The sequence below is a fragment of the Paracidovorax sp. MALMAid1276 genome (genome assembly GCF_049198005.1).
Lineage (GTDB): Bacteria > Pseudomonadota > Gammaproteobacteria > Burkholderiales > Burkholderiaceae_C > Acidovorax.
On record NZ_JBMIRS010000190.1, the window covers coordinates 1 to 57,319 of the forward strand.

Here is a 57,319-nt window from a genome sequence, read left to right on the forward strand (position 1 = left end):
TCCACCAGCGAATCCCATCAGGGACCGTGGCCCCGGCCACAGTAAGTCCGAATATACGGGTGCAATCTTTACCTTCTTGGCAGCAGTGAGTGAGGGCTTGGCTTATTCGGGGCGTCCATATACGTTCTTAGGCGGGGGCGCTGCCGAACCCCGTGTGCTGGCGACTGACCGGGTTCACAGGGGCAAGATGGCAGAGATGCCTCACGGTTTGCGCAGCGGCAGCCACAGCGTGAAGCGCGAACCGCAGTCCTCCCCCGTCGCCCCCTCGGTGTCCCACGAACACTGCGCGCCCAGCGCCAGTGCGCGGCTGCGCACATTGGCCAGGCCCCTGCGCGCGGGCGGCAGCGCACCGGGTGGGGGCGCGGCGAAAGGGGTGCCGTTGTCCTGCACGCACACCTGCACGCCGGCCACGCTGCCGCGCACCGATTCCGCAGTGCCGAGCGTGATCTCCGTCGCGCCGCTGTGCTTGAGGATGTTCGTCAGCACCTCCTGCAGGATGCGCAGCACATGCAGCGCGCTCTGCGCATCGAGCCAGGGCAGGGGCGGCATGTCGTCCACTTGCCAGCGCAGCGCCAGGCCCGCGCCTTCCAGGCGGGGGGCCAGCCGGTAGCGCAGGCGCGCCAGCAAGGCCAGCAGGTCGGCGTCCACGGGCTCCAGCGAGTCGATGGACAGCTTCAGGTCGTCGATGCACTCGCGCAGCACCGGCGCCACGTCCAGGCGTGCGGCGGGCTCGTTCTCCACCAGCCGCAGTGCGCTCATCAGTGACGACCCCACGCCGTCATGCATTTCGCGCATCAGGCGCTGGCGCTCTTGCAGCAGCGTCTGCTCGCGCTCGGCGGCGCGCAGCCGCTCGTGGGTTTCGCGCAGTTGCTGTTCTTGCGCGGCCAGGCGTTCGGCCTGCACGGCGTTGGCCCGCTCGGCTGCGCCCAGCGCCCGCTGGTAGCGCGTGAAGGCCACCCACAGGAACATCGTGAGCACGCCCATGTAGGCATAGGGGGTGAGGTAGATGTGCTCGATGCTGATGAGATACCGCTGCATCGCCAGGTCATGGAACGCCATCGGAAACGACAGCGCCACGGCGCCGCACAGCAGCACGTTGGCCCCGGTGCGGTGCGTCCACGCGCCGCGCGCCGCCACATACAGCACCACCACCCCCGGCGGGAACAGCGCCAGGCGCAGCAGCGGCAGCATCGTCTCGTGCCTGAGCCCCCACAACGGCAGCGCGGCCACCGCCACCAGCCCGCAGTAGGCCATCAGCGCCCGCGCCAGCCGGGGCCTGTGCCAGCCCTGCATCTGCCGCAGCAACAAGAAGGAACACGCCGAAGAACCCAGCGACCCCACCAGCGTGAGCCAGGAGAACCAGGCGTCGGGCACGGCCAGGCCTTCCTCGTCCACCAGATAGAACAGCGTTGCCAGCAGGTGCGCTACCGACAAAAGGAAGAACAGCAGGTAGCCCGCGTCCTCGCGCCCCTCGCCGTGGCCCCGCGCGCGCCGCATCAGCCACACCATCAGCGCCAGCACGCCCAGCACCAGGTAGGCGCCCCGCAGGTAGGTCACCAGGCCGGTCTGCAACAGCTCGCGCAGCCTCCAGGCGGGCCGCAGCGCCTCGGCGGGCCCGGCCCACACCGTGGACAGCGCCCCGCCCACGCCGGGCAGGCTGGCCATGCGCACGTGCACCTGCGGCGCGGCGCCTGTTTCGTCCAGGCCCGCCAGATCCAGCCATACCGGGCGGTTGAAGCCGTTCCACACGCGGCTGCCGCGCGTCTGCCACACCAGGCGCCCGTTGGCGTACACAGCCACCGTGCCCACCGTCTGCCAGCGCGGGATGTACAGGCGCACACCCTGCGGCGTGCCGTGCGGCAGCGCATGGGCGGGCACGCGCAGGCGGTACCACTGCACTTCGGGCGGCGCGCTGGCCTGCTCGGCGCTGGCCGCGGTGCTGCGCGGGCGCGCATGGGGCAGGGCCACGGCGGCCCAGGGCGTCGCGGCGTCCAGCACCGCATCCCCCGATGCGTGCAGCGACGGCGGCGGCGCCCAGTCGCCGCTGGGCGAAGACCAGGTCTCGGCCTGCACCAGGTGCACGGCCTCTGCGGCCTGCGCGGCCTGCGCGGCCGGCGCCAGCGTCACCCCCTCTATCAGCACCAACACCATCGGCAGCGACATCGCCCGCACCCGCGGCATGACCAGCAGCCGCCGCCATCGCAGCGCCCGGCGCGCCGCCTCAGTCGGCCACATGGATCCAGCCCTGGCGTGCAGCGGCGCTCACGGCCTCGGCCTGCGTGGTGACCTGCAGCTTGGCATAGACGCGCCGCACAAAGGTGCGCACGGTGTGGCGCGACACGCCCATGGTGCGGGCCACCTCGTCCAGCGTGTGGCCGCGCGCCACCAGGCGCAGCAGTTCGGCCTCGCGCGCCGACGGGGGTGCGCTGGCAACGAGGCCTGAACCCGCCGCCGGGGGCGGGGCTGCCGCCAGCGCGGGCTGCGTCTGGCGCAGCAGCAACAGCTTGCGCGCCACCATGGGGTTGATGGGGCTGCCACCGGCGTGCAGGCTGCGCACTTCGTCCACCACGGCGGTGGCGGGCAAGTCCTTGAGCAGATAGCCCATGGCGCCGGCGGCGATGGCACCCAGCACGTGCACCTCGTCGCCGAAGATGGTGCTGACCATGGCCGCCGCCTGCGGCCAGCGTTCGCGCAACGCGGCCAGCACATCCAGCCCGCTGCCGTCGGGCAGGCCCAGGTCGAGCAGCAGCACATCCAGCGGCGCGGCGTCGTCCTGTGCCAGCGCGGCCAGGGCCTCGGATCGGCTGGCGGCCGTCCATGCCAGACGCATGTCGCTGGCGCCTTGCAGCGCGTGGGCCAGGGCGGTGCGGCAGGCGGCGTCGTCCTCCACCACGGCGACGCGAACCGGGGTGGGGGCGATGGAAGAAGGCGGTGGCATGTACCGATGCTGCCACAGCGGCGGGGCCCGGGCATGTCGCCCAAAAGGGGGACATACGAAACCGCCCCCGGTCCCTAGCATCCGGGCCACGCGCGGGCGCCGCTGACTTTGTTGCTATTTAAGTTATAGCTGTCAGCGCTTGCACAACAAGCGCTAGAGGCTAAAAACATGCTTGAAAATCTCTTTCAAACCCCGTTCATGCACCGGGCCCGGTGGTGCGCGCGCAGCGCGGCGGCGCTCCTCGCGCTGGCCATGGTGGCGCTGCTGCAGGCCTGCAGCGTGGCCCAGCCATCGTGGATCGAGGCCCCACTCGTGGCCGACGGAAGCTCCACCGGCGCGGGCTATGCGCCCCACGGCACCCGCCTGCCCGTGGGCGAGGGGGCCAGCGCGCAGCTGAAGTTCTCCTATGCCACCCTGCCCAACGGTGTGCTGACCAAGCTGAACGTGGACACCGACAACACCGTGGCCACCGTCGGCCAGGACAGCTATGCGCTGGACGCCGGCAAGGTGGTGCGCGCGCGGCTGGTGCTGTATGTCGACAAGGTGACGGCCCCGGGCTACATCGCCATCTTCGGTGCCTACCAGGCCGGCGGCGCAGACTGCTTCGCGCACGAGGGCACGGCGCCCGCCTGCCCCCAGCAAGTGGCCAGCGCCGCCGGTGGGCGCGCCACCGACGCGGACCGGCCGGCGCAGCCCTTGCGCATCACCGAGCGCGGCTTCTACAGCTTCGACGTGACCGAGCTCGTCAAGCACCGGCTCGCGCAAGGTGTGGAGTCGATGCTGCGCGTGGAAGCCGCGCAGGACACCGATGGTTCCTACGGCAGCTTCGAGTTCGCCAGCCGCGAGCAGCCGGTGGGCCAGGCGCGCGTGCTGCACCAGGCGCAGTTGCTGATCACGCTGGAGGGGCTGGCGGGCATCAGCGGCAGCCCTTATGCCTCCAACAGCGTGCGCCAGTCGTCCACCGACCCGGCCGTCGCCGACCAGGACTTCCGGCTGGACGAAAACCTGTGGCTGGGCGGCGCGGCGGGGGACCGCGCCTATGCCCTGTTGCAACCGCAGCCGCTTGAAATCGGCTTTCCGCTGCGCCAGGTGCTGTTCAGCACGGGCTCGATGGCCGGCAAGCAGTCGCTGGTCATGCATGTGAACGGGCCGCTGCTGGACCAGACCACGCCGCAGCCGCAGGTGCAGGTCTACGGGCGACACAGGTTCAACGTCAGCGGCCAGGTGGTGCGCTCGTGGAACGACGGCTGGGCGGAGCCGCCGGGCGCAGACCTCATCGCCACGGCGGCACTGGACCGCAGCGCGCCTCGCCAGACCGTGATCGCCGACACCACCGACCGCTATATCGACACGCTGGCCAGCGCCTACAACGGAAACCGCAACCAGGACTTTGCGGTGGCCGTCACCACCAACCTGCAGTCGCCGGTAACGCTGGACAGCACCCGCAACACCGGCACCGGGCATGCGCCGCGGTTCGTCACCGTCATCAAGCCGGAGAAGGACGTGTGGCGGTCGCCCTTCGACTTCGACAAGGACGACAGCACGCAGACGCTGAGCCTGTGCCTGCAGTTCACGGGCAGCGCGGGCACGTGCCACAGCACGCTGTCGCTGCGCGCCCGCCTCGGGCAGCTGTTCACCCGCCAGGGCCACGCCATCGTCATCGGGCCGTGGGCCGACACCGTCGGCGGCGGTCATGTGCCCTATGTGGCGGACATCGACCTCGCGCTGCCCCAGAGCGGCGCCAGCGCCGACGTGCCCGCCGACCTGGGCGCCCAGAGCCTGTCGGGCGACATGGGCAGCTACATCGGCTATGGCATTCGCCAGGCACGGGCCAACCGCGTGGTGGGCACCTACCGGGGCATCGTCAGCATGGCGGGGCACAACCTGCGCACGGCCATCGACTTCGAGAACCTGCCGCTGCCCGTGCCGGCGCTCAGCGGTCCGGCCAGTGTGGAGACGGCGCCCGGCACCAGCGTGGCGGCGGTGGCTGCTGGCGCGCCCCAGCCCTTTGTGCTGGCCGTGGCCGACCCGGTGGGCCAGAACATCGACGACACCACGCGCTGGGTCATCACCAGCAGCAACCCCGCAGACACGCTGCCGGGCGACATCCAGCAAAGCGATGGCAGCGTGCCGTTCGCCGTCACGTTCTCGGGCGTGGGCGCGCGCACGCTCACCGCCACGAGCCGGGGCGACGCCGGCATCACCGCAACGCTCGCCGTCAACGTGCTGCAGGGCGCGCAGCTGGGCCAGTCCATCAGCTTCACGTCAGCGCCTGCAGCCTTCGCCAAGGTGGGCGGCGCATATCTGGCGGCGGCCACGGGCGGCGGGTCGGGCCTGCCGGTCATCTTCAGCCTCGACGCGGCCGGGTCCACCCCGGGCGCCTGCACGGTGGCGGCCAACGGCGCGGTGGCCTTCACCGGCGCCGGCACGTGTGCCATCCGTGCCGACCAGGCCGGCAATGCTGCCTACACCGCCGCCGCCCCGGTGCGGCAGAGCTTCACGATCGGCGCTGAGAGCTTTGCGGGCACCACCGTGCCCACCAGCGGTGGGGGCAGCGCGGGGGCGGCCAGCGCCAGCCTGTCGGGCGGCGGCCCCACCTGCCAGTTCGACGCGGCCGCCACCCGCTTCACCGCCGCCAGCGCCGCGCCGCCGGGGCAAGGCGCACCGCAAGGCATGTTCGACTTCCGGCTTGTGGGCTGCACGCCCGGTGCCACCGTCACCATCACCACCCACTGGCCCCAGCCCGTCACCGGGTTTGCCAAATACGGCAAGGCCACCCGCCATGCTGCCAGTGCCAGCTTCTTTGCGCCTACCCAACTGGTCATCAGCGGCAGCACCGTGCGCTTTGACGTGACCGACGGCCAGCTGGGCGACGACGACTGGACGGCGGACGGCGTGATCCTGGACCCGGTCATGCCGCTGGCGGCCGCCCTGGGCGCCGCGCACGCCATCCCCACGCTGGACGAATGGGCGCTGCTGCTGCTGTCGCTGCTGGTGGGCGCCCTGGCGTGGCGCCAGGCCAGGGTCTAAGCCAAATTGCACTTCAACGCCTATCCAGCATCATTAGTTAGCTATCAAATAATGAGCAGAAGTGCGTGTGTTTGTTTCTGTCCCTGCGAATGGTCATGGCGTGCGCGTGACCATCACCTGGCCGCAGCCGGTGGCCGACTTCATCAGGCGCACCCACAGCGGCCAGTTCATCGTGCCCGCGAGCGTGGACCTGGGCGGCACCACCGTGGGCTTTGACGTGACCGACAACCAGCCCGGCGACGACGACGCCACGCCCGGCGTGATCGCCGACCCGGTGATGCCGCTGGCCGCCGCCACCCCGCATGCGATTCCCGCGCTGTCCCCCTGGGTCCTGCTGCTGCTGGGACTGATGGCCGGTGCGCTGGGCATGGCGGCGCAGCGGCGCAGGGCTTGATTGCTCCTCGATTAATAGCTATCAGCGCTTATGGATAAAGCGCTGAAGCCTGTTTTGGTTCAATTTTTTGCGCCGAGGCAAGCCAGCCCTGAAAGGCGTGCATGGCCGCCGTCACCGGGCGGGATTGCAGCCGTGTGAGCCAGTAGGCGCCCCGGTGCAGCTCCACCGCGAACGGGCGCACCAGGCGGCCCTGGCGCAGTTCGCGTTCGAACATGCACACCGGCAGCAGCGCGGCGCCCGCGCCCTGGGCGGCCGCTTCGGCCAGGGTGAGCGACGAGTCGAACACCGCACCGCGCACCACGGGGCAGGGCACGCCGGCCGCCTCGAACCAGGCGGTCCATTCGTCGGCGCGGTAGCTTCGCAAGAGAGGCTGGCACGCCAGGTCTGACGGCACCCGCAGGCCCTGGGCCAGCGCGGGCGCGCACATGGGGGACAAGGGCGCATCCATGATGTGCTGCGCGTGCGTGCCGTGCCAGGCGCCGTCGCCAAACCGGATCGCGCAGTCGAGCCCTTCGCCCGCCATGTCGACCCGGTTGTTGTGGGTGAGCAGGCGCAGGTCCACAAAGGGGCAGGCCTCCTGAAAGTCCCGCAGGCGGGGCAGCAGCCAGCCCACGGCAAAGGTGCCCACGGCGCCCACCGTCAGCACTTCGCGCGGGCGCGCGTGTGCCAGGTTCTCCAGCGCGCGTTCGAGCTTGCCGAACGACTCCATCACCACCGGCAGCAGCGCCTGCGCTTCATCCGTCAAGGCCAGGCCGCGAGGCAGGCGGCGAAACAGCGGCTTGCCCAGCCGGTCTTCGAGCTTGCGGATGTGCTGGCTCACGGCGGTCTGGGTCACGTGCAGCTCTTCAGCCGCGCGGGTGAGATTGAGGTGGCGCGCGGACGCCTCGAAGGCGCGCAAGGCATTGAGGGGTAGATGCATAAGTTTTTCTATGGGCTCGCGGCATTTATTGTCGATGGTGCTGGCGGTTGATTGTTCTTATCGTTCGGGCCTTGTTGATTTTCAAGACTCTTTTCTATGCACAGACGACAGTTTTCCTTGGGCCTTGTGGCCGCCCTTGCCATGCCTCTGGGGGGCTGCGCCGCCAGCGGCCATGCCACCGGCGGCGGTGCCACCGCCCGCAGCCAGGCCTCCCGCCAGTGGGCAGACACCCTGGCGGGCATCGAATGCACCGCCCAGGGCCGCCTCGGCGTCGCCATGCTGGACACCGGCTCGGGCCTGGCGCTGGGCTGGCGCCAGGACGAGCGCTTCGCCATGGCCAGCACCTTCAAGGCCTTTCTTGCGGGCTGGATGCTGGCCTTGGTGGACCAGGGGCGGGAGCGGCTGGACGCGCGCGTGCACTACGCGGCCGCCGACGTGGTGGCGTATTCGCCCGTGAGCGGCCCCCGCGCGGGCGATGGCGGCGGACTGACCGTGGGCGAGCTGTGTGCTGCCACCGTGAGCCTGAGCGACAACACCGCCGCCAACGTGCTGCTGGCGCGCCATGGCGGCCCGGCGGGCTTCACGGCCTTTGTGAGGTCACTGGGTGACAGCACCACGCGGCTGGACCGCACCGAGCCCGCGCTGAACGAGGCGGCTGTCGGCGACCCGCGCGACACCACCACGCCGCTGGCCATGCTGCAGACCTTGCACAAGCTGGTGCTGGGCGATGCGCTCACACCCGCCTCGCGCGCCTGGCTGCAGCGCTGGCTGGTGGAGACGAGCACGGGCGACAAGCGCCTGCGCGCGGGTGTGCCGGGCTGGAAGGTGGGCGACAAGACGGGGACCGCCGGCGACAGCGGCACGGCGAACGACATCGGCGTGCTGTGGCCCCCGGGCGGTGGCGCGCCCGTGGTGGTGACGTGTTACCTCACACGGTCCACGGCGCCCGCCGGGCAGCGGGACGCGGTGATTGCGCAGGTGGCGCGCGCCGTGGCGGCGGCGCGGCAGGGGTAGGGGTTGGGGCCTGTCGAAGCCGTGCGCCGCGCTTCGACAGGCTCAGCGTGAACGGACTTTGGAGCGGTCGCGTCGGGCTCGTCAGAGCTTCTTGACCAGCACCTGGCTCTTGCGGTCCCAGTTGTACTTGCGTTTGCGCGCGTCGGGCAGCCAGTCCGGGTCCACGGGCGAGAAGCCGCGCTTGATGAACCAGTGCATGGTGCGCGTGGTCAGCACAAAAATGCTGTCCAGCCCCAGCAGACGCGCGCGCTGCTCGATGCGCTTGAGCAGCTTTTCGCCGTCGCCCGTGCCCTGGCTTTGCGGTGACACGGTCACGGCGGCCATCTCGGCCGTGCGGGCCTCGGGGTAGGGGTAGAGCGCCGCGCAGCCAAAGATCACGCCGTCGTGTTCGATGATGGTGTAGCTGGCAATGTCGCGTTCGATCTCCGTGCGGTCGCGCTTGACCAGCGTGCCGTCCTTCTCGAACGGCTCGATCAGCTGCAGGATGCCACCCACATCGTCAATCGTGGCCTCGCGCAGTTCTTCGAGCTTTTCATCGATCACCATGGTGCCGATGCCGTCGTGCACATACACCTCCAGCAGCAGCGATCCATCCACCGCAAACGGCAGGATGTGGCTGCGCTCCACGCCCGCCTTGCAGGCCTTCACGCAGTGCTGCAGATAAAAGCCCGTGTCGGTAGGCTGCTGGGCGGGCGGCAGCTGCGCCAGCAGCGCCTGGGCGGCGGCCAGGGGCAGCTCGGTGTCGATGGGGTTGTCGTCGCTCTCGGGTTCGGTGGGCGACATGCGGATGCCCTGCACCTCGGTCAAGAAGATCAGCTTGTCGGCGCGCAGCGCGATGGCCACGCTGGTGGCCACTTCTTCCATGCTCAGGTTGAAGGCCTCGCCCGTGGGCGAGAAGCCGAACGGCGACAGCATGACCAGCGCGCCCATGTCCAGCGTCTGGCGGATGCCCGCCACGTCCACCTTGCGCACCAGGCCCGAGTGCTGGAAGTCGACACCATCCACGATGCCCACAGGCCGCGCCGTGAGGAAGTTGCCCGAGATCACGCGCACCGTGGCGCCTGCCATGGGCGTGTTGGGCAGGCCCTGGCTGAAGGCGGCCTCGATCTCGTAGCGCAACTGGCCCGCGGCCTCCTGCGCGCAGTCCAGCGCCACCGAGTCGGTGATGCGGATGCCGTGCGAATACTTCGCCGCATGCCCTTTGGCCGCCAACTGCTCGTTCACCTGCGGCCGAAAGCCGTGCACCAGCACGATCTTCACGCCCATGGCCTGAATCAGCGCCAGGTCCTGCGCGATGTTGTGCAGCTTGCCCGCTGCAATCGCCTCGCCCGTGAGCCCGATCACGAAGGTCTGGTTGCGGAACTTGTGGATGTAAGGCGCGACCGAGCGGAACCAGGGCACGAAGGTGAAATTGAAGACGGCGGACATGGCGCTCAGGTCGGTAGGGGGAGGGTGGGCAAAAACGGGTTGACGATGGTCAGCGGACCAAAGCGCTGGCCGTGGCCAAGGTCCTCGGTGAACAGGGTCTGGGCGCCGGACAGGAGGGCGGCCTCGACCACCATCGCGTCCCACACCGACAACTGGCTTTCGGCGGCGCGGGCCAGGGCCTTGAGCACCAGTTGTGCATCGGCCGGCACCACCCGCCATTGGGCGTAGGCGGCAGTCATGAGGGCTGCCGTGGTTTTGCTGACCTGGAATTTTCGCGCCAGATTGTGGGCCAGCTCCAGCATCACCTGGGTGCTGACCACGCCGCGCTGCTCGCGCTGGAGCTGGGCCACCAGGCGCTCGGCTGCGTCGCGCTTGGGGGGGGCGCGGTCGTCCACCGCGTACAGCAGCACGTTGGTGTCCACAAAACACAGGCCCGGGGGCAGGGCGGCAGTCGCCACGGGCAGGTTCACGAAAGCTGCTGCCTGAAGCCGTCGGCGTAGGTCTGTTCACGCAGCGTCTGGGGGGTGGTGGGCTGGGCGGAAGCCTCGGGCTGCGCTTCAGCGCGCACACGGGCCATCAGCGCCAACAGCTCACCGGCGGGGTCGGTGGTTTGAGCGGGCCCGGATGCAAGGGGGCTTTGCGAATAGGCTGCCAAAAACTCGCGCACCTTGGCGCTCAGCGAGGTGCCTTCCTGAATGGCGCGCACGCGCGCTTTCTTGACGATGGCGTCGTCGAGGGAGATGGTGAGGTTGGTCATTTCTGGACTCGTGCAAAGGTACACGAGAACTAGTGTAGCACGTGGTTTCGTGAAAGGAGCATCAAATCGAAACACCGCCGCGCCGTATGGGAGCGTGAGCGGATGACGTTTTGCCAGCACAGCGGGCGCAGGTGCTGGAATGGGTGAGGGCGTTGGCGGGCGGGGCGAATTCTGGGCTGGGGGACGCGGGCGCGGCGGGATAATCCGCAGCCTGATGAGTGACACCCGCCAACCTTCCGCGCCAGCCCCTGCGCCGCTGCGCATTACCTTCCCCGAATCCCTCCCCGTATCCGCCCGGCGCGACGAGATCATGGCCGCCATCGAGAAGCACCAGGTCGTCATCGTGTGCGGGGAGACCGGTTCGGGCAAGACCACGCAGCTGCCCAAGATTGCGCTGGCGCTGGGCCGCGGCAAATGCCACGCGAAGCCGGGCCAGAAAGGCCAGCTGATCGGCCACACCCAGCCACGCCGCATTGCGGCCAGCAGCGTGGCCAAGCGCATTGCCGAAGAGCTGAACACGCCGCTGGGCGAGGTGGTGGGCTTCAAGGTGCGGTTCCAGGACCGCCTCTCGCGTGATGCCTCCGTCAAGCTCATGACCGACGGCATCTTGCTGGCCGAGACGCAGACCGACCCGCTGCTCAAGGCCTATGACACGATCATCATCGACGAGGCGCACGAGCGCAGCCTGAACATCGACTTCCTGCTGGGCTACATCCGGCAGATCCTGCCGCGCCGGCCGGACCTCAAGGTCATCGTGACCTCGGCCACCATCGATGCCGACCGGTTTGCCAAACACTTTGAAAGCGCCAAGGGCCCGGCGCCCATCATCTATGTGTCCGGCCGTACCTTTCCGGTCGAACAGCGCTACCGCCCGTTCGAAGAATCGCGCGACTATGGCCTGAACGAAGCCATTGCCGATGGCGTGGACGAACTCTGGCAGGGCCGTCCGGCGCCGGGCCGCCCCAAGCCGGACGCGGCCCCCTTGGGGGGCAGCGACGACGCGCAGCGCGGAGCGTGGGGGCCTGGTGGTGCGGGTGACATCCTGGTCTTCTTGCCCGGCGAGCGCGAGATCCGCGAGGCGGCTGACCACCTGCGCAAGCACCTGTCGCACCAGCCGGTGATGCGCAATGCCGAGGTGCTGCCGCTGTTTGCGCGCCTGTCTCAGGCCGAGCAGGACCGCATCTTTGACGGCCACACCGGCCGCCGCATCGTGCTGGCCACCAACGTGGCCGAGACCTCGCTCACCGTGCCGGGCATTCGCTATGTGATTGACGCCGGCACGGCGCGCGTCAAGCGCTATTCATTTCGTAGCAAGGTGGAGCAGCTGCTGGTCGAGCCCATCAGCCAGGCGGCAGCCAACCAGCGTGCGGGCCGCTGCGGCCGGGTGGCCAACGGCATCTGCATCCGCCTGTATGACGAGCCGGGCTTCAACAGCCGCCCCCGATTTACCGACCCCGAAATTTTGCGCAGCTCCCTCGCCGGCGTCATCCTGCGCATGAAGTCGCTGCACCTGGGCGATGTGGCGCAGTTCCCGTTCATCGAAGCGCCCAGTGGCCGCGCCATTGCCGACGGCTACCAGCTGCTGGCCGAGCTGGGTGCGGTGGACGATGCCAACGAGCTGACGCCCATGGGCGTGGAGCTGTCGCGCCTGCCGCTGGACCCCCGCGTGGGCCGCATGATCATCGAGGCGCGGGACCGCAAGGCGCTGGACGAGGTGCTCATCATCGCCAGCGCGCTCAGCGTGCAGGACGTGCGCGACCGGCCGCTGGAAGCGCAGCAGCAGGCCGACCAGGCGCACGCCAAATTCGACGACGACAAGAGTGAGTTCAGCGGGTATCTGAAGCTGTGGAAGTGGATCAACGAGGCCCGGGGCGGGGCGCCCAGCCTGCCGTCGGCCCGCGCGCAAAAGGCCATGGCGGCGCAGAAGGCGCCTTCGCAGGCGTACCTGCCGGTGGCGCAGCGCAGCGGCGGCGGTGCCCCTGCGGCAATGCCCGCGGCGCCCGCGTCGGCCACGCCCGCCGCCACCCACAAGCTCAGCAACCGCCAATATGAGCAGCTGCTGCGCCAGAACTTCATCAGCATCCGCCGCCTGCGCGAGTGGCGCGACATCCACACCCAGCTGCTCACCGTGGTGACCGAGCACAAGTGGCAGATCAACACCCAGCCCGCCAGCTACGAGCAACTGCACCTGTCCATGCTGGCCGGGCTGCTGGGCAACGTGGGCTGCAAGAGCGACGAGGAAGACTGGTACCTGGGCGCGCGCGGCATCAAGTTCTACAAGCACCCGGGTGCGCACCTGAACAAGAAGCCCGGCCGATGGATCATCGCGTCCGAGCTGGTGGAAACCACGCGCCTGTTCGGCCGGGGCATCGCCGCCATCGAGCCGCAGTGGCTGGAGCAGATCGGCGGCCATTTGCTGAAGAAGCAGCTGCTGGACCCGCACTGGGAGAAGAAGTCTGCCGAGGTGGTGGCGCTGGAGCGTGCCACGCTGTACGGCATCGTGGTCTACAACAACCGCCGCGTGAACTTTGGCAAGGTCGACCCGCACGCTGCGCGCGAGGTGTTCATCCGCGAGGCCCTGGTGGCCGGTCACTGGGAGACGCGCCTGCCGTTTTTGGCCGCCAACCAGAAGATGATCGCCAAGGTGGAAGAGCTGGAGCACAAGTCGCGCCGCCAAGACGTGCTGGTGGACGACGAGCTGATCTACGCCTTCTACGACCAGCAGCTGCCGGCCGACGTGTGCAGCGGCCACAGCTTTGAGGCTTGGTATCGCGAGGAGAGCAAAAAGCAGCCCGACCTGCTCAAGCTCACGCGCGAAGAGCTGATGCGGCACGAGGCCGCAGGCATCACCGGCAGCGCATTCCCGAAGACCGTGCGCCTGGGCGGCGTGGACTGCGCCGCCACCTATCTGCACGAGCCCGGCGATGCGCGTGACGGCATCACCGTGACGATTCCGCTGTTCGTGCTGAACCAGGTCAGCGAAGAGCGCTGCGAATGGCTGGTGCCGGGCATGCTGCAGGCCAAGATCCAGGCGCTGCTCAAGAGCCTGCCCCAGCGCCCGCGCAGCCGCTTCGTGCCGCTGCCCGACAACGCCGCCCGGCTGGCCGAGCTGTTCAACACGCCCGAGCGCTTTGGCACCGGCAGCCTGACGGATGCGCTGCTCAAGCAGGTGCGCGACGAGACCTCGCTGGACGTGAAGCGTGCCGACTTCAAGCTCGACATGCTCAGCCCGCACCTGTTCATGAACTTCCGCGTGGTGGACGAACACGGCCGCCAGTTGGGGCATGGCCGTAATCTGGGTGCACTGAAGGCCGAGTGGGGCGCCAAGGCGCGCGGCGCCTTCCAGGCGCTGGCGGGGCTCAAGCTGGGCGGCGCTGCCGCATTGGCTGAAAAATCTGAGTCAAAAGTGCCTTCAGCGCTTATTGGTAAAGCGCATTCAGCTATCCATTCAGGAGTGAAAACGCCTGCGACCCCGGCCGCAACAAAAGCCGCCAGCGCCACGCCAGCGGCCCCCGCAGGCCAGCGCTACACGGCCTGGACGTTTGGCGAACTGCCCGAGCTGATGGAGATCAGAAAGGGCGGGCAGACGCTGATCGGCTTTCCGGCCCTCATCGACGGAGGCGATGCGGTGACCATCGAGGTCTTCGACGAGCCCGAGGTGGCCGCTGCCAAACACCGCGCGGGCCTGCGCCGCCTGTTTGCGCTGCAGATCAAGGACGCGCTCAAGTACCTCGAAAAAAACATCCCGGACCTGCAGAAGATGGCCGTGGCCTACATGCCGCTCGGCACGCAAGAGGAGCTGCGCACCCAGATCATCGACGTGGCGCTGGACCGCGCCTTCTTGCTCGACCCGCTGCCCACCGACGAGTCCGCCTTCAAGCGCCGGGTGGAAGAGGGCCGAGGCCGCCTCACGCTCATCGCCAACGAGGTCGCGCGTCTGGCCGCCACCATCCTGACCGAATACGCCGCCGCCGCCCGCAAGATCAAGGACACCAAGAACGCGCCCGACGCCACGGCCGACGCGCAGCAGCAACTGCAGCGCCTGGTGCCCAAGAACTTCATCGCCGTCGCGCCCTGGGCGCAGCTGGCGCACTACGCCCGCTACCTCAAGGCCATCACACTGCGGCTGGACAAGGTCCGTGCCGACCCCGCCCGTGACGCCGCCAGGCTGGCCGAGCTGCGCCCGCAGGAGCAGCGCTACTGGCGCCTGGTGGCCGAGCGCAAGGGCGCGGTCGATGCGCGCATGCAGGAGCTGCGCTGGCTGCTGGAAGAGCTGCGCGTAAGCTTCTTCGCGCAGGAGCTGCGCACGCCCCAGCCGGTCAGCGTGAAGCGGCTGGACAAGCTGTGGGCGCAGATACAGAGTTGAGTGGAGGAGCGTGGGCACCCGCCCACCCAGCCCTTACTCTTCCACCAGTTCCCCCAGGTCCCCCGCAATCAGCCTGAACTGCGCCAGCGCCGTCTCCAGGTCTTCCACAATCTCGCGCGCAATCACGCCCGGTGCAGGCAAGTTGTCGCTGTCGGCCAGTGATTCGTCCTTAAGCCAGAAGATGTCCAGGCTTGTCTGGTCCCGCGCCACCAGCTCGTCGTAACTTTAGGTGCGCCAGAGCTGCTCCACATGGGCGCCATACTCATGCCGTCGTCGCGCAGCACCTTGCAGTAGTTCCAGAGCTTCTGGACGAGGGAGTGGGTGGTGGTGTTCATGGTTTCAGGTTCGCAAGTGCACGCAGCGCATTGCGCAGTTTGGGCAGTCGGCCTTGGCTGGATGCGTCGCCGGGCAAATGGCCTGCCAGTGTGGTGTTGAAGTCAGCATCGGCCAGCAGGCGCCCGAAAGCCTGCGCCAAATATTCACGCAGCTCTGGCGGGGTCGCGGCACACTCCGCCAACAGCTGTGGTCGGCGGTCCACCACCGTGATGATGTCTTCCAGATCATGGCTTCCGAGATAGTCCGGAAGCCCGTCCGCACTGTGGCCACGGTCGTTAAATGCTTCGAGCTTGGTGGCAATAAATACTGGCGCGTTGATGAGGCGAATGCGCAGGTCGGCATCCAAGACCACAGTGGTTGCCGTTTCTACTGCCAGCGGGTACCAGCGGTTGGCAAAGCCCAGAATCTCTTGCACTGTGGGCATCACATCGACCGTCACGGGTCCATGCACCCATCGACAAATCGGCGCCCCGGGCCGCATGTCATTGCTGAACCCCCTTGCGCGCACCTTGGCTTCTAGCGCGTGGTAGTCGCTCGCAGTGAGTGCATGGGCAATGATGTCCACGTCCTCTGTGACGCGGATGGGGTCGGGGCGCTCCTGGGTAAGTAGCAGGCCAGTGGCGCAGCCGCCTACAAACACCACTTCGTCGCACACCGGGCCCAGGGTCTTTGCTACCAGTTCCAAAATGGCCAGGTTGGGGTTTTTCATTTCAGCCGCTCCTCCAGCATGCTGCGCACCATCTCGCGCTCACGCGCCTGGCCGATACGCAGCGCGTCAAACAACGCCAACAACTCGTAGAACTGCGGGTCATTCGATGCAGCCAGGGGCAGCTTGGGGTAAAGCGGGAGCAGGGTTGTGCCACGTGTGCTGCCATCAGGGTGCGGCCATACCGGTGGCAGCTCGTCGGCAAACAGCACCTTGGATTTGAGCGGCTCCACACCATGCGCTGTAGGAAAGCCGACCGTCACCTCCCCACGCACTGGCGGAAAAAAGTACACCGCGCCCTGCAGCACCAAAGGTTTGAATGCAGGCATCACCAAACTGGGGATGCCATCCACCTCGGTCAACAAACGCGCTGCCGACAAGCGAGCAATGCAGGCATGTGCCTCAAACGGCGAAAGATGCAGCGCATGCGCCAGCGCCGCATAGGGCAGCCATTGCCCTTTCAGGCTCACCAGCTTGAACGCCACTGCCAGGTCTTGCGGTTTCAGCGTCCACTGTGCGTGGCTCAACCGCGATTTGATTCCAGAACTGCTCACGCCTGCTCCATACGCAATATGCATATGGAATATGCCATGAATTTTGATGGTTTACAAAGGAAAGTAATTTTGTATGCAATATGCATATTGCATCGAGGGGTGTGGTCAGGGTGTGCTCATCGTGGCATTTCTGTATTTGCGAATCACGAAGGCGCTTCGGCCTCTTGCAGCTGTTTCAGCGGCTGCATGAACCCGACTTTCGTCGGCGTGCCGCGCGTCACCTGGGTGACGATCCATGGGGGGAGTCCCCTTGCTTGGTGCAGGGGCGGCCACTAGGCTGCTGGGCACAAGGAGACACTCACCCCCATGCGCCCTCACCACAAGTTCTGGCCCCACCGCCTGCCCAAGTCCATCACCTTGCCTGCCACCTCGCTGTGGGACAACCTGGCCATCAGCGCGCGGCGCTATCCCGACAAGGCGGCGCTGGTCTTTTTTGGCAGCAGCCTGAGCTATCGGCAGCTGATGGAGGGCGCCGAGCGCCTGGCGGCCCGGCTGGTGCAACTGGGCGTGCAGCGGGGCGACCGCGTGGTGCTGTGCATGCAGAACTGTCCGCAGCTGGTGATGGCGCATTTCGCCATCCTGCGGGCCAATGCGGTGGTGGTGCCGGTCAACCCCATGAACCGGGCCGAAGAGCTCAAGCACTACATCACCGACCCGGACACCAAGGTGGCGATCACCACCGGCGATCTGGCCGCCGAGCTGGCCAAGGCAAGCAATGCCTTGCCAGTGGCCGATCGCCTGGCGCACATGGTGGTCACGCAGTTCAGCGACGCGTTTGACGTGCATGTGGACGGCGCCGATGCGCCGCCCGAGACCTGGCGCGAATGGCTGGGCACCCGGCATGCGCTGCCCGCGCTGGACGGCGGCGGCCAGGCGCATGCCTGGGCGGACGCGCTGGCCTGCACCGACGCGCCGCCTGCGCTGCAGGTGGGCCCGCACGACCTGGCGCTGCTGCCGTACACCAGCGGCACCACGGGCCTGCCCAAGGGCTGCATGCACCTGCACAAAAGCATCATGCACAACGCGGCGGCCAGCAGCCTGTGGGGCAATGCCTCGGTCGACAACGTGACGCTGGCCGTGGTGCCCATGTTCCACATCACCGGCATGGTGAGCGTGATGCACACGTCCATCTACTGCGCGGCCACGCTGGTCATCATGCCCCGGTGGGACCGCGATCTCGCCGGGCGCCTCATTTCGCGCTACCGCGTCACCACCTGGACCAACATCCCCACCATGGTCATCGACCTGCTGGGCAGCCCGAACTTCGCGAGCTACGACCTGTCGAGCCTGGTCTACATCGGCGGTGGCGGCGCGGCCATGCCGCAGGCCGTGGCGCAGCGGCTGCTGGAGCAATACGGCCTGCGCTATGCCGAAGGCTATGGCCTGACCGAGACGGCGGCGCCTTCGCACGCCAACCCGCCCGACAATCCCAAGCAGCAGTGCCTGGGCATCCCCTTCATGAGCACCGATGCGCGCGTGGTGGACCCCGACACGCTGCAGGAAGTGCCCGTGGGCGAGCAGGGCGAGATCATCATCCACGGCCCCGAGGTGTTCGAAGGCTACTGGAAGCGGCCCGATGCCACCGAGGCCGCCTTCATCGAGTTCGAGGGCAAGCGCTTCTTCCGATCGGGCGACCTGGGGCGCATGGACGAGGATGGCTACTTCTTTTTGACCGACCGGCTCAAGCGCATGATCAACGCCAGCGGCTTCAAGGTGTGGCCGGCCGAGGTGGAGGCGCTGATGTTCCGCCACCCGGCCATCCAGGAGGCCTGCATCATCGCCGCCAAGGACAGCTACCGGGGGGAGACGGTGAAGGCCGTGGTGGTGCTGCGCGCCACGCACAAGGACACCACCACCGAGCAGCACATCATCGACTGGTGCCGCGAGAACATGGCCGTCTACAAGGTGCCGCGCATCGTGCAGTTTGTGGGCGCGCTGCCCAAGAGCGGCAGCGGCAAGGTGATGTGGCGCGCGCTGCAGGAGGCCGAGGCCTGAGCAGCCTCCTACGCCCCTGCAAGCTCTCCCAGGTCGCGCTCCAGCAGCGCGGGGTCGCCCAGCTGCAGCTCGATGAGCCGGCGCAGGTGGGTCACGCTGTCCAGGTCGATGCCCCGGCACAGCAGGCCGGTGTGCAGGCCCTCCACGTGGGCCACTTCGGCGGACATGGCGATGTGGTTGCCGGTTTCCGCAAGCGGGATGGTGATCTGGCAGAGCATGCCGGTGGCCAGTTCGGCCTGTGCGGGGGCCACGATGAGCGCGCCCTTGAGCGAGAGGTCCAGCACATGCACGCTGAACGCATCGGTGGCCGTGGTCAGCAGGGCCGGGGCATCAAAGCCAACGCGGACGAAGTGGCGGCGTTCGTGGGGCATCGCGGTCTCCTGGGGCGAGGGGGTCTGCAAATGCTACTCCAACTGGTCGGCGTGATGGTCTTGGCACCGCGCCCGCATCGCTCACCTGCACGGCCGCGCCCACGCCGCAGTCCCAACGGCTGGAACAAGAAGTTGCTATTGAATAAATAGCAATAAGTCTATATGGGGTAAGCGCTTGGCGTGGTTTTGATGCGAAAAATTTGATCTGCGCCTGCCCTCAAGCCGGTGCCTGGGGCCGGGGCGGGCACCGCCTGCGGCGCGGGCAGCGATGGCCTACACTTTGCGGCTTCGTCGCCCGCCTGCGGCCCCCCGCTCCGTTCATGATCATCACCAGCCTGCTCGACACCGACCTGTACAAGTTCACCATGATGCAGGTGGTGCTGCACCAGTTTCCGGGGGCGCAGGTCGAATACAAGTTCAAGTGCCGCAACCCCGGCGTGCAGCTGGCGCCGTTTGCCAACGAGATCCGCGATGAGATCCGTTCGCTGTGCAGCCTGCACTTTCAGGACGCCGAGCTGGCCTACCTGCGGTCGCTGCGGTTCATCAAGAGCGACTTCGTCGACTTTCTGGGGCTGTTCCGGCTCAACGAGAAGTACATCACCGTGACGCCGCTGCACACGGGCGAGATCGACATCGCCATCCGGGGGCCGTGGCTGCACACCATCCTGTTCGAGATTCCGGTGCTGGCCATCGTGAACGAGGTCTACTTCCGCAACACGCAGAAGGTGCCCGACTTTCCCGAAGGCCGCCGCCGCCTGGACACCAAGATCACGCAGCTGCAGGCCGAGGGGCTTTCTGACCTCAAGATCGCCGACTACGGCACGCGCCGCCGCTTCAGCCGCGCCTGGCACGAAGAGGTGCTGCGCGTGCTGGTGGCGCGCCTGGGCACGGGCGACCGCCGCCCGGGCTCGCCCGCAGGGCCGGGCCAGTTTGCGGGCACCAGCAATGTGCTGTATGCGATGAAGCTGGGCGTGACGCCGCTGGGCACCATGGCGCACGAGTACCTGCAGGCCTGCCAGGCGCTGGGCCCGCGCCTGCGCGACAGCCAGGTGTTCGGCTTCGAGATGTGGGCCAAGGAATACCGGGGCGACCTGGGCATTGCGCTGTCGGACGTGTATGGCATGAGCGCCTTTCTGCGCGACTTCGACCTGTATTTCTGCAAGCTGTTCGACGGCGCACGGCACGACAGCGGCGACCCGTTTGCCTGGGGCGAACGCCTCTTGGAGCACTACCGCAAGAACCGCGTCGACCCGCTGACCAAGACCCTCATCTTCAGCGACGCGCTCACCGTGCCCCGCACCATCGAGCTGTACCAGCAGTTCCGGGGGCGCTGCCAGCTGGCGTTCGGCATCGGCACCAACCTCACCAACGACCTCGGCAGCCCGCCCGCGCACGAGCCGCTGCAGGTGGTCATCAAGATGACCCGCTGCAACGACCAGCCCGTGGCCAAGCTGTCGGACACGCCGGGCAAGGGCATGTGCGACGACGAGAAATACCTCGCCTACCTGCGCCAGGTGTTCGACATCCCCAGCACCTTGTAGCGGCAGGCCAAGCACCACGCGGCCCCGCCGCTGCTGCCGCCATTCACGACCGTTGCGGCGCCTGCGACCCCTTCGAGCACTCATTCCCTCCACCGCTTCACCACCATGACCCAGCCCCGCATCCTCGTCGCCCGCGCCATCTTTCCCGACATCGCCCAGCGCCTGCGCCAGCACTTCGACGTGGAGGTCAACACGGACGACGTGGTCTGGACGCCCGCTGAGCTGGCCGCGCGCGCGGCCGACAAGCAGGGCGTGCTGACCACCGGCAGCGAGCGCATCGACGCCGCGCTGCTCGCTGCCGCACCGCAGCTGCGCATTGCGGCGAACATGGCCGTGGGCTACAACAACTTCGACGTGGACGCCATGGCGGCGGCGGGCGTGCAGGGCACCAACACGCCCGACGTGCTGACTGAGACCACGGCCGACTTCGGTTTTGCGCTGCTGATGGCCACGGCCCGCCGCATGGCCGAGAGCGAGCACTTTCTGCGCGCCGGGCTGTGGAAGAAGTGGAGCTACGACATGTTTGCGGGAGGCGAGGTGCACGGCAGCACGCTGGGCATCATCGGCATGGGGCGCATTGGGCAGGGCATTGCCCGGCGCGGTGCGCACGGCTTTGGCATGAAAGTGGTCTACCACAACCGCTCGCGCCTGTCGGCAGCGCTGGAGGCCGAATGCAAGGCTACCTACGTGGGCAAGGAGGAACTGCTGGCCACCGCCGACCACGTGGTGCTGGTGGTGCCGTATTCGGCTGCATCGCACCACACCATTGGCGCGGCCGAGCTGGCGCTGATGAAGCCCACGGCCACGCTCATCAACATTGCGCGCGGCGGCATCGTCGACGATGCGGCTCTGGCCGCGGCGCTGCGCGAAGGCCGCATTGCAGCGGCGGGGCTCGATGTGTTCGAGGGCGAACCCAGCGTGCACCCGGACCTGCTCACCGTGCCCAATGTGGTGCTCACCCCGCACATCGCCAGCGCCACCGTGGCCACGCGCCGTGCCATGGCCACCCTGGCGGCCGACAACCTGATTGCGTTTTTTGACGGGCGCGGGCCGCTCACGCCCGTGAACACGCCGACGGCGCAAGCAGCAGCCATGCGCGCACTGGCCCGCTGACGCGCCGGCCCGGCCCCAGAAAATTTGAATGAAATTGGCCTTCAGCGCTTATCTGTCAAGCGCTGATAGCTATCAAAATTGTAGTAACTGAACTTGAGCTTCCAAACCCTTGCCTATGTCTTTCTGGCCGTGCTGGCCCTGGTGGTGGCGCTGCTGGTGCTGGTGCTGCTGCGCCGCCCCCGGGTAGACCTGCCGCCCGAATGGCCGGCGCGCCTGCAGGCGCTGGAGGCCATGGCCCAGGCCACGCGCCTGGCCGTGGCCCGCAACGACGGCGCCATGGACGCCCTGGCCCAGCAGCTGTCGGGCTTTACGCAGGCCACGCAGCACCAGCTGGAGGCGCTGCGCAGCGCCGTGGACGAGCGCCTGGCCCAGGCCGTGGGCGAATCGCGCACGGGCCGGGCCGAGCTGCTGGCGGCCTTTGGCGCCTTCGAGGCGCGGCTGTCGGGTGCGCTCAAAGACCAGCTCGAAGGCAACAGCTACCAATTGCGCAACCAGTTCTCGGTGCTGCAGGAGGCCGTTGCGCACCAGCTCACAGGCCTGGTGCAAGGCAGCCAGCACAACGCCGAGCAGCTGCGCACGGCGCTCAACGAGCGGCTGGCCGCCATCCAGCACGACAACGCCGCCAAGCTGGAGGAAATGCGCCGCACGGTCGACGAAAAGCTGCACGCCACGCTGGAGCAGCGCCTGGGCGAGTCGTTCAAGCTGGTGAGCGACCGGCTGGAGCAGGTGCACAAGGGCCTGGGCGAGATGCAGACCCTGGCGGGCAGCGTGGGCGACCTGAAGCGCGTGATGACCAACGTGAAGACGCGCGGCACCTGGGGCGAGATGCAGCTCGGGGCCATCATCGACAACGTGCTCACGCCCGAGCAGTTCGCGCGCAACGTCAAGACCGTGCCGGGCAGCGACGAGCTGGTGGAGTTCGCGGTTCGCCTGCCCGGCAAAGGCGACGAGCACCCGGTGTGGCTGCCCATCGACTCCAAATACCCCGTGGAGCACTACCAGCGCCTGCTCGATGCGCAGGAAGCCGCCGACAAAGCGGCGGTGATGTCGGCGGGCAACGCGTTCGAGGCGTCCATCCGGCTCGAAGCCCGGAAGATCTTCGCCAAATATGTGTCGCCCCCGTACACCACCGATTTCGCGGTGCTGTACCTGCCCACCGAGGGCCTGTTTGCCGAAGTCATGCGCCGCCCCGGCCTGGTGGAGGCCGTGCAGAACGAATGCCGCGTGATGATCACCGGACCGGCCAACCTGGCGGCCATGCTCAGCAGCCTGCAGATGGGCTTCAAGACGCTGGCGATTGAAAAGCGCTCGTCCGAGGTGTGGGGCCTGCTGGGCGTGGTGAAGACCGAATTCGCCAAGTTTGGCGATGTGGTGGAGGCCACCCGCAAGTCCATCGACGCCGCCGCCAAGCGGTTTGACGAGGTGGGCGTGCGCACGCGCGCCATCCAGCGTCGGCTGCGCGACGTGCAGGAGCTGCCCGCGCCCGACGCGGCGGCGGACGCAGCGCGGCTGCCGGGCGCGGAAGCCGGGGGCGAGCAGCCGTGAACTGGGCGCTGGCCCGGCTGATCCTGGGGCAGGTGTGCATCCACGCCTGCATGGCGGGCATGCGCATGGCCGCCCCGCTGATGGCGCTGCGCGAGGGCTACAGCGCAGCGGCCGTGGGCGTGCTGCTGGCGCTGTTTGCGCTCACGCAGGTGTTTCTGGCGCTGCCCGCAGGCCGCTATGCCGACCGCCACGGCCTGAAGCGGCCGGTGGGCTATGCGGTGGCCGTGGCGGCGGCGGGCGCGGGGCTGGCGCTGGTGTTCCCGGCGTTTGCCGTGTTGTGCCTGGCCGCGCTGATGACCGGCGGCGCCACCGGCGCGGCCACCATTGCGCTGCAGCGCCACGTGGGTCGTGCCGCGCACGACGCGACCCAGCTCAAGCAGGTGTTCAGCTGGCTGGCCATCGGGCCGGCGGTGTCCAACTTCATCGGGCCGTTCTGTGCGGGCCTGATGATCGACCATGCGGGCGCGCTGTCGGGCGCAGAGGCGGGCAGCAACGAGGGCTACCGCGCCGCGTTCGCCCTGATGGCCGTGCTGCCGCTGCTCACCTGGTTCTGGGTGCGCGACACGGTGGAGCTGCCCCCGGTGATCGCCGCCGCCGGCGGCCCGCCCCAGCGCGCGTGGGATTTGATGAACGAGCTGCCGTTTCGCCGCCTGCTCATCGTGAACTGGCTGCTGTCGTCGTGCTGGGACGTGCACACCTTCGTGGTGCCGCTGCTGGGGCACGAGCGCGGGCTGTCGGCCTCGGTCATCGGCTCCATCCTGGGCGCGTTTGCCATTGCGGCAGCGCTGATCCGCGTGCTGATGCCGCTGGTGGCCGAGATGCTGCGCGAGCGCGTGGTGGTGGCCGGTGCCATGGTGGCCACGGCCGTGCTGTTTGGTGTGTACCCGTTTCTGGGCAGTGCGCTGGCCATGGGCGTGTGCTCGGTGCTGCTGGGGTTTGCGCTGGGCTCGGTGCAGCCCATGGTGATGAGCCTGCTGCACCAGATCACGCCGTCCCACCGCCACGGCGAGGCCCTGGGCCTGCGGCTGATGGCCATCAACGCGTCGAGCGTGCTCATGCCCATGCTGTTCGGCACGGCGGGCGCCGTGATCGGCGTGGGAGGGCTGTTCTGGGTGGTGGGCGCCACGGTGGGCGTGGGCGCGCGCATGGCCTGGCGCATGGGGCCGGCGGGCGCGAACTCCTAGCAGCCCCACCGAGGGCTTTGCGCTATCGACCCTCTTTGCGCCATGTGGTGAATGGGGGTAAGCAAATGCTTCAAAAAGGAGTAGATTGGCGGCTTCACAGAGGGGGCTGACATGCGCAGCGTTTCAACGTGTTGGGAGCCCGTTCGCCGCCAGGCGCTGGCGTGCGTGGTGTGGCCGGTTTTGGCGCTGGCGCCCTTGGCGCCTGCGCTGGCCGAAGATGCCGCGCTGCAGCAGGCCCAGGCCCTGGTGCAGCAGGGCGATGCCCTGGCAGCCTTTCAGCTGCTGGATGCGCTGGAGGCGCAGCGGGCGGGCGACCCGGTGTTTGACGCCGCCATGGGCCGGGCCGCGTTTGCGGCCGCGCAGTACAGCCGGGCCGTGATGGCCTGGGAGCGCGTGGTGGCCACCCAGCCCGACAACCTGGCCGCCCAGATGGAGCTGGCCCGCGCGCTGCACGCGGTGGGCGACCGGCGCGGCGTGCAGGCCCTGGCCGAGCAGGTGCGCATGCGCGCGATTCCGGTGGATGCAGCGCTCAGCATCGACCAGTTTCTGGTGTCGTACGACCGCATGGGCCATGAAGGCCTGTCCACCTGGAAGGGCCATATCGACGTCACCCTGGCGCGGGATTCCAACGTCAACGTGGGCCCGGGCCTCGACGCGCCGGCGTTGTCGCCACCCGGCACGCCGCCCTGGTCGCTGGCGCCGGGGTCCGAGGCGCAGCGTGCCTCCTATGGCGCGCTGCTGGGCAACATCCGTGGGCGGCATGTGCTGGATGCGCGCTGGTCGCTCATCGCCGCGGCCACGGCCGAAGTGCGCGGCCATTCGGGCGCAGGCAAGCCCTACGACAGCCAGCAGATCGATGCCAACGCCGGTGTGTCTTACCGCATCGAGCGGCACGAGTGGATGCTGAGCGCGCAGGGCGCCACCTACCGCCAGGACGGCGACACGATGCGCAACATCGGCGGGCTGCTGGGCGAATGGATCTACCGGCTGGACGGCTTCCGGCAGTGGGACACCTTTGTGCAGATGCAGAGCCTGCGCTACCCCGCCCAGGGCCTGCGCAATGCGCGCCGCGCAGTGGCCGGCACCTCGTACGTTCACGTGATGCGCAACGGCAGCCTGTTCTATGCGGGGGTGTATGGAGGCCAGGAATCGCCGCGCGCCAGCGGCGTGGACAACCTGGGCTTCGACCTGGCGGGGCTGCGGGGCGGTGTGCAGTGGGCCGTCAGTGCGCAATGGGCGGCGTTCACGCACCTCAACGTGGAGCGGCGCCGCTATGCCGCCACCGACCCGTTCTTCGGCGTGACCCGGCGCGACCGGCAGACGCACTGGGTGCTGGGCGTGTCGTGGCTGCCGGCGCCGGGCTGGCGCATCACCCCCCAGTGGGCGCTGACGCACAACGACTCCACGCTCCCCATCACCGACTACGACCGCCGCGTCTTTTCCATCACGCTGCGGCGCGAGTTCTGAACCAGGCCTGACCCCCGAGGGAGCGCGCGATGCAGCAGTCCAACTTTCCTTCTTCCCGGCTCGCCCTGTGGATGGCCATGGTGGCCGCCTGGCCGGTGCAGGGTTTTGCGGCCGCCGGCGCGGTGCAGTTTGCCACTGGCGAAGTGCAGCTGCGGCGCGGCACGCAGGTGTCGGCAGCCGTGCAGGGCGCGGCGGTGGAGAGCGGCGATGTGATCGTGACCGGCGCGGCCGGGCGCGCGCAGATCCGCTTTTCGGATGGCGGCCTGGTGGCGCTGTACCCGGATTCTCAGTTCACCGTGACGCGCTATGCCGATACCGGCGACCCGGCGCAGGAGAACTTTGCGGTGAACCTGCTGCGCGGCGGCATGCGCGCGGTGACCGGCCTCATCGGCAAGCGCAACCCCCAGAACTACAAGGTCATCACGCCCACGGCGGTGGTGGGCATCCGGGGTTCTGCGTTCCTGATCGCGTTCAATGCCCAGGGCGAGTTGCTGGTGTCGGGCGAGCAGGAGGAGATCGAGGTGTGCACCCAGGCGGGCTGCGTGGGCGTGAAGGCGGGTGAATCGGTGCGCGTGGTGGCCACCGACCAGCTGCCGCTGTACACCCACACCCGCGCCGTGCTGCCGCTGCCCTTGCCGCCGGTGCCGTTCATGGTGGGCGAGCAGCTCACGGCAGGTTCGCGCGGCGGCACAGACCCGGTTCCGGCCCCGCCGCCGCCGGCGCCCGCTCCGGTGCCCACAACCCCGGCACCGCCCGCACCCACCGTGCCGCCCCCAGCGCCTGGGCCCGTGCCCACACCCGCGCCGGTGGACCCCGGGCTGCCGCCCCCTCCGGCGACGGGAGTGCCGACCCCGCCACCCACCACGCAGCCGCCCACCACGCGGCCTCCGCCAGCGCCGACCACGCCTCCGCCGCCCACCACGGCGCCGCCGATCTTCGTGCTGCCACCCATCTTCCGGCCCATCATCGTGCTGCCGCCGATAGCGGTGCCGCCGCCCCCACCGGTGATTCGGTAGCGGCCTGGTGGCAGCACGGCGGCGGGCCGCCGCGCGGCAGGGGGTTGGTTACAGCTGGTAGAACGACTTGATCAGATCCCAGGCTTCCTGGGGGTCGTCGGTGTAATGGAACAGCTTCAGGTCTTGCGCCGAGATCGTGCCTTCTTCCACCAGCACTTCGAAGTTGACCAGCCGCTTCCAGTAGTCGGTGCCGAACAGCACGATGGGCACGGGCTTGGCCTTGCCGGTCTGCACGAGGGTGAGCACTTCGAAGAGTTCGTCCAGCGTGCCAAACCCGCCGGGGAAGGCCACCAGCGCCTTGGCGCGCATCATGAAATGCATCTTGCGCAGCGCGAAGTAGTGGAACTTGAAGCACAGCGAGGGCGAGATGAACCGGTTGCCGCTTTGCTCGTGGGGCAGGGCGATGTTCAGGCCCACGTTCAAGGCGCCCACGTCGTGCGCGCCACGGTTGGCGGCTTCCATGATGCCGGGGCCGCCGCCCGTGCAGACGTAGATGCGGTCGGCGGGCGGCTGGCGTTCGCTGTGCTCGGCCACGATGCGCGCGAACTGGCGGGCCAGGTCGTAGTAGCGCGCATTGCGCACGGCCAGGCGCGCCCGCGCCAGGCGCACGTCGTCGCCACTGGCCTCGGCCTCGGCCAGCTGCGCTTCGGCCTCGTCGGGCGCCACGAACCGGGCGCTGCCGTACACCACCACGGTACTTTCAATGCCTTGCTCCAGCTGGCTCAGGTCGGGCTTGAGCATCTCCAGCTGAAACCGGATGCCGCGCGTCTCGCGGCGGAACAGGAATTCCGGGTCGGCAAAAGCGAGGCGGTAGGCATCGGCATGCAGCGGGTTGCCCGTTGCGGCGTGGCTTTGCAGTTCGGCCCAGGCATCCGCCAGGCGGCTTTCGTTGAGTTGGGTGTTCGTTTCCATGGTGTTCAGCGTGAAGATGGATGCTAAATGGCCGCTAGCGCTTGTCTAGCTTGCCTTTGTTGCTATCAAAGTTGAATAAGTGGCGATGCCCAGCGCAGTGAGGCAGAGCGAGCCCGCCAGGTGCAGGCCCACGGTGCCCAGGGCCACGGTGTAGCGCTGCGCCATGAGCATCTCGACCACCTCGGCCGAGAAGCTGGAGAACGTGGTGAGCGCGCCCAGAAAGCCCGTGACCAGCGCCAGGCGCCAGACCGGATCGAGCTGCGGCATGGCGTGGAAGAACGCCACGCACAGCCCCACCAGGTAGCCGCCGGCCAGGTTGGCCGCAAGGGTGCCCCAGGGCAACACGCCGCCGGGGCTGAGCCACAGGCCCAGGCGCCAGCGCAGCAGGGCACCGGCGCTGGCGCCCAGGCAGATGGCAAGGATGTGCAGCATGGCGGGCATTGTCTCTCAGCCCGTGGGGCCCGCAGGCGCCGCTCGCACAGTGTTGTTACGGCAGGTCAGCGCCCCGACATCTGCGTGGGCAGCCAGGTCACAATGCCGGGAAAGACGTAGATCAGCGCCACGGCCAGGCACATCAGCAAAAACATGGGCAGCGTGACCTTGGCGATCCATGTCAGCTGCCGCCCCGTCATGCCCTGAAGCACGAAGAGGTTGAAGCCCACGGGCGGCGTGATCTGCGCCATCTCGACCACCAGCACCACGAAGATGCCGAACCAGATGGGGTCGATGCCTGCGGCCTGCACCGTGGGCATGAGCACGCCCATGGTCAGCACCACCATCGAGATGCCGTCGAGGAACGAGCCCAGCACGATGAAGAAGATGGCCAGCGCCGCGATGAGCTGCGCCTGGTTCAGGCCCAGCGACGCGATCCATTCCGCCAGGTGGCGGGGCAGGCCGATGTAGCCCATGGACAGCGTGAGGAAGGCCGCACCCGCCAGGATGAGCGCGATCATGCAGTACAGCCGGGTGGCGCCCATCAGCGAATCGCGAAAGCTTGCCCAGCTCATGGAGCCCTGAAGGGCCGACAGCAGCAGCGAGCCCAACACGCCCACGGCGGCGGCCTCGGTGGCGGTGGCGATGCCGGTGTAGATGGAGCCCAGCACGGCGGCGATCAGCAGCACCACGGGGATCAGCGCGCGCGAGGCCGAGAGCTTCTGCATCAGCGTGAGCCGCTCGGTCGCCTTGGGGGCCTGCCCGGGGTTGCGCAGCGCCCACAGCACGATGTAGCCCGAAAACAGCGCCGCCAGCAGCACGCCCGGCAGCACACCGGCCACGAACAGCTTGGAGATCGACACCTCGGCCATCACGCCGTAGACGATCATGATGATGGAGGGCGGGATCAACAGGCCCAGGGTGCTGGCGCCGGCCAGCGTGCCCACGACCATGTGCTCGGGGTAGCCGCGCGACTTGAGCTCGGGCAGCGTCATCTTGCCGATGGTGGCGCAGGTGGCGGCGCTGGAGCCGGAGACGGCCGCAAAGATCGTGCAACCCACCACGTTGGTGTGCAGCAGGCGGCCGGGCAGGCCTTGCACCCAGGGTGCCAGGCCCTTGAACATGTCCTGCGACAGGCGGGTGCGGAACAGGATTTCGCCCATCCAGATGAACAGGGGCAGGGCGGTGAGCGTCCAGCTGGATGCCGAACCCCAGATGGTGACGGCCATGGCGTCGCCGGCCGGGCGCGAGGAAAACAGCTGCATGCCGATCCAGGCCACGCCCGAGAGCGTGAGCCCGATCCAGACCCCGCTGCCCAGGATGAGGAACAGCGAAAGCACCAGCAGGCCGGTAATGGCGAGATCACTCATGGTCGGAACAGGTGGGGAAAAGCGCGGGAACGTGAAGGACTGCGGGACGGGAGCGGAGCCTACTCATTGCGCAGTTGCTCGTCGGGGTTGGCGCGGCTGCGGCGGCCCAGCAGCTCCATCACCAGCTCGTCCACAAACGCAATGGCCAGCACCACGGTGCCAAGCGCCATGGCGAGCTGCGGAATCCACAGCGGCGTGGCGTCGCTGCTGGTGGAGATGTCGTGGAACTCGTGCGACTGCCAGGCCAGCTTGCAGCTGTAGTAGGCAAACAGCACGGCCAGCAGGGTGGCGATGGCCAGCGACCACACTTCGAAACCCCGCTTCCAGCCGCCCTTGAGGGCGTTGAGCAGCAGGGTCACGCGGATGTGCTCGCCGCGCTTCAGGGTATGGGCCAGCGCGAGGAACCCGGCGGCGGCCATGAGGTAGCCCGCATACGCATCGGTACCCGGCACATGGAAGTGCAGCTGCCGGCTGATGATGGACAGCAGCACCATGCCCAGCAGGCCCACCATGAAAAGCGCCGCCACGGCGGCAGCGCTGTCGTACAGAAAATCCAGCAGGCGACGCATGTGCACAGGGTTCCGGGCTTCTTCTTACTTGCGGTAGGCGTCGATCAGGGCCTTGCCCTCGGGGCCGGCCTTGTCCAGCCATTCCTTGAGCATGGTGTCGCCCACCTTGGCCATGTCGGCTTTCAGCGCGGCCGGCGGGGCTTCCACGGTCATGCCGTTGGCCTTGAGTTTGGCGATGGTGTCGGTGTTGACCTTGGCGCTGTTGGCCCAGCCGCGCGCTTCGGCGTCGGCACCGGCCTTGAGCAGCGCGTCCTGGCTGGGCTTGTCGAGTGCGTCAAACGCCTTCTTGTTCACCAGCACGGCGTTCTTGGGCAGCCAGGCCTGGGTGTCGTAGTAGAACTTGAGGTGCTCGTACAGCTTGCTGTCCACGCCCGTGGCGCCCGAGGTCATGGTCGATTCGACCACGCCCGTGGCCAGCGCCTGCGAGAACTCTGCCGCCTGCACCGTCACGGGCTGCGCGCCCACCAGCTCGGCAATGCGGGCGGTGGCGGGGCTGTAGGCGCGCCACTTGATGCCCTTGAGGTCGGCGGCGGAGGCCAGTGGCTTCTTGGTGTAGATGCCTTGCGGCGGCCAGGCCACGGCATACAGCAGCACCATGCCCTGCTCGGCCAGCTTCTTTTCGAGGAAGGGCTTTTGCGCGGCATAGAGCTTTTTGGATGCGTCGTAGCTGTCGGCCAGGAAGGGCAGGCCGTCCACGCCAAAAATCTGCCACTCGTTCTGGAAGTTGGCCAGCAGGATCTCGCCCATCTGCGCCTGGCCGCCTTGCACGGCGCGCTTGATTTCGGGGGCCTTGAACAGTGCGGCGTTGGCGTGTACCGTGATCTTGAGCTTGCCGCCCGTGGCCTTGTCCACGTCGGCCGCCAGCTGCGTCATGTTCTCGGTGTGGAAGTTGGTGGCGGGGTAGGCGGCGGCCAGGTCCCACTTGGTCTGGGCAAATGCCGAGGTGGCGGACAAGCCAGCGGCCAGGGCCAGGCTGAGTGCGGTGACGGGGAAGATTCGACGCTTCATGGATATTGCTCCGCAAAGATGGATGTAACAAATCACTGTATCGGAAGCCGGCCGGATTGGCATAGGTGTTTTGCCTAAACGCTGACAAATTGCCAACAAATTGCCATCGACTTGCCTACAATGCCGCATGCATATCCCGTGCCAATAGCCCAACCGACAGGCCGCGTCCTCCATGAAACCTGAAGCCAAGCCGATGGCCGGAACCAAGGCCAAACACAAGCCCGACTCCGGCCCCATCGTGTCGTCGGCCCATCTGGTGTCGGCCCAGAGTGCCGAGATGAGCGAGTTCGAGTTCGGCCTCATCGTGGCGGGCAACGCCTTCCACCGCTGGGTGGTGCACTGCATGGCGGCAGCGGGCCTGCGCGACCTGACGCCGCTCGACGTGCTGGTGCTGCACCATGTCACGCACCGTGCGCGCGACAAGCGCCTGGCCGACATCTGCTTCATCATGAACGTGGAAGACACGCACCTGGTGAACTACGCGCTGAAAAAGCTGCAGAACCTGGGTGTGGTGGCGTCGCAAAAGAACGGCAAGGAAGTGACTTATGCCGCTACCGAGACGGGACGCGCCTATGTGCAGCGCTACCGCGAGATCCGTGAGAGCTGCCTCATCGACGCATTGAACGCCGACGATGCACTGAACCGCGACATCGGCGAGCTGGCCCGGTTGCTGCGTGTGCTCTCGGGCATGTACGACCAGGCAGCGCGTTCGGCGGCGTCTTTGTAAACCCACCATTCCATTCTTCGGCCGCTGGATCGAAAAATATCAATAAAAATCGGCTTCAGCGCTTATCCATCAAGCGTTAATGGCTATAAAAATAGTAGCAATAAACATGTCCACCCCATTCCACTCCGTTCCCCGCTGGCAGTTCTGGATCGACCGCGGCGGCACCTTCACCGACATCGTGGGCAAGCGCCCGGACGGCACGCTGGTCACGCACAAGCTGCTGTCCGAAAACCCCGAGCAGTACAAGGACGCGGCCGTGGCGGGCATCCGCCACCTGCTGGGCTTGAAGCCCGGAGAGCCCGTAACGCCTGAGTTGGTGGAGTGCGTGAAGATGGGCACCACGGTGGCCACCAACGCGCTGCTGGAGCGCAAGGGCGAGCCCACGCTGCTCATCACCACCCGGGGCTTCAAGGACGCGCTGCGCATCGCCTACCAGAACCGCCCGCGCCTGTTCGACCGCCACATCGTGCTGCCCGAGCTGCTGTACGAGCGCGTGATCGAGGCGCAGGAGCGCGTGGGCGCGCACGGCGAGGTCATCGAGCCGCTGGATGAGGCGCACCTGAAGGAGCGCCTCTGGGCCGCTTACGATGCGGGGCTGCGCAGCGCGGCCATCGTGTTCATGCACGGCTACCGCTACACCGCGCACGAAGAGGCGGCAGCCCGCATCGCGCGCGAGATCGGCTTCACGCAGGTGAGCGCATCGCACGCCACCAGCCCCATGATGAAACTCGTGAGCCGGGGCGACACCACGGTGGTCGACGCCTACCTCTCGCCCATCCTGCGCCGCTATGTGGACCAGGTGGCCAGCGAGATGCCAGGCGTGAAGCTGTTCTTCATGCAGTCGTCGGGCGGCCTGACCGATGCGCAGGTGTTCCAGGGCAAGGACGCGATCCTCTCCGGCCCCGCAGGCGGCATCGTGGGCATGGCACGGACAGCGGAGCTGGCGGGCCATGACAAGGTCATCGGCTTTGACATGGGCGGCACCAGCACCGATGTGAGCCACTACGCGGGCGAGTTCGAGCGCGAGTTCGAGACGCAGGTGGCCGGTGTGCGCATGCGCGCGCCCATGATGAGCATCCACACCGTGGCGGCGGGTGGCGGCTCCATACTTGGCTTTGATGGCGCGCGTTTCCGCGTCGGCCCCGAGAGTGCCGGTGCCAATCCCGGCCCCGCCAGCTACCGCCGGGGCGGCCCGCTGGCCGTGACCGATGCGAACGTGATGGTGGGCAAGATCCAGCCCGCGCATTTCCCTAACGTGTTTGGCCATGCGGCCAACGAGGCGCTGGACGGCGACGCCGTGGCGCAGAAGTTTGGCGACCTGGCCGCGCAGACCGGGCGCACGCCCGAGGACGTGGCGCATGGCTTCATCCAGATTGCCGTGCAGCAGATGGCCAACGCCATCAAGAAGATCAGCGTGGCGCGTGGCTATGACGTGACGCGCTACACCCTGCAGTGCTTTGGCGGCGCGGGCGGCCAGCACGCCTGTCTGGTGGCCGATGCCCTGGGCATGACGCGCGTGTTCGTGCACCCGCTGGCCGGTGTGCTCAGTGCCTACGGCATGGGCCTGGCCGACCAGAACGTGATCCGCGAACAGGCGGTGGAAACCAAACTGGTGCCCGAGGCGCTGTCCGGCATCGAGGCCACGCTGGAGCAGCTGGCCGCCGCCGCGCGCACCGAGCTGGAACGCCAGCAGGTGGGCGCGGGCACTGCCGTGGTGCACCGCCGCGTGCACGTGCGCTACGAGGGCAGCGACTCGGCGCTGATTGTTCCGCTGGGCTCGATGGCCGCCATCACAGCGGCGTTCGAGGCCGCGTACCGCCAGCGCTTTGCCTTCCTGATGCAGGGCAAGGGCCTGGTGGTGGAGGCCGTGTCGGTGGAGGCCGTGGTGCCCGGCGACGCCCCGGTGGAGCCGCGCCACGCGCTGCAGCCCGCGCGCGAGGTGCCGCGCCGCAGCACGGTGCGCATGTACACCGGCGGTGTGGACGGCATGGCCGCCTGGCACGACGCCGCCCTGGTGGTGCGCGAAGACCTGCGCCCGGGCGACGTGATCCCCGGCCCCGCCATCATTGCGGAGAAGAACGCCACCACCATCGTGGAGCCCGGCTGGGAGGCCGCGCTGACCGATCTGGACCATCTGTTGCTCAACCGCCGCGTGGCGCGCGCCGTGCAGCACGCGGTGGGCACCACGGTAGACCCGGTGCTGCTGGAGGTGTTCAACAACCTGTTCATGAACATCGCCGAGCAGATGGGCCTGCAGCTGCAAAACACGGCCTATTCGGTGAACATCAAGGAGCGGCTGGATTTCAGCTGTGCGCTGTTCGACGCCGAAGGCAACCTGATCGCCAACGCGCCCCACATGCCGGTGCACCTGGGCAGCATGGGCGAGAGCATCAAGACGGTGATCCGCGAGAACAGCGGCAAGATGCAGCCCGGCGATGTGTTTGTGCTCAACGACCCGTACCACGGCGGCACGCACCTGCCGGACATCACCGTCATCACGCCGGTCTATATCGGCGATGAGGCCACGCCCACGTTCTATGTGGGCAGCCGGGGCCACCACGCCGATGTGGGCGGCACCACGCCGGGCTCCATGCCGCCGTTCTCCACGCGCATCGAGGAAGAGGGCGTGCAGATCAACAACGTGAAGCTGGTCGAGCGCGGCGTGCTGCGTGAGGCGGAGATGATCGCGTTGCTCCAGAGCGGCGAATACCCCAGCCGCAACCCGCAGCAGAACATGGCCGATTTGCGCGCGCAGATCGCCGCCAATGAAAAGGGCCAGCAGGAGCTGCGCCGCATGGTGGGCGAGTTCGGGCTCGACGTGGTGCAGGCGTACATGCGCCATGTGCAGGACAACGCCGAAGAATCGGTGCGCCGCGTCATCACGCGCCTGAAGGACGGGCAGTTCACCCTGCCGCTGGACAACGGCGCGCAGATCAGCGTGGCGGTGAAGGTGGATGCGCCAAGCCGCAGTGCCACCATCGACTTCACCGGCACCAGCCCGCAGCAGACGAACAACTTCAACGCGCCCACGGCGGTGTGCATGGCGGCGGTGCTGTATGTGTTCCGCACGCTGGTGGATGACGACATCCCGCTGAACGCGGGGTGCCTGAAGCCGCTCAACGTCATCATCCCGCCCGGCTGCATGCTCAACCCCAACCCGCCGGCCTCGGTGGTGGCGGGCAATGTGGAGACGTCCACCTGCATCACCAATGCCCTCTACGGCGCACTGGGCCTGATGGCGGCGGGGCAGTGCACCATGAACAACTTCACCTTTGGCAGCACGCGCTACCAGTACTACGAGACCATCTCGGGCGGCAGCGGCGCGGGCGGCGTGTGGGATGCGGGCGGGCAGCTGGCCGGTGGTTTTGATGGCACCAGCGTCGTGCAGTGCCACATGACCAATTCGCGCCTCACCGACCCCGAGGTGCTGGAGTTCCGCTTTCCGGTACGGCTGGAGGGCTACGAGATCCGCAAGGGCTCGGGCGGCGCCGGGCGCTTCAAGGGCGGCGATGGCGGCGTCCGCCGTGTGCGCTTTCTGGAGCCGATGACGGCCAGCATCCTCTCCAACGGCCGCCACCATGGCGCGTTCGGCATGGCGGGCGGCCAGCCCGGCGCGGTGGGCATCAACAAGGTGGTGCGCAGCGACGGCCGGGTGGAGCTGCTCGACCACATCGGCCAGGCCGAGATGTTGCCGGGCGATGTGTTTGAGATCCACACGCCGGGCGGAGGCGGGTTCGGAAAGGTGTGAGTCTCTGCGGGGGGGCGCGTCGATCCTCCGCAAAAGCGAGACGCGCCCGCGTCGGCCGGCGTGGACAGCAGCGAAATTTGAATGAAATATGCCGCCAGCGCTTATCTGGTAAGCGCTGACAGCTATCAATTCAGGAGTCTTTGGTGTCGGCTGCCGCCTTGGGCTGGCTCAGGCTGGGCGGCACGTCCTGCCCCATCAGCCGCGCGCGGAACAGTGCTGCACGCATGAGGAAGATCGACATGATGGGCACGGTGATGGCCACGAACACGGCGATCAGCAGGGCGTGCAGCGCAATGCTGCGGTCGGCCACGGTGAAGTAAAGCACCGTGCCGTGCACGATGAGCCAGCAGCCCAGGGTGGCGATGATGGCCGGGGCATGCACCCGTTCGAAAAAGGTGGGCAGGCGCAGCAGGCCGCTGGCGCCCAGCAGCGCCAGGGCGGCACCGGCGACCACCAGCACCGCCACGATGATCTCCAGCCACAGCGGCAGCACCGTGGCGCTTTCTGCCGCGGTCATTCGATCACCTCGCCGCGCAGCAGGAACTTGGCCATGGCCATGGCGCCCACAAAGCTGAACAGGGCCAGCAGCAAGGCCGCCTCGAAGTAGTTCTTGCTGCCGTACAGCAGGCCCAGCACCAGCATCATCAGCATGCCGCTCAGGTACATGCAGTCCAGCGCCAGCACGCGGTCTTGCGCGGTGGGCCCGCGCAGCAGCCGGATGAGCGCGCAGCCCATGGCCAGCGCGAGCAGGAAGATGGCAATCGGCAGGGCCCAGTCGAGCACGGGGGTGGGGGTCATTGTTCGAAGATCTCCATGAGCGGGCGCTCGTAGCGCTCTTTCACGTGCGCGGCAATGGCCGCCGGGTCGTCCACCTCCAGCACGTGCAGCAGCAGCATGCTGCGGTCCTGCGCCAGTTCGGCCCAGGCGGTGCCGGGGGTGATGCACACCACCATGGCTAGCACGGCCAGGCCATTGGTGTCGCGCAGGTCCAGCGGAATATGCACAAAGCCCGGCGGATGCCGGCGGCGGCCCGGGGCCAGCAGCAGCCGCGCCACGGCAAGGTTGGACAGCACCGTGTCCCGCGCCACCGTGAAGCCCAGGCGCCACACGGCACGGGGGCTGCGGATGCGCACGGGCAGCGGCCGCAGCCCGGCCGTGAGCAGCGGGATTGCCAGCCCCAGCAGGGTGCCCAGCGCGACATGCCCGGGGCTCAGCGTGCGGTTCAGCACCAGCCACAGCAGCAGCAGGGCCAGGCTGAGCAGCGGCGCGGGCACCAGGCGCTGCGGCCATGGCGTGGTGCGGCCGCGGGCAGCGCCGGGGTCTGAGGTCTGGGCGGCGGTGGTGGCGGCGCTTTCGCCGTCCGCGGCGGGGCGGGCTGTGGGCCGGGTCACTGGGCAGGCTCCTGGGGAGACGCGGGGGCGAGGTCGCGCGGCGGTGTGGGCACGGGGGCGGCGGTCATGATGGCGCGCACATAGGTGGCGGGCGCATGCAGCGCATCGGCCGTGGCCTGGGTGTAGCGCATCACCGCGCCGGCCTGCCACACCAGGGCGGCGCAAGCCAGCAGCAGCAGCGCCACCGGGGCGCCTTCCAGCACCAGCAGCTGGGGCGATGCCCGCCCCGACGATGTCCAGAAGTGGCGAATGCCCGACCGCGTGAGCGCTATCAGCGCCAGCAGGCCCGACCCCACCAGCAGCGCCACCAGCGCCCAGCCTGCGGCCCCGGGCTGCAGCCCGTGCGAGGCGCCCAGGCCCAGCGGGTTGAGCAGCGCATGCACCATCGCGAACTTGCCCACAAAGCCCGGCAGCGGCGGCAGGCCCGCGATGACCAGCGTGCACGCCACAAAGGCCAGCCCCAGAAACGCCGAGGCCGCAGGGATCACCTGGCCGATCAGGGCCTGCTCGCGGTCGTCCAGGTTGATGCCCTCGGCGGGCACCAGGTCGGGAGACAGGAAAGGCGCGTCATCGGTCTGCTCGTGCGGCGCGCGGTGGGCGCCGTCGTTGCGCCAGCGGTCGATCAGGTCCGACAGCAGAAACAGCGTGCTCACGGCCAGCGTGGAGCTGAGCAGGTAGTACAGCAGGCCCGCGGTGAGCAGGCTGTGGCCAAAGCCCACGGCCGCCACCAGCGTGCCGGACGACAGCACGGCACTGAACCCGGCCAGATGCCCGAGCCGCTGCGAGCCCAGCATGCCCACGGCGCCGAACACCATGGTCAGCAGCCCGCCGCCGATGAGCCATTGGCTGCCGAACAGCGCGGATTCTCCCGATTCGGCGCCGAAGAGCAGCGTCCACAGCCGCAGCACGCTGTACACGCCCACTTTGGTCATCAGCGCAAACAGGGCCCCCACCGGTGCGGTGGCCGCGCTGTAGGCCGGCACCAGCCAGAAGTTGAGCGGCCACACGGCGGCCTTGATGAGAAAGGCCACGGCCAGGACGGCAGCCGCTGCGTGCAGCAACCCCCGGTCGGCGGGCGCGATCCGGGTCATGCTTTGCGCCAGGTCGGCCATGTTCAGCGTGCCCGTGATGCCGTAGAGCATGGACACACCGATCAGGAACAGCGACGACGCGGCGAGGTTGATGGCGATGTAGTGCAGCCCCGCCGACACGCGCTGCCGCCCCGAGCCGTGCAGCAGCAGCCCGTAGGAGGCGGCGAGCATGATCTCGAAGAAGACGAACAGGTTGAACAGGTCGGCCGTGAGGAAGGCCCCCGCCAGCCCCATCAGCTGGAACTGGAACAGCGGATGAAAATGCACCCCCGCCCGGTGCCAGCGCGCCGCCGAGAACAGCACCGTCGCCAGCGCAACGGTGCTGCTGAGCACCAGCATCATGGCCGAGAGCCGGTCGATGGCCAGCACGATGCCGTAGGGCGCAGGCCAGTTGCCGGGCAGGTACACGCCCAGGCTGGTCTGCACGCCCGGGCTCATCGCCTGCACCAGCAGCAGCACCGCCACCACCAGGCCGATCAGCGTGGCGGCAATGTTGAGCGCGGCCTTGGTGCGCTGGCGCTCCTCGCGCAGCAGCAGCATCAGCCCGGCCGCCACCATCGGCACCGCGATCGGAGCCAGTATCAGGTGCGGCATCAGCCGGTCAAGTAAAAATCCTGTGAATGTCATGTCATCGGTCCAAGGCGCTGCGCACGAAACTTCAGGGGGTGTTCTCTATCACGGCATCTCCTGCGCGTCCTTGGCGCGGACGCCGTCGACGTGGTCGGTGCCTGACATGCCGCGCGACGCGAGCAGCACCACGAGGAAGAGGGCGGTCATGGCAAAGCCGATCACGATGGCCGTGAGCGTGAGCGCCTGGGGCATGGGGTCGGCGTAGTGCATCAGGTCCTGCGGCACGCCCTCGCGCAGCACGGGTTCCTTGTCGATGGCCAGGCCCAGGCGGCCCATGCTGAAGATGAACAGGTTGACCGCATACGACAGCAGCGACAGCCCCATGATGATTTGAAAGGTGCGGGGGCGCAGCAGCAGCCACACGCCCGAGCCGGTGAGCACGCCGATGGCGAGTGCGAGTATCAGTTCCATGCGCCTTCTCCGTTGGTGTTGGCTGCTGCGGCGGCTGCTTTGGCGGCCTCTGCCGCCTCTTCAGCCTCTTCCGCCGCACGTGCGTTGCTGTACCGGTGGCTGCGCACCGACTGGTGCGCGATGCCGGTGAGGATGAGCAGGGTCGAGCCCACGACGAGCGTGAACACCCCGATGTCGAAGAACAGGGCGCTGGCGATGTGGATGTCGCCCAGCACCGGCACCGTGAAGTGCACGGTGTGGCTGGTGAGGAACGGGAACCCCCAGGTCAGCGAGCCCAGCCCTGTGGCCAGTGCGGTGAGCAGGCCCACGCCGATCCAGCGGCGCGGATACAGCGGCAGGTGGGCTTCCACCCACGACGTGCCCGAGACGATGTACTGCAGCAGCAGCGCCACCGAAAACACCAGCCCCGCCACAAAGCCGCCCCCGGGTTCGTTGTGCCCGCGCATGAAGATGTACAGCGCCACCAGCGTGGCAAACGGCAGCAGCAGGCGCACCAGCACGGCGGGCACCATGAGGTAGCCGATGGCGGTGTCGGCGGTCTGGCGCGGGTTGGCGAGGTCGGTGTCCACGTCGGCGGGCAGGGCGCGCTGCTGCGGCGGCAGGTCCATCACCTCGCGCGCGGGCCGAAAGCGCCGCAGCAGCGCATACACCGTGAGCGCCACGATGCCCAGCACCACGATCTCGCCAAAGGTGTCAAAGCCGCGAAAGTCGACCAGCATCACATTGACCACGTTGGTCCCGCCGCCGCCGGTGAGCGCGTTTTCGAGGAAGAACGTGGAGGTGCTGTCGGGAAACGGGCGGCTCATCATGGCGAACGACAGCATGGCCATGCCGGCGCCGGCGCCCACGGCCAGCGCCATGTCGCGCAAGCGGCGCAGCCGGGTGCGGTGGGGGGCAACGGCCTGGGCGGCCGGGCGCAGGCTCTCGTCCCGGCGCGGCAGCCAGCGCAGGCCCAGCAGGATCAGGATGGTGGTGACGATCTCCACCACGATCTGCGTGAGCGCAAGGTCCGGCGCGGAAAACCACAGGAAGGTGAGGCACACGCACAGGCCCGAGCCACCCAGCAGCGTGAGGGCGGCCAGCCGGTGGTACTTGGCCTGCCAGGCGGCCGCCAGGGCGCACAGGGCCCCCAGCAGCCACAGCAGCGCAAAGGTGGGCGACAGCGGCAGCTGCACCCGGTCGCCAATCGGCAGGCCGCGCGACCACAGCGGCAGCACCCCGGCCACCAGCGCGGCCGCTACGAGCCACAGCATCTGCCACTGAAGGCGCCCGGTGCCCAGCAGACGCCGCCCTCTGCGCCCCGCCTGCGAGACCCAGGCCAGCAGGCTCTCGAACAGCCTCTGCCCCTGCACGCGCTGCATCAGGGGGGCTTCGGACAACGCGCCGCGCGCGCGCTGCCAGCGCAGCAGCGCATACAGCGCGATGCCGCCGCCCAGCGCCACCAGGCTCATCAGGAACGGCGTGTTGACGCCATGCCAGACCGCCAGGCTGTAGGTGGGCAGCTCGCCGCCCACCACGGGCCGCGCTGCGGTGGCCAGATACGCCCCCACGGACCAGGCCGGCAGCGTGCCCACCACCAGGCAGGCCAGCACCAGCAGTTCCACCGGCACGCGCATCCAGTGCGGCGGCTCGTGCGGGGTGCGGGGCAGGTCGGTGGCGGGCGCGCCAAAGAACACGTCCACCGTGAAGCGCAGCGAATACGCCACGCTGAACATGCCGGCCACGGTGGCCGACACGGGCAACAGCCATTCGAGCAGCGGCGTGGTGTTCACGTACACCGTTTCTGCAAAGAACATTTCCTTGGACAGGAACCCGTTGAGCAGCGGCACCCCCGCCATGGCGGCACTGGCCACCATGGCCAGCGTGGCGGTGACGGGCATCATGGTGCGCAGGCCCGACAGGCGCCGGATGTCGCGCGTACCGCTTTCATGGTCCACGATGCCCACGGCCATGAAGAGCGAGGCCTTGAAGGTGGCGTGGTTCATGATGTGGAAGACCGCCGCCACGGCCGCGAGCGGGCTGTTCAGCCCGAGCAGCAGGGTGATGAGGCCCAGGTGCGAGATGGTCGAATACGCCAGCAGCCCCTTGAGATCGTTCTGGAACATGGCCGCATAGCCGCCCACCAGCAGCGTGGCCAGGCCCGCACCCCCCACCAGCCAGAACCATTCTTCGGTGCCCGACAGTGCAGGCCACAGCCGCGCGATCAGGAACACGCCGGCCTTCACCATGGTGGCCGAGTGCAGGTAGGCCGACACGGGCGTGGGTGCGGCCATGGCATGGGGCAGCCAGAAATGGAACGGGAATTGCGCGCTCTTGGTCAGCGCGCCCAGCAGAATCAGCGCCAGGGCCGGGAGGTACAGCGCGTGGTTCTGAATCAGCTGCCCGGCCGCGAGCACGTTGTCCAGCTCATAGCTGCCCACGATGTGGCCCAGCACGAGCATGCCCGCCAGCATGGCCAGGCCGCCCGTGCCCGTCACGGTGAGCGCCAGGCGCGCGCCGCGGCGCGCATCCTTGCGGTGGTGCCAGTAGCCGATGAGCAGGAAGGAGAAAAGGCTGGTCAGCTCCCAGAAGAATGCGATCTGGATGATGTTGCCCGACAGCACCACGCCGGCCATGGCGCCCATGAATGCGAGGAAGAACGAAAAGAAGCGCGGCACGGGGTCGGCCGGCGACATGTAGTAGCGCGCATACAGCACCACCAGGCTGCCCACGCCCAGCACCAGCATGCAGAACATCCAGGCAAACCCGTCCATGCGGATGACGAGATTCAGCCCCAGCGCTGGCAGCCATTCGATCTCCTGGCGCAACACGCCGCCGTCGGCGATCTGGGGAAAGTAGAGCGCGGCCTGCACGGTGCAGAAGACGGCCACCAAGCCGGCCAGCGTGGACTCGGTGTTGCGGGCGTTGGAGGGCAGGACCGCTGCCAGCAGGCTGCCGATGAAGGGCAAAAGGATGAGGGTGATCAGGGGCATGCGCGGACGATTTTAGGCGCTGGCCCCCATGGCCTTGCGGGCTTGCGGTCCATGTGCGCTGCGGCCGGCGCACGCGCCGCGCAAAAAAAAGCCCGCCAGAGCGGGCTTGTGGACTGCGTGGCGTGCTTATTTTTTTGTAGCGGCGTCTGCGGCGGCGGGTGCAACCGGTGCTGCAGGCGCGGCAGGCGCCTGAGCAACGGGGGTGGCTGCAGCGGCGGGCTTTTCGGCCTTCGCTTTTTTCTCGGCCTTGTCGCTGGTCTTCTTGTCGGCCTTGGCGGCCGCGGCCGCACTGAACTTCTTGCCGTTCACCGTCAGACCCTCGCCGGAGAACTTGGCGGCGGTCTTTTCGCCCACACCGCTCACGCGTGCGATGAAATCATTCCAGTCCTTGAAATTGCCGTTCTTGCGTTCATCGAGAATCCTCGTGGACAGGCCGGGACCGATGCCCTTGATGCCGTCCAGCTCGGCGGCTGTGGCCTTGTTCACGTCCACCGCCGCAAAGGCTGCGGCGGCATACAGCATGGTGATGATCAGCAGGATTTTCTTGAACACGGTGGATTTCCCTCAATGTGTGGATGAATGGTTGTGTGTGCGCGGGGCGCAAGCCGCCGCGCGGGCCATCTTATCCATCGCTGCCAACGCGCTGTAGCCAGTTGTTTCAGGGCACTTTCAAAGCTCTTCCACACGCCGGGCCGGGTAGCTGTCCCAGGTCTGGCAGCCGGGACATTGCCAGAAATGCTGGCGTGCTTCAAACCCGCAGGCGGCGCAGCGGTAGCGCGTGAGCGGCTTGACGGCGTGCTCCAGCGCGCGCTGGATCTGGGGGTGGAATTCCTCGTGTTCTAGCCGCTCGGTGGCCAGCCATTTGGCGGCGGCCACCAGCGAGCGCTCCTTGTCCAGGTGCTGCACATAGCGCTGGCGGGCGGTGGACGCCGTGGCCTCGGCAGCCAGCTCCATGGTCACCAGGCTTTCGAGCACGTCGAGCGACGGGGCCTGCTCGTAGTGCGCCTGCAGCAGCGCCTGCACCTGCGGCACCTGGCCGGCGGCGGTGGCGGCTTCCACCATCAGCGCGGCAGCCAGCGGCACGGCCGCCGGGTTACGCTCGCCCAGCGTCTGCAGGGTGGACAGCACATCCGCCGGGCGCCCCATCAGCCGCTGCAGCCGGGCCATCTCCACGCGGGGGCGGGCCGCATCCGGTGCCGCTGCCACGGCCTGCTCCAGCAGGGCCTGCGCACCGGGCAGATCGCCCTGGCCGATGAGCGCCAGCGCCTGCTCGCACAGGTAGTGTGCCTGGCGGGTGCTGAAGTCGCCCTGGTCGGCAGCGTGCATCTTTTGCGCGATGGCAGCGGCATGGGGCCAGTCGCGCGAGCGCTCGTAAATGGCCAGCAACGCCAGGCGGGCCTGGGCTTCGAACGGTGTGCCCTCCAGGCGCTGCAGCGCGTCTTCCGCACGGTCCAGCAGGCCGGCCTTGAGAAAATCGAGCGCCAGTGCATGCTGGGCGCGCTCGCGGTCGGTGCGGGAGAGGTCGCCGCGCGAGAGCAGGTGTTCGTGCACGCGCACGGCGCGGTCGTATTCACCGCGGCGGCGAAACAGGTTGCCCAGGGCGAAGTGCAGCTCGGAGGTGTCGGGGTCGTTCTGCACGGCCTCGATGAAAGCGTCGATGGCCTGGTCCTGCTGCTCGTTGAGCAGGAAGTTCAGTCCCTTGAAATACGCCTTGGGGGCGCGCCGGTTTTCGGCGCGCAGCTGGCGCAGGTCAAAGCGCGAGGCCAGCCAGCCCAGCACAAAGGCCACAGGCAGGCCCAGCAGAACCCAGCTGAGGTCAAATTCCATGGACGGAGGGCAGCTCGGACACGGGAGAGGCGGGCGCCGCGCTGCCGCTGGCGGATGGCGTTGCGGCGGGTGCCGTGCTCGCGGGCAGCGGCGATGTCTGTGCACGCCGTGCGGCATTGCGATGGCGCCACCAGCGCGGCACCATGCCCAACACGCCCACGGCCAGGCCAGCGGCAAAGGCGGTCAGCACCACCAGCACCAAGGGCGCGCGCCATTGCGTGCCAAAGAAGAAATGCACCGTGGCGTCTTGCTGGTTGTTCAGCGCAAAGGCGAACAGCGTAAAAAAAATGGCTGCCTTGAGCAGCCACAGGAGGTATTTCATCGGTCTCCCCAGTGGTAGGGCAATTCTAGGCGGTGCGGCCACCCCGGTTTGCCGCCGGGTAGATCCAAAAAATTCAAGCCAAAACAGGCTTCAGCGCTGATCCATCAAGCGCTGGCAGCTATCATTTTTGAATCTTTACGCTGCTGCCGGGTGCGCCCGAGATTTCTTCCATCTCTGCCGTGCGCTTGTCCACGGCTTCGCGCAGGGCCTTGCCGGGTTTGAAGTGTGGCACGCGTTTTTCCGGAATGGCCACGGCCTCGCCGCTGCGCGGGTTGCGGCCCATGCGTGGCGGCCGGTGGTTCACCGAAAAGCTGCCGAACCCCCGGATTTCGATGCGGTGTCCGCGCACCAGCGCATCGCCCACGGCGTCCAGAATGGTCTTGACGGCATATTCGGCATCGCGGTGCGTGAGTTGGCCGAAGCGTGCGGCCAGTTCCTCGACGAGGTCGGAGCGGGTCATGGAGTCTTGGGACATAGGCGGGTGGCCCTTGGGCACGGGGTTGTCTCTCTTCTTCTAGAAAAAAGAGCGGGCGCACAAGGCGCCCGCTCCTTGGCCGGTTCCGAAATCGCTTCCGGGCCGGCCAGCGCTTTTCGCGGCTTACTTTTCCGAGTTGTCCAGCTTGGCGCGCAGCAGGGCGCCCAGGCTGGTCGTGCCGGCGCTTTCGCGGGCAGATTGCTGCGACAGCGACGACATGGCTTCTTGCTGGTCGGCCATGTCCTTGGCCTTGATCGACAGCTGGATGTTGCGGGTCTTGCGATCCACGTTGATCACCACGGCCGTGACTTCGTCGCCTTCCTTCAGCACGTTGCGGGCATCTTCCACGCGGTCGCGGGAGATTTCCGAAGCGCGCAGGTAGCCCACGATGTCTTCGCCGAGGTCGATTTCAGCGCCACGGGCGTCCACGGTCTTGACCTTGCCGGTCACCGTCTGGCCCTTGTCGTTCACGGTCACGAAGGTCGTGAATGGGTCGCCGTCGAGCTGCTTGATGCCCAGCGAGATGCGTTCGCGGTCCACGTCCACGGCCAGCACGATCGCTTCGACTTCCTGGCCCTTCTTGTAGTTGCGCACGGCAGATTCGCCGGGCTCGTTCCACGAGAGGTCGGACAGGTGCACCAGGCCGTCGATGCCGGCAGCCAGGCCCACGAACACGCCGAAGTCGGTGATGGACTTGATGGGGCCCTTCACGCGGTCGCCGCGCTTGGTTTCCTGGGCGAATTCCTGCCAGGGGTTGGCCTTGCACTGCTTCATGCCCAGGCTGATGCGGCGCTTGTCTTCGTCGATTTCCAGGACCATGACTTCGACTTCGTCGCCCAGCGAAACCAGCTTGGCGGGAGCGATGTTCTTGTTGGTCCAGTCCATTTCAGACACGTGCACCAGGCCTTCGATGCCGGGTTCGAGTTCGACGAACGCGCCGTAGTCGGCAATGTTCGTGATCTTGCCGAACAGGCGCGTACCTTGGGGGTAGCGGCGGTTCACGCCCATCCAGGGATCGTCGCCCATTTGCTTCAGACCCAGCGAGACACGGTTCTTCTCGGTGTCGAACTTCAGGATCTTGGCGGTGATTTCCTGACCAGCCGTCACCACTTCGGAAGGGTGACGCACGCGGCGCCATGCCATGTCGGTGATGTGCAGCAGGCCGTCGATGCCGCCCAGGTCCACGAACGCACCGTATTCGGTGATGTTCTTGACCACGCCCTGCACGATGGAGCCTTCCTTCAGGGTTTCCATCAGCTTGGCGCGCTCTTCGCCCATGGAGGCTTCCACCACGGCGCGGCGGCTCAGCACCACGTTGTTGCGCTTGCGGTCGAGCTTGATGACCTTGAATTCCAGGGTCTTGTTTTCGTAAGGCGTCAGGTCCTTGATCGGACGCGTGTCGATCAGCGAACCGGGCAGGAAGGCGCGGATGCCGTTGACCAGCACCGTGAGGCCGCCCTTGACCTTGCCGCTGGTGGTGCCGGTGACGAATTCGCCGGATTCCAGGGCCTTTTCCAGGCTCATCCACGAAGCCAGGCGCTTGGCGGTGTCGCGCGACAGGATGGTGTCGCCGTAGCCGTTTTCGATGGAGCCAATGGCCACCGACACGAAGTCACCCACTTGGACTTCGACTTCGCCCTTGTCGTTCTTGAACTCTTCCAGCGGCACGTACGCTTCGGACTTGAGGCCGGCGTTCACGACCACGAAGTTGTGCTCGACGCGCACGACTTCAGCGGTGATGACTTCGCCAGGGCGCATTTCCGTGCGCTGCAGGGATTCTTCAAAAAGGGCGGCAAAAGATTCGGACATGTGTTTCCTTGCCACAAACAGGATTCCGGCAGCACCATTGCTGTCGTTTTTATAGCTGCTTGCGGTGGTTTTTTGCGGTGAAACCGCGGGTTAGGTTAATGATCCACACCACCTGTGCGCTGGCGCGCGAGAGGGGCGGCGTGGGCCTGTGGCAGGGCCTTGAAGCCTTGCCTGGAGCCCGAAGGCTCCACGTTGTCAGCCCTTTGCAGCAGCTGCGAAGGGCTGGCGCTCCTGCCACCAGGCCAGCACCTTTTCGACGGCTTCATCAATCGTCAAATCGGAGTTGTCCAGGACCAGGGCGTCCTGCGCGGGCTTGAGGGGTGCCACCGGGCGAGAGCTGTCTCGCAGGTCGCGTGCCTCCAGGTCCGCACGAAGGTCGTCGATATTAGCCGAAAAACCCTTTGAAATCAACTGTTTATAACGGCGCTCGGCCCGGCAGGCGGCGCTGGCCGTGAGGTAGACCTTCAGCGGGGCCGACGGAAAGATCACGGTGCCCATGTCGCGCCCGTCCGCCACCAGCCCCGGCAGGCGCCGGAAGCTGTGCTGCAGCGCCACCAAAGCGAGCCGCACGGCGGGCAGGGCGGACACGCGCGAGGCGTTCATGCCGGCCTCTTCGGTGCGGATGGCCTCGGTCACGTCGTCGCTGGCCAGCCACACCCGGCCGCCCTCGAAGCGCACGGGCAGGGTTTCGGCCATGTGCGCGATGCGGGCCTCGTGCGCCGCATCGATCTGCAGGCCCGCGCGAAGGGCCGCCAGCGCGGTGATGCGGTACATGGCGCCCGAATCGAGAAAGCGGTAGCCCAGCCGTTGCGCCACGGCGGCGGCCACCGTGCCCTTGCCCGAGGCCGTGGGGCCGTCGATGCAGATCACGGGCACCTGCTGGGTGGCGGTGTGGGCGACCGAGAACAGCGTCTCGAAATAGTCCGGAAAGGTCTTGGCCACGCACTTGGGGTCTTCGATGCGCACGGGCACGCCGGCCGGGTTGAAGGCCGCGAGCGAGAAGCACATGGCCACCCGGTGGTCGTCATAGGTGTGAATGCTGGCGGCGCGCCAGTCCTGCACGCGGGCCTGGGGCGTCACGCGGATGAAGTCGTCGCCTTCTTGCACCGTGGCGCCCAGCTTGCGCAGTTCCGTCGCCATGGCGACGATGCGGTCGGTTTCCTTCACGCGCCAGCTCGCGATGTTGCGCAGGGTGGTCGTGCCCTCGGCGTACAGCGCCATCACCGCCAGCGTCATGGCAGCGTCAGGGATGTGGTTGCAGTCCAGCTCGATGGACTTCAGCGGCCAGGCACCGCGCTCGACCTGCAGCCAGTTGGGGCCGCCCGTGACCTGCGCGCCCATGGCGCGGGCCGCCTCCACAAAGCGGATGTCACCCTGGATCGAATCCAGCCCCACGCCCTGAATTTTGATGCCTTTTTGGCCTTCAGCGCTTGCTGCTATTGCGCCAAGTGCTATGAAATAGCTAGCGGATGAAGCGTCAGCCTCCACATGGATGGTGCCGGGCGACTGGTAGCGGCAGCCCGCAGGAATGGTGAAGCGTTGCCAGTTGTCGTGCTGCACGCGGATGCCGAAGCGGCCCAGCAGCTCCAGCGTGATGGCGATATAGGGCTTGGAGATCAGCTCGCCCACCACGTCGATCACGACATCCTGCGCGCCCGCCGCCAGCGGCAGCGCCATGAGCAGCGCGGTGAGGAACTGGCTGGACACATCGCCGCGCACGCGGATGGGTGCGGCCAGCGCCAGGGCCGGGACGCCCTGGCCCTGCGCGATGCGCAGGGGCGGGTAGCCCTCGTTGCCCAGGTAGTCGATGTGGCACCCCAGCTGGCGCAGCGCATCGACCAGGTCGCCGATCGGCCGCTCGTGCATGCGCGGCACGCCGGACAGCTCGAACTCGCCGCCCAGCAAGGCCAGCGCTGCAGTCAGCGGCCGCATGGCCGTGCCGGCGTTGCCCATGAAGAGCTTGGCGGGCGACAGGGGGGTGCGCCCCCCCAGCCCCGTGATGTGCACCGTGCTGCCGCCCACCTCGTCCACCGTGCAGCCGATCTGGCGCAGGGCATCCAGCATCACGCGCGTGTCGTCCGAGGCCAGCAGGTCGTGCACCGTGGTCGTGCCGTTGCTCAACGCCGCCAGCAGCAGCACGCGATTGGAAATGCTCTTGGAGCCCGGCAGGTGCACTTCGCCCGCGGCGGCTTGCAGGGGAGGCAGATCAAGAAATGCGGTGCTGTACATCGGTGTGATTCGTCCATTGAACTCAAAGAGAGCATCCGGAGGCCGGTTGCCAGCAGCCTGTTGCCAAGGCCAGAGCGTCGCGCGACCGGCGCGTCCCCTGCCCGTGCACCCGTGCACCCGGGGAGCTGGCCTTGCCGGGCCGCCGGGTGCGTCCCCCTTGTGGGAAGGCGCCGCAGTCGACTCAAAAGGGTTATCGGCGCTTTGCGCCCATGCGCCAGTGCGCGCGCGTTTCGCTGGCCAGCGTCACCATGTCTTCCAGGGCCTGGGCGTCGCCGTCCTGCATCGCCTTTTCGAGGTTGCGCAAGGCCTGCTGGAACAGTTTGGACTGGGCAATCAGCTCTTCACGGTTGGACAGCAGGATGTCGCGCCAGACCTTCGGATCGCTGGCGGCGATGCGCGTGAAATCGCGGAACCCCGGGCCCGCCAGCGACAGAAAATCGTCCCCCGTGGACTGGCCCGTGATGCTGTTCATCATCGCGAAAGCGAGCAGGTGCGGCAGGTGGCTGACGGCCGCGAAAGCGGCGTCGTGCGACTCGGGCGACATGCTGGAGACGCGGCTGCCCAGGGCTGCCCAGATCTCCTCGGCCTTTTGCAACTGCGCCGTATAGGTACGCTCGGTGGGGGTCAGGATGACTTGGCGGCCGCTGTAGAGCTCGGCCTCGGCATGCTCCACGCCCGACACTTCGCGCCCCGTGATGGGGTGGGCGGGCACGAACGAGCCTACCTGGTCGCGCAGCGCGCGCTGGGCGGCCTGCACCACGTCGGCCTTGGTCGAGCCCACGTCCATGATCAGCATCTGGGGCGTGACCAGGTGCTTGATGGCCTTGAGCGTGGCCTCGGTGGCCGCCACCGGAACGGCCACCAGCACGACGTCGGCGCCGGCCACCGCGAGCAGGGCGGAGGGGGCCTCCACATCGATCACGCCCAGCTGGCGCGCACGGTCGGTGGTGGACGGCGACTTGCTGTAGCCCACCACGCGCTTGACGAGCCCGGCCTTCTTCATGGCCAGGGCGAACGAGCCGCCCATGAGCCCGCAGCCAATCAGTCCCAATTGTTCAAACATGCTGGCGGCTCCTTACGAGGACACGGGATACGTCCCCAGGACCTTGTAGAACGCGCACAGGCTGCGCAGCTCTTCCAGGGCCCGCGCGACATGGGGCTGGGCGGGATGGCCGTCGAGGTCGATGTAGAAGTAGTACTCCCACTGGCCCGTGCGGGCGGGGCGCGATTCGAAACGGGTCATGGACACGCCGTGGGACTTGAGCGGCACGAGCAGGTCATGCACGGCGCCGGGCCGGTTGGGCACGGACACCACGAGGCTGGTGCAGTCCTTGCCCGAGGGCGGCGGCGTCTGCAGCGTGTGCGGCAGGCAGATGATGGCAAAGCGCGTGCGGTTGTAGGCGTCGTCCTGGATGGCGTGGGCCACGATGTGCAGGCCGAACTGCGTGGCCGCACGTTCGCTGGACAGCGCCGCCCAGGACGGGTTGGTGGTGGCCAGGCGCGCGCCTTCGGCATTGCTGGACACGGGGCGCCGCTCGGCATGCGGCAGGTGCTTGGACAGCCAGGCCTGGCACTGGGCCAGGGCCTGCGGGTGGGCCAGCACCACGTCAATGCCGTCGAGCGAATTGCTGGTGCGCAGCAGGTTGTGCCGTACCAGCAGGCTCACCTCGCCCACCACGTGGGTGGGGGTGTGCAAAAAGAGGTCGAGCGAGCGCGTGACCACGCCTTCGGTGGAGTTTTCCACCCCCACCACGCCGTACTGGGCGCTGCCTGCCGCCGTGGCGTGGAACACCTCGTCGAAGTTGGCGCAGTACATCAGGTCGGCGGCGCCACCGAAGAATTCGATGGCGGCCTGCTCGCAGAAGGTGCCCTCGGGGCCGAGCACGGCCACGCGCTGGGGCGATTCGAGCGCCAGGCAGGCCGACATGATCTCGCGCCAGATGGCCGCCACGTGGGGGCCTTTGAGCGGGCCGGGGTTGGCGTGGGTGATCTTGTCGATGACCTGGGCCACGCGGTCGGGGCGGAAGAATGGGGTGCCCTCGCGCTTCTTGACTTCGCCCACCTGTTCGGCCACCAGCGCCCGCTGGTTCAGCAGGGTCAGGAGTTGCTGGTCAATGCTGTCGATCTGCACGCGCAGGCTGGCGAGGTCGGGGGAGGCTTGCGGGTTGTTCATGGGCAATGGGGTGCGGGCAGGCGGTGGAACCAACGTGGGGGCGGAGGCGCACGCAGGCTGTGCGGCGGCGCCACGGCGCGTCAGGCCTGCTTTTGTTCAAATTCTCGCATGTAGTCCACCAGGGCCTGCACGCCTTCGATCGGCATGGCGTTGTAGATGCTGGCGCGCATGCCCCCCACGGACTTGTGGCCCTTGAGTTGCAGCAGGCCGCGTTCCCTCGCGCCGGCCAGGAAGGCATCGTTGCGGCTTTCGTCGCGCAGGAAGAAGGGAATGTTCATGCGCGAGCGGCAGGTCACGGCCACCTTGTTCACATACAGCTGCGACTGGTCGATGGCGTTGTAGAGCAGGCGGGCCTTGGCGATGTTGCGCTGCTCCATGGCGGCCACGCCGGTGAAGGCGCCTTCCTGCTGGCGCTTGAGCCACTGGAAGGTGAGCCCCGCCATGTAGATGCCCCAGGTCGGCGGGGTGTTGTACATCGACTGGTTGTCGGCCACGACACGATAGTCAAAAGCGGTGGGGCAGGCGGGCAGGGCGTGGCCCAGCAGGTCGTCACGCACCACCACCAGCGTGAGCCCGGCCGGGCCCAGGTTCTTCTGTGCGCCGCCAAATGCCAGCCCGACACGCGACCAGTCCACGGGCCGCGACGCGACATGTGACGAGAAATCAACCACCAGTGGCGCGTCACTGCCCAGCGATTTCAGGTCGGGAAGTTCGTGGAACTCGATGCCGTTGATGGTCTCGTTGCTGCACAGGTGCAGGTAGCTCGCGCCGCGGCTCACCGTCCACGAGGCAGGGTCGGGCAGCGTGGTGAAGCCGGATTCTTCGCCCGTGGCCACCACATTCACTTCGGAGGCGTACTTGCGTGCTTCCTTCTGCGACTTGTGGCTCCAGCTGCCGGTCACCACAAAGTCCACCACGCCTGCCCGCGACAGGTTCAGCGGCACGATGGCGTTCTCTGCCAAGCCGCCGCCCTGCATGAAAAGAATCCTGAAGTGGGCCGGCACGGCCAGCAGTTCGCGCAAGTCGGCTTCGGCCTGTTCGTAGATGGACAAGAACTCCTTGCCCCGGTGGCTCATCTCCATCACGCCCATGCCGCTGCCATGCCAGTCCAGCATCTCGGCCGCAGCCTGCTGCAGCACTTCGGTGGGAATGGCGGCCGGCCCGGCCGAGAAGTTGTAGGGGCGTGTCATGAAAAACTCAAACAAAATAGCCTTTGGCGCTTATCCAGTAAGCGCTGAAAGCTCTGATTTTGATAGCATCGGCGACGGTGCTTGCATGCAGGGTCGCCGGGTGGGCTTGGGGGCGTCTCAGGCGTCCGGAGCTGCGGGTGCATCGCCGGGGGGCAGAGAGCCGCCGCCGGCGGGGTCGTCCGCTTCCGCATCGGCGTCCGCCATGTTGGCGTCGTTCTCCACGATGCGCTGCAGCCCGCTGAGTTGGGAGCCTTCATCCAGCGCAATCAGGGTCACGCCCTGCGTGGCGCGGCCCAGCTCGCGGATCTCGCTCACGCGGGTGCGCACCAGCACGCCCTTGTCGGTGATCAGCATGATCTCGTCGTCGGCATGCACCAGCGTGGCGGCCACCACCTTGCCGTTGCGCTCGCTCTGCTGGATCGCAATCATGCCCTTGGTGCCCCGGCCGTGGCGGGTGTATTCGGTGATGGGGGTGCGCTTGCCGTAGCCGTTTTCGGTGGCCGTGAGCACGCTCTGCTGCTCGTCCTCGGCCACCAGCATGGCGATGACGGACTGGCCTTCCGGCAGGTCCATGCCCCGCACGCCACGGGTGTTGCGGCCCAGAGCGCGCACATCGTTCTCGTCAAAGCGCACGGCCTTGCCGCCGTCACTGAACAGCATCACGTCGTGCTTGCCATCAGTCAGTGCGGCGCCGATCAGGTAGTCGCCCTCGTCCAGGTTGGCCGCGATGATGCCGCCCTTGCGCGGGTTGCTGAACTCGTCCAGCGCCGTCTTTTTCACGGTGCCCATGCTGGTCGCCATGAACACGTAGCGGTCGGCCGGGAAGGTGCGCATGTCGCCCGTGAGCGGCAGCACCACGTTGATCTTCTCGCCGTCCTGCAGCGGGAACATGTTGACGATGGGCCGCCCGCGCGAGCCGCGCGAACCGGCAGGCACTTCCCACACCTTGAGCCAGTACAGGCGGCCCCGGTTGGAGAAGCACAGGATGTAGTCGTGCGTGTTGGCAATGAAGAGCTGGTCGATCCAGTCGTCTTCCTTGGTGGCCGTGGCCTGCTTGCCGCGCCCGCCGCGCTTCTGTGCCCGGTATTCAGACAGCGGCTGGCTCTTGATGTAGCCCGTGTGGCTGAGCGTGACCACCATGTCGGTGGGCGTGATCAGGTCTTCGGTGGAAAGATCCTGCGCGCTGTATTCAACGATGGAGCGGCGCGTGCCCAGCTTGTGCTGGCCGAACTCCTGCTTGATGGAGGTGAGTTCCTCGCCAATGATGGTGGAGACGCGCTCGGGCTTGGCCAGGATGTCCAGCAGGTCTTCGATGACCGCCATGACTTCCTTGTATTCGGCCACGATCTTGTCCTGCTCCAGGCCGGTGAGGCGCTGCAGGCGCATCTGCAGAATCTCTTGCGCCTGGGTGTCCGACAGGCGGTACAGGCCGTCCTGGCCCATGCCGAACTCGCGCTCCAGCCCTTCGGGACGGTAGTCGTCGGCACTGACCACGCCGCCGTCCTCCCGCGTGCGGGTCAGCATATCGCGCACCAGCTTGCTGTCCCACGAGCGAGCCATCAGCTCGGCCTTCGCCACCGGCGGTGTGGGCGCATTGCGGATGATGGCAATGAAATCGTCGATGTTGGCCAGCGCCACGGCCAGGCCTTCCAGCACATGGCCCCGGTCGCGCGCCTTGCGCAGTTCGAACACCGTGCGGCGGGTCACCACCTCGCGGCGGTGCTGCAGGAAGACGCTGATCAGATCCTTCAGGTTGCACAGGCGGGGCTGGCCGTCGATCAGCGCCACCATGTTCATGCCGAAGGTGTCCTGCAGCTGCGTCTGCTTGTACAGGTTGTTGAGCACCACTTCGGGCACCTCGCCCCGCTTAAGCTCGATCACCAGGCGCATGCCGGATTTGTCGGATTCGTCCTGGATGTGGCTGATGCCCTCGATCTTCTTCTCGTGCACCAGCTCGGCCATGCGCTCCTGCAGCGTCTTCTTGTTGACCTGGTAGGGCAGCTCATCGACGATGATCGCCTGGCGCTGGCCGCGGTCGATGTCCTCGAAGTGGCACTTGGCCCGCATCACCACCTTGCCGCGGCCGGTGCGGTAGCCGTCCTTCACGCCATTGATGCCGTAGATGATGCCGGCGGTGGGGAAGTCGGGCGCAGGGATGATCTCCATCAGCTCGTCGATGGACGTTTCCGGGTGGCGCAGCATGTGCAGACACGCATCCACCACCTCGTTGAGGTTGTGCGGGGGAATATTGGTGGCCATGCCCACCGCAATCCCGGACGAGCCATTGACCAAAAGATTGGGCAGCTTGCTGGGTAATACCAGCGGTTCTTTTTCGCTGCCGTCGTAATTGGGCCCGAAATCGACCGTTTCCTTGTCAATATCGCCCAGCATTTCATGGGCGATTTTGGCCAGGCGAATTTCGGTATAACGCATTGCCGCCGCGTTGTCTCCATCCACCGACCCAAAATTGCCCTGACCATCAACCAGCATGTGGCGCAGAGAGAAATCCTGCGCCATGCGAACGATGGTGTCATACACCGCAGAATCGCCGTGGGGGTGGTATTTACCGATCACGTCGCCCACGATACGGGCCGATTTCTTGTACGGGCGGTTCCAGTCGTTGTTGAGCTCATGCATGGCATAGAGCACACGCCGATGCACAGGCTTCAAGCCATCACGCGCGTCAGGCAGAGCCCGCCCCACAATCACGCTCATCGCGTAGTCGAGGTAACTGCGCCGCATCTCCTCTTCAAGGCTGATGGGCAGGGTTTCTTTGGCAAACTGGGTCATTGGGACGGCGTTGGGCGGCAGGAGGCAGCCATTTTAGGGCTAAGACCGTGTAGCGACAGCGCAACATATCAACCCAATTCCGGTTTTGTCCTACGGGCCCCACACCGGCGCCCCCGCTTTTGCGCTGTTACGTATGGCACAATCGTTTGAACGTTTTGGGTGGTGGTCACCCCAGGCGTCCTGATTCGCAGCGCGGCTGCGGCTTTTTCCCCAAGAGGAGAACCATGAAGAAACTGAACAAAGTGGCGATGTTGTTTGCCTCTGCAGCGCTCGCAACCGCCGCTGGCGCACAAACCATTGACAACTGGAGAAACGCTTCGGGCGTGGTCTGGAAGAACGGTACCAACGAATACTGCTGGCGCAATGCCAACTGGACGCCCGCAACGGCTGCTCCAGGTTGCGACGGTGCCATCGTTGCTGCCGCTCCTGCTCCTGCTGCCGCACCTGCGCCTGCTGCTGCTCCGGCTCCTGCCGCTGCTCCGGCTCCCGCTCCAGCACCAGCACCTGCAGTGGCCACCAAGGTGACTTACGCTGCCGACGCTTTCTTCGATTTCGACAAGTCCGTGCTCAAGCCCGAAGGCAAGGCCAAGCTGGACGATCTGGTCTCCAAGGTCAAGGGCATCAACCTGGAAGTCATCATCGCCGTGGGTCACACCGACTCCATCGGTACCGATGCTTACAACCAGAAGCTGTCGGTGCGCCGTTCTGAAGCCGTGAAGGCTTACCTGGTGTCCAAGGGCATCGAAAAGAACCGCGTCTACACCGAAGGCAAGGGCGAAAAGCAACCAGTGGCCGACAACAAGACCGCTGAAGGCCGTGCCAAGAACCGCCGCGTGGAAATCGAAGTGGTGGGCACCCGCGCTTCGCGCTAATCCACTCTGCGATTGGTATCAAAAAGCCCCGGAAACGGGGCTTTTTTACTTCCCGGTTGGCGTTCTTGATAGCGGTGGTGCTGACATGTACGCCTTCATGGGCTTGAGGGTCAAAGCATTGCGAATTCATTGGGTTCAAAGTTCACGCACAATCGCCGCATGACCGACGCCACAATTAATGCTGATCCCGCCGAGCTGGCGAAGTTTTCGGAACTGGCCCATCGGTGGTGGGACCCTGACAGCGAGTTTCGCCCCCTGCATCAAATCAATCCGCTGCGCCTGGATTGGATCCAAGGCTTGGCGGGACTTGCCGGCAGCAAGGTGCTGGATGTGGGCTGTGGCGGCGGCATATTGGCTGATTCGATGGCCCGAAAGGGTGCGCAGGTTCTCGGCATTGACCTGGCTCAAAAGGCGCTGCGCGTGGCGCAGCTTCACGCGCTCGAAGCGCAGACCCCTAATGTGCAGTACCGCGAGATCAGTGTGGAAGCGCTAGCCGTGGAGCAGCCGGCATCGTTCGATGTCGTGACTTGCATGGAAATGCTGGAACATGTGCCTGATCCCGCCTCGGTGGTAAGGGCCTGCGCGCAGCTGGTCAAACCTGGCGGGTGGGTGTTCTTTTCCACCATCAATCGCAACGCCAAAGCATTCATGCTGGCGATCGTCGGGGCCGAGTACGTCCTCAACATGCTCCCCAGGGGCACGCACGAATACGCAAAGATGATCCGCCCCAGCGAGCTGGCATCCAGTTGCCGTGCCGCCGGGCTGCAAGTGCTCCATACGCGAGGTTTGGAATACAACCCGTTATCCCGGCGCTACTGGCTGAGCGCGGACACCAGCGTGAACTACCTGTTTGCCACCCGACGCGCGGTCGAGTGAAAGGGCGCCTATGTTTGTGAATGTTCGTGCGGTCTTGTTTGACCTCGACGGAACCTTGATCGACAGTGCTCCCGACCTCGGCGCAGCGGCAGACAAAATGCGCACCGACAGGGGCCTGCCATCCCTGCCCCTCGATCATTACCGCCCCATGGCCGGTGCGGGCGCGCGGGGAATGCTGGGCACAGCGTTTGACATGGCGCCTGATCATCCGGACTTTGCATCGATGCGGGAAGAGTTCTTTGTGAACTACGAAGCGAGGATGACGGTTCTCACGCGGGTGCTTGATGGCGTGGAGCCTCTGGTGAACCAACTGGTGCAGCGCCACATGGCGTGGGGCATCGTTACCAACAAGGCATCGCGTTTTACCGATCCGCTGACACGCTCGATACCGCTGTTCCGCACGGCCGGTGCCGTGGTGAGTGGAGATACCACACCCCATTCCAAGCCGCATCCTGCGCCGCTCCTGGAGGCCGCAGCGCGTCTGGGCGTTGCGCCGCAGGAGTGCGTTTTTGTGGGCGACGACGAACGGGATATCGTTGCAGGGCATGCTGCTGGAATGGGGACGGTGGCTGCGATGTATGGCTATCTCGGCGTGCAGTCCGACACGCAAGCCTGGGGCGCACATGCCGCAATTAAAAATCCCCTGCAGCTCTTGCAATTGCTTGGAGCGCCGTAAAATAGGGATTCTGGGGCTGTCCTGGTTTCGACGTGGGTTCGGAATCGGTGTGGTGCATGTCGAGCTTGAGTCACGCTCGTAAATCTCGATTTAACAAACTAACTGCAAACGACGAACGTTTCGCACTCGCTGCTTAATTGCCAGT

Annotated in this window: 47 protein-coding genes and 1 other RNA gene (1 of these 48 cut by a window edge); 17 read left to right on the top strand and 31 right to left on the bottom strand. The window is 67.2% G+C overall.

What is annotated here, in order from left to right; all coding sequences use genetic code 11:
• Nucleotides 1-201: 201 nt before the first annotated feature.
• Both ACOQFS_RS13615 and ACOQFS_RS13620 read right to left on the bottom strand, forming a co-directional pair.
• Nucleotides 202-2,235: a sensor histidine kinase gene (locus ACOQFS_RS13615; RefSeq protein ID WP_421563360.1), complete on the bottom strand. Its 2,034-nt coding sequence runs from the start codon at nt 2,233-2,235 to the stop codon at nt 202-204.
• A complete protein-coding gene (locus ACOQFS_RS13620; RefSeq protein ID WP_421563361.1) occupies nt 2,222-2,938 on the bottom strand; it encodes a response regulator in 717 nt (238 codons plus the stop codon). Before ACOQFS_RS13620 ends, ACOQFS_RS13615 begins: the two co-directional genes overlap by 14 nt.
• Before the next feature lie 168 nt (nt 2,939-3,106).
• Between ACOQFS_RS13620 and ACOQFS_RS13625 the strand changes: the two genes are divergently transcribed.
• Together ACOQFS_RS13625 and ACOQFS_RS13630 are read left to right on the top strand one after the other, a co-directional pair.
• Nucleotides 3,107-5,968: an IPTL-CTERM sorting domain-containing protein gene (locus ACOQFS_RS13625; protein ID WP_421563362.1), complete on the top strand. Its 2,862-nt coding sequence runs from the start codon at nt 3,107-3,109 to the stop codon at nt 5,966-5,968.
• Between the two features lie 67 nt (nt 5,969-6,035).
• The gene (locus ACOQFS_RS13630) at nt 6,036-6,362 is read left to right on the top strand and encodes an IPTL-CTERM sorting domain-containing protein (RefSeq protein ID WP_421563363.1); all 327 of its coding nucleotides are present in this window, start codon (nt 6,036-6,038) and stop codon (nt 6,360-6,362) included.
• A gap of 28 nt (nt 6,363-6,390) precedes the next feature.
• Here the strand turns inward: ACOQFS_RS13630 and ACOQFS_RS13635 are convergent, their stop codons facing one another.
• The gene (locus ACOQFS_RS13635) at nt 6,391-7,281 is read right to left on the bottom strand and encodes a LysR family transcriptional regulator (RefSeq protein WP_421563364.1); all 891 of its coding nucleotides are present in this window, start codon (nt 7,279-7,281) and stop codon (nt 6,391-6,393) included.
• Between the two features lie 96 nt (nt 7,282-7,377).
• Between ACOQFS_RS13635 and blaACA the strand changes: the two genes are divergently transcribed.
• Nucleotides 7,378-8,295, top strand: a complete 918-nt coding sequence (blaACA, locus tag ACOQFS_RS13640; protein WP_421563365.1) for an ACA family class A beta-lactamase — start codon at nt 7,378-7,380, stop codon at nt 8,293-8,295.
• A gap of 81 nt (nt 8,296-8,376) precedes the next feature.
• Here blaACA and argA read toward each other — a convergent pair whose 3' ends face one another.
• From argA to ACOQFS_RS13655, 3 genes are read right to left on the bottom strand one after another with little or no spacing between them, the layout of a single operon-like run.
• Nucleotides 8,377-9,723 (bottom strand): amino-acid N-acetyltransferase, encoded by a 1,347-nt coding sequence (argA, locus tag ACOQFS_RS13645; protein WP_421563366.1) that lies wholly within the window; start codon nt 9,721-9,723, stop codon nt 8,377-8,379.
• Between the two features lie 5 nt (nt 9,724-9,728).
• Nucleotides 9,729-10,193, bottom strand: a complete 465-nt coding sequence (locus ACOQFS_RS13650) for a PIN domain-containing protein (protein ID WP_421563367.1) — start codon at nt 10,191-10,193, stop codon at nt 9,729-9,731.
• Nucleotides 10,190-10,480 carry a DUF6364 family protein gene (locus ACOQFS_RS13655; protein WP_421563368.1) on the bottom strand — a complete coding sequence of 97 codons (291 nt, stop codon included), beginning with the start codon at nt 10,478-10,480 and terminating at the stop codon, nt 10,190-10,192. Before ACOQFS_RS13655 ends, ACOQFS_RS13650 begins: the two co-directional genes overlap by 4 nt.
• 214 nt (nt 10,481-10,694) lie before the next feature.
• Here ACOQFS_RS13655 and hrpA point away from each other — a divergent pair, with 214 nt between their 5' ends.
• Nucleotides 10,695-14,846, top strand: a complete 4,152-nt coding sequence (gene hrpA, locus ACOQFS_RS13660) for an ATP-dependent RNA helicase HrpA (protein ID WP_421563369.1) — start codon at nt 10,695-10,697, stop codon at nt 14,844-14,846.
• A 33-nt stretch (nt 14,847-14,879) separates the two neighbouring features.
• On the opposite strand, the gene ACOQFS_RS13665 is transcribed toward hrpA, so the two are convergent.
• The 3 genes from ACOQFS_RS13665 to ACOQFS_RS13675 form a co-directional block, all read right to left on the bottom strand.
• A complete protein-coding gene (locus ACOQFS_RS13665) occupies nt 14,880-15,056 on the bottom strand; it encodes a hypothetical protein (RefSeq protein WP_421563370.1) in 177 nt (58 codons plus the stop codon).
• Between the two features lie 121 nt (nt 15,057-15,177).
• Nucleotides 15,178-15,891, bottom strand: a complete 714-nt coding sequence (locus ACOQFS_RS13670) for a hypothetical protein (RefSeq protein WP_421563371.1) — start codon at nt 15,889-15,891, stop codon at nt 15,178-15,180.
• Nucleotides 15,888-16,373 carry a hypothetical protein gene (locus tag ACOQFS_RS13675; protein WP_421563372.1) on the bottom strand — a complete coding sequence of 162 codons (486 nt, stop codon included), beginning with the start codon at nt 16,371-16,373 and terminating at the stop codon, nt 15,888-15,890. The genes ACOQFS_RS13670 and ACOQFS_RS13675 overlap by 4 nt, the downstream gene beginning before the upstream one ends.
• Nucleotides 16,374-16,748: 375 nt before the next feature.
• Here ACOQFS_RS13675 and ACOQFS_RS13680 point away from each other — a divergent pair, with 375 nt between their 5' ends.
• A complete protein-coding gene (locus ACOQFS_RS13680) occupies nt 16,749-18,437 on the top strand; it encodes a long-chain fatty acid--CoA ligase (RefSeq protein WP_421563373.1) in 1,689 nt (562 codons plus the stop codon).
• A gap of 8 nt (nt 18,438-18,445) precedes the next feature.
• Here the strand turns inward: ACOQFS_RS13680 and ACOQFS_RS13685 are convergent, their stop codons facing one another.
• Nucleotides 18,446-18,808 (bottom strand): PilZ domain-containing protein, encoded by a 363-nt coding sequence (locus ACOQFS_RS13685; RefSeq protein WP_421563374.1) that lies wholly within the window; start codon nt 18,806-18,808, stop codon nt 18,446-18,448.
• 320 nt (nt 18,809-19,128) lie between these two features.
• Between ACOQFS_RS13685 and pncB the strand changes: the two genes are divergently transcribed.
• The 6 genes from pncB (at nt 19,129) to ACOQFS_RS13715 (ending at nt 26,674) form a co-directional block, all read left to right on the top strand.
• The gene (gene pncB, locus ACOQFS_RS13690; RefSeq protein WP_421563375.1) at nt 19,129-20,349 is read left to right on the top strand and encodes a nicotinate phosphoribosyltransferase; all 1,221 of its coding nucleotides are present in this window, start codon (nt 19,129-19,131) and stop codon (nt 20,347-20,349) included.
• A gap of 105 nt (nt 20,350-20,454) precedes the next feature.
• Entirely contained in the window at nt 20,455-21,462 is a 1,008-nt protein-coding gene (locus tag ACOQFS_RS13695; protein WP_421563376.1) for a 2-hydroxyacid dehydrogenase, read from the top strand.
• 93 nt (nt 21,463-21,555) lie between these two features.
• Nucleotides 21,556-23,007, top strand: coding sequence for a DNA recombination protein RmuC (gene rmuC / locus ACOQFS_RS13700; protein WP_421563377.1), 1,452 nt, complete (start codon nt 21,556-21,558; stop codon nt 23,005-23,007).
• On the top strand, nt 23,004-24,191 hold the full coding sequence (locus ACOQFS_RS13705) for an MFS transporter (RefSeq protein ID WP_421563378.1): 1,188 nt from the start codon (nt 23,004-23,006) through the stop codon (nt 24,189-24,191). The genes rmuC and ACOQFS_RS13705 overlap by 4 nt, the downstream gene beginning before the upstream one ends.
• A gap of 111 nt (nt 24,192-24,302) precedes the next feature.
• Nucleotides 24,303-25,658, top strand: a complete 1,356-nt coding sequence (locus ACOQFS_RS13710) for a surface lipoprotein assembly modifier (RefSeq protein ID WP_421563379.1) — start codon at nt 24,303-24,305, stop codon at nt 25,656-25,658.
• A gap of 29 nt (nt 25,659-25,687) precedes the next feature.
• Nucleotides 25,688-26,674, top strand: a complete 987-nt coding sequence (locus tag ACOQFS_RS13715; RefSeq protein ID WP_421563380.1) for a FecR family protein — start codon at nt 25,688-25,690, stop codon at nt 26,672-26,674.
• A gap of 48 nt (nt 26,675-26,722) precedes the next feature.
• Here the strand turns inward: ACOQFS_RS13715 and ACOQFS_RS13720 are convergent, their stop codons facing one another.
• The 5 genes from ACOQFS_RS13720 to ACOQFS_RS13740 form a co-directional block, all read right to left on the bottom strand.
• The gene (locus tag ACOQFS_RS13720) at nt 26,723-27,586 is read right to left on the bottom strand and encodes a TIGR00730 family Rossman fold protein (RefSeq protein WP_421563381.1); all 864 of its coding nucleotides are present in this window, start codon (nt 27,584-27,586) and stop codon (nt 26,723-26,725) included.
• 45 nt (nt 27,587-27,631) lie between these two features.
• Nucleotides 27,632-28,018, bottom strand: a complete 387-nt coding sequence (gene crcB / locus ACOQFS_RS13725) for a fluoride efflux transporter CrcB (RefSeq protein WP_421563382.1) — start codon at nt 28,016-28,018, stop codon at nt 27,632-27,634.
• Between the two features lie 65 nt (nt 28,019-28,083).
• On the bottom strand, nt 28,084-29,388 hold the full coding sequence (locus tag ACOQFS_RS13730) for a TRAP transporter large permease (protein WP_421563383.1): 1,305 nt from the start codon (nt 29,386-29,388) through the stop codon (nt 28,084-28,086).
• Nucleotides 29,389-29,447: 59 nt separating this feature from the next.
• Complete coding sequence (locus ACOQFS_RS13735) at nt 29,448-29,957, bottom strand: TRAP transporter small permease (protein WP_421563421.1); 510 nt, start codon at nt 29,955-29,957, stop codon at nt 29,448-29,450.
• Nucleotides 29,958-29,981: 24 nt separating this feature from the next.
• On the bottom strand, nt 29,982-30,965 hold the full coding sequence (locus tag ACOQFS_RS13740) for a TRAP transporter substrate-binding protein (RefSeq protein ID WP_421563384.1): 984 nt from the start codon (nt 30,963-30,965) through the stop codon (nt 29,982-29,984).
• A gap of 172 nt (nt 30,966-31,137) precedes the next feature.
• Here ACOQFS_RS13740 and ACOQFS_RS13745 point away from each other — a divergent pair, with 172 nt between their 5' ends.
• Both ACOQFS_RS13745 and ACOQFS_RS13750 read left to right on the top strand, forming a co-directional pair.
• A complete protein-coding gene (locus ACOQFS_RS13745) occupies nt 31,138-31,692 on the top strand; it encodes a winged helix DNA-binding protein (RefSeq protein ID WP_421563385.1) in 555 nt (184 codons plus the stop codon).
• A gap of 106 nt (nt 31,693-31,798) precedes the next feature.
• Nucleotides 31,799-35,440: a hydantoinase B/oxoprolinase family protein gene (locus tag ACOQFS_RS13750; RefSeq protein WP_421563386.1), complete on the top strand. Its 3,642-nt coding sequence runs from the start codon at nt 31,799-31,801 to the stop codon at nt 35,438-35,440.
• Nucleotides 35,441-35,570: 130 nt separating this feature from the next.
• Here ACOQFS_RS13750 and mnhG read toward each other — a convergent pair whose 3' ends face one another.
• The 16 genes from mnhG to gyrA all read right to left on the bottom strand — a co-directional run bounded on the left by mnhG (nt 35,571) and on the right by gyrA (nt 54,750).
• Entirely contained in the window at nt 35,571-35,957 is a 387-nt protein-coding gene (gene mnhG / locus ACOQFS_RS13755; RefSeq protein WP_421563387.1) for a monovalent cation/H(+) antiporter subunit G, read from the bottom strand.
• On the bottom strand, nt 35,954-36,238 hold the full coding sequence (locus ACOQFS_RS13760; RefSeq protein ID WP_421563388.1) for a K+/H+ antiporter subunit F: 285 nt from the start codon (nt 36,236-36,238) through the stop codon (nt 35,954-35,956). The genes mnhG and ACOQFS_RS13760 overlap by 4 nt, the downstream gene beginning before the upstream one ends.
• Nucleotides 36,235-36,717: a Na+/H+ antiporter subunit E gene (locus ACOQFS_RS13765; RefSeq protein WP_421563422.1), complete on the bottom strand. Its 483-nt coding sequence runs from the start codon at nt 36,715-36,717 to the stop codon at nt 36,235-36,237. The genes ACOQFS_RS13760 and ACOQFS_RS13765 overlap by 4 nt, the downstream gene beginning before the upstream one ends.
• 110 nt (nt 36,718-36,827) lie before the next feature.
• Nucleotides 36,828-38,549: a monovalent cation/H+ antiporter subunit D gene (locus tag ACOQFS_RS13770; protein WP_421563389.1), complete on the bottom strand. Its 1,722-nt coding sequence runs from the start codon at nt 38,547-38,549 to the stop codon at nt 36,828-36,830.
• 48 nt (nt 38,550-38,597) lie between these two features.
• On the bottom strand, nt 38,598-38,963 hold the full coding sequence (locus ACOQFS_RS13775; protein WP_421563390.1) for a Na+/H+ antiporter subunit C: 366 nt from the start codon (nt 38,961-38,963) through the stop codon (nt 38,598-38,600).
• Nucleotides 38,954-41,935 carry a monovalent cation/H+ antiporter subunit A gene (locus tag ACOQFS_RS13780; protein ID WP_421563391.1) on the bottom strand — a complete coding sequence of 994 codons (2,982 nt, stop codon included), beginning with the start codon at nt 41,933-41,935 and terminating at the stop codon, nt 38,954-38,956. Before ACOQFS_RS13780 ends, ACOQFS_RS13775 begins: the two co-directional genes overlap by 10 nt.
• 126 nt (nt 41,936-42,061) lie before the next feature.
• On the bottom strand, nt 42,062-42,487 hold the full coding sequence (locus ACOQFS_RS13785) for a ComEA family DNA-binding protein (RefSeq protein WP_421563392.1): 426 nt from the start codon (nt 42,485-42,487) through the stop codon (nt 42,062-42,064).
• Between the two features lie 117 nt (nt 42,488-42,604).
• Entirely contained in the window at nt 42,605-43,762 is a 1,158-nt protein-coding gene (gene lapB / locus ACOQFS_RS13790; RefSeq protein ID WP_421563393.1) for a lipopolysaccharide assembly protein LapB, read from the bottom strand.
• Nucleotides 43,752-44,084: a LapA family protein gene (locus ACOQFS_RS13795; protein WP_421563394.1), complete on the bottom strand. Its 333-nt coding sequence runs from the start codon at nt 44,082-44,084 to the stop codon at nt 43,752-43,754. Before ACOQFS_RS13795 ends, lapB begins: the two co-directional genes overlap by 11 nt.
• A gap of 121 nt (nt 44,085-44,205) precedes the next feature.
• Entirely contained in the window at nt 44,206-44,544 is a 339-nt protein-coding gene (locus ACOQFS_RS13800) for an integration host factor subunit beta (RefSeq protein ID WP_421563395.1), read from the bottom strand.
• Nucleotides 44,545-44,682: 138 nt separating this feature from the next.
• Nucleotides 44,683-46,383, bottom strand: a complete 1,701-nt coding sequence (rpsA, locus tag ACOQFS_RS13805; RefSeq protein WP_421563396.1) for a 30S ribosomal protein S1 — start codon at nt 46,381-46,383, stop codon at nt 44,683-44,685.
• A 180-nt stretch (nt 46,384-46,563) separates the two neighbouring features.
• Nucleotides 46,564-48,597 (bottom strand): bifunctional 3-phosphoshikimate 1-carboxyvinyltransferase/cytidylate kinase, encoded by a 2,034-nt coding sequence (locus ACOQFS_RS13810; RefSeq protein ID WP_421563397.1) that lies wholly within the window; start codon nt 48,595-48,597, stop codon nt 46,564-46,566.
• Nucleotides 48,598-48,787: 190 nt separating this feature from the next.
• Nucleotides 48,788-49,660 (bottom strand): prephenate dehydrogenase, encoded by an 873-nt coding sequence (locus ACOQFS_RS13815; RefSeq protein ID WP_421563398.1) that lies wholly within the window; start codon nt 49,658-49,660, stop codon nt 48,788-48,790.
• A gap of 12 nt (nt 49,661-49,672) precedes the next feature.
• Nucleotides 49,673-50,770 carry a prephenate dehydratase gene (gene pheA / locus ACOQFS_RS13820; protein ID WP_421563399.1) on the bottom strand — a complete coding sequence of 366 codons (1,098 nt, stop codon included), beginning with the start codon at nt 50,768-50,770 and terminating at the stop codon, nt 49,673-49,675.
• A gap of 80 nt (nt 50,771-50,850) precedes the next feature.
• Nucleotides 50,851-51,960 (bottom strand): 3-phosphoserine/phosphohydroxythreonine transaminase, encoded by a 1,110-nt coding sequence (gene serC / locus ACOQFS_RS13825; protein WP_421563400.1) that lies wholly within the window; start codon nt 51,958-51,960, stop codon nt 50,851-50,853.
• A 117-nt stretch (nt 51,961-52,077) separates the two neighbouring features.
• Nucleotides 52,078-54,750: a DNA gyrase subunit A gene (gene gyrA / locus ACOQFS_RS13830; RefSeq protein ID WP_421563401.1), complete on the bottom strand. Its 2,673-nt coding sequence runs from the start codon at nt 54,748-54,750 to the stop codon at nt 52,078-52,080.
• Nucleotides 54,751-54,974: 224 nt separating this feature from the next.
• On the opposite strand from gyrA, the gene ompA reads away from it, so the two are divergent.
• The 4 genes from ompA to ssrA all read left to right on the top strand — a co-directional run.
• Nucleotides 54,975-55,622 (top strand): outer membrane protein OmpA, encoded by a 648-nt coding sequence (gene ompA, locus ACOQFS_RS13835; RefSeq protein ID WP_421563402.1) that lies wholly within the window; start codon nt 54,975-54,977, stop codon nt 55,620-55,622.
• Between the two features lie 159 nt (nt 55,623-55,781).
• The gene (gene ubiG / locus ACOQFS_RS13840) at nt 55,782-56,498 is read left to right on the top strand and encodes a bifunctional 2-polyprenyl-6-hydroxyphenol methylase/3-demethylubiquinol 3-O-methyltransferase UbiG (RefSeq protein WP_421563403.1); all 717 of its coding nucleotides are present in this window, start codon (nt 55,782-55,784) and stop codon (nt 56,496-56,498) included.
• A 10-nt stretch (nt 56,499-56,508) separates the two neighbouring features.
• Nucleotides 56,509-57,174, top strand: a complete 666-nt coding sequence (locus ACOQFS_RS13845) for an HAD-IA family hydrolase (protein WP_421563404.1) — start codon at nt 56,509-56,511, stop codon at nt 57,172-57,174.
• Between the two features lie 12 nt (nt 57,175-57,186).
• Nucleotides 57,187-57,319: a transfer-messenger RNA gene (ssrA, locus tag ACOQFS_RS13850) on the top strand; it runs 254 nt beyond the window's last position.

Excerpts from the sequence above, each read along its gene's own strand:
- ACOQFS_RS13615 (WP_421563360.1), bottom strand. The coding sequence starts at position 2,235 with ATGTGGCCGACTGAGGCGGCGCGCCGGGCGCTGCGATGGCGGCGGCTG.
- ACOQFS_RS13620 (WP_421563361.1), bottom strand. The coding sequence starts at position 2,938 with ATGCCACCGCCTTCTTCCATCGCCCCCACCCCGGTTCGCGTCGCCGTG.
- ACOQFS_RS13625 (WP_421563362.1), top strand. The coding sequence starts at position 3,107 with ATGCTTGAAAATCTCTTTCAAACCCCGTTCATGCACCGGGCCCGGTGG.
- ACOQFS_RS13635 (WP_421563364.1), bottom strand. The coding sequence starts at position 7,281 with ATGCATCTACCCCTCAATGCCTTGCGCGCCTTCGAGGCGTCCGCGCGC.
- blaACA (WP_421563365.1), top strand. The coding sequence starts at position 7,378 with ATGCACAGACGACAGTTTTCCTTGGGCCTTGTGGCCGCCCTTGCCATG.
- argA (WP_421563366.1), bottom strand. The coding sequence starts at position 9,723 with ATGTCCGCCGTCTTCAATTTCACCTTCGTGCCCTGGTTCCGCTCGGTC.
- ACOQFS_RS13655 (WP_421563368.1), bottom strand. The coding sequence starts at position 10,480 with ATGACCAACCTCACCATCTCCCTCGACGACGCCATCGTCAAGAAAGCG.
- hrpA (WP_421563369.1), top strand. The coding sequence starts at position 10,695 with ATGAGTGACACCCGCCAACCTTCCGCGCCAGCCCCTGCGCCGCTGCGC.
- ACOQFS_RS13670 (WP_421563371.1), bottom strand. The coding sequence starts at position 15,891 with ATGAAAAACCCCAACCTGGCCATTTTGGAACTGGTAGCAAAGACCCTG.
- ACOQFS_RS13680 (WP_421563373.1), top strand. The coding sequence starts at position 16,749 with ATGCGCCCTCACCACAAGTTCTGGCCCCACCGCCTGCCCAAGTCCATC.
- ACOQFS_RS13685 (WP_421563374.1), bottom strand. The coding sequence starts at position 18,808 with ATGCCCCACGAACGCCGCCACTTCGTCCGCGTTGGCTTTGATGCCCCG.
- pncB (WP_421563375.1), top strand. The coding sequence starts at position 19,129 with ATGATCATCACCAGCCTGCTCGACACCGACCTGTACAAGTTCACCATG.
- ACOQFS_RS13695 (WP_421563376.1), top strand. The coding sequence starts at position 20,455 with ATGACCCAGCCCCGCATCCTCGTCGCCCGCGCCATCTTTCCCGACATC.
- ACOQFS_RS13710 (WP_421563379.1), top strand. The coding sequence starts at position 24,303 with ATGCGCAGCGTTTCAACGTGTTGGGAGCCCGTTCGCCGCCAGGCGCTG.
- ACOQFS_RS13715 (WP_421563380.1), top strand. The coding sequence starts at position 25,688 with ATGCAGCAGTCCAACTTTCCTTCTTCCCGGCTCGCCCTGTGGATGGCC.
- ACOQFS_RS13720 (WP_421563381.1), bottom strand. The coding sequence starts at position 27,586 with ATGGAAACGAACACCCAACTCAACGAAAGCCGCCTGGCGGATGCCTGG.
- crcB (WP_421563382.1), bottom strand. The coding sequence starts at position 28,018 with ATGCTGCACATCCTTGCCATCTGCCTGGGCGCCAGCGCCGGTGCCCTG.
- ACOQFS_RS13730 (WP_421563383.1), bottom strand. The coding sequence starts at position 29,388 with ATGAGTGATCTCGCCATTACCGGCCTGCTGGTGCTTTCGCTGTTCCTC.
- ACOQFS_RS13735 (WP_421563421.1), bottom strand. The coding sequence starts at position 29,957 with ATGCGTCGCCTGCTGGATTTTCTGTACGACAGCGCTGCCGCCGTGGCG.
- ACOQFS_RS13740 (WP_421563384.1), bottom strand. The coding sequence starts at position 30,965 with ATGAAGCGTCGAATCTTCCCCGTCACCGCACTCAGCCTGGCCCTGGCC.
- ACOQFS_RS13745 (WP_421563385.1), top strand. The coding sequence starts at position 31,138 with ATGAAACCTGAAGCCAAGCCGATGGCCGGAACCAAGGCCAAACACAAG.
- ACOQFS_RS13750 (WP_421563386.1), top strand. The coding sequence starts at position 31,799 with ATGTCCACCCCATTCCACTCCGTTCCCCGCTGGCAGTTCTGGATCGAC.
- mnhG (WP_421563387.1), bottom strand. The coding sequence starts at position 35,957 with ATGACCGCGGCAGAAAGCGCCACGGTGCTGCCGCTGTGGCTGGAGATC.
- ACOQFS_RS13760 (WP_421563388.1), bottom strand. The coding sequence starts at position 36,238 with ATGACCCCCACCCCCGTGCTCGACTGGGCCCTGCCGATTGCCATCTTC.
- ACOQFS_RS13770 (WP_421563389.1), bottom strand. The coding sequence starts at position 38,549 with ATGACATTCACAGGATTTTTACTTGACCGGCTGATGCCGCACCTGATA.
- ACOQFS_RS13775 (WP_421563390.1), bottom strand. The coding sequence starts at position 38,963 with ATGGAACTGATACTCGCACTCGCCATCGGCGTGCTCACCGGCTCGGGC.
- ACOQFS_RS13780 (WP_421563391.1), bottom strand. The coding sequence starts at position 41,935 with ATGCCCCTGATCACCCTCATCCTTTTGCCCTTCATCGGCAGCCTGCTG.
- lapB (WP_421563393.1), bottom strand. The coding sequence starts at position 43,762 with ATGGAATTTGACCTCAGCTGGGTTCTGCTGGGCCTGCCTGTGGCCTTT.
- ACOQFS_RS13795 (WP_421563394.1), bottom strand. The coding sequence starts at position 44,084 with ATGAAATACCTCCTGTGGCTGCTCAAGGCAGCCATTTTTTTTACGCTG.
- ACOQFS_RS13800 (WP_421563395.1), bottom strand. The coding sequence starts at position 44,544 with ATGACCCGCTCCGACCTCGTCGAGGAACTGGCCGCACGCTTCGGCCAA.
- ACOQFS_RS13810 (WP_421563397.1), bottom strand. The coding sequence starts at position 48,597 with ATGTACAGCACCGCATTTCTTGATCTGCCTCCCCTGCAAGCCGCCGCG.
- ACOQFS_RS13815 (WP_421563398.1), bottom strand. The coding sequence starts at position 49,660 with ATGTTTGAACAATTGGGACTGATTGGCTGCGGGCTCATGGGCGGCTCG.
- pheA (WP_421563399.1), bottom strand. The coding sequence starts at position 50,770 with ATGAACAACCCGCAAGCCTCCCCCGACCTCGCCAGCCTGCGCGTGCAG.
- serC (WP_421563400.1), bottom strand. The coding sequence starts at position 51,960 with ATGACACGCCCCTACAACTTCTCGGCCGGGCCGGCCGCCATTCCCACC.
- gyrA (WP_421563401.1), bottom strand. The coding sequence starts at position 54,750 with ATGACCCAGTTTGCCAAAGAAACCCTGCCCATCAGCCTTGAAGAGGAG.
- ompA (WP_421563402.1), top strand. The coding sequence starts at position 54,975 with ATGAAGAAACTGAACAAAGTGGCGATGTTGTTTGCCTCTGCAGCGCTC.
- ubiG (WP_421563403.1), top strand. The coding sequence starts at position 55,782 with ATGACCGACGCCACAATTAATGCTGATCCCGCCGAGCTGGCGAAGTTT.
- ACOQFS_RS13845 (WP_421563404.1), top strand. The coding sequence starts at position 56,509 with ATGTTTGTGAATGTTCGTGCGGTCTTGTTTGACCTCGACGGAACCTTG.